This is a genomic window from Pseudomonas sp. RL_5y_Pfl2_73 (assembly GCF_963970515.1).
Lineage (GTDB): Bacteria > Pseudomonadota > Gammaproteobacteria > Pseudomonadales > Pseudomonadaceae > Aquipseudomonas.
Genome location: NZ_CAXAPD010000028.1, coordinates 1 through 57,671 on the forward strand (window position 1 = coordinate 1; position 57,671 = coordinate 57,671).

Annotated in this window: 47 protein-coding genes, 5 tRNA genes and 2 pseudogenes (1 of these 54 running past the window's edge); 21 read left to right on the forward strand and 33 right to left on the reverse strand. The window is 62.2% G+C overall.

Annotated elements, in window-relative coordinates:
* Window positions 1-138: 138 nt before the first annotated feature.
* From AACY42_RS22870 to uvrB, 8 genes are all read right to left on the reverse strand, one after another.
* A complete protein-coding gene (locus AACY42_RS22870; RefSeq protein WP_339482493.1) occupies window positions 139-972 on the reverse strand; it encodes an alpha/beta fold hydrolase in 834 nt (277 codons plus the stop codon).
* Between the two features lie 28 nt (window positions 973-1,000).
* On the reverse strand, window positions 1,001-1,540 hold the full coding sequence (locus tag AACY42_RS22875; protein WP_339482495.1) for a TetR/AcrR family transcriptional regulator: 540 nt from the start codon (window positions 1,538-1,540) through the stop codon (window positions 1,001-1,003).
* A 180-nt stretch (window positions 1,541-1,720) separates the two neighbouring features.
* Window positions 1,721-1,796 (reverse strand) — tRNA-Glu (locus AACY42_RS22880).
* Window positions 1,797-1,871: 75 nt separating this feature from the next.
* Window positions 1,872-1,947, reverse strand: a tRNA-Ala gene (locus AACY42_RS22885).
* Between the two features lie 53 nt (window positions 1,948-2,000).
* A tRNA-Glu gene (locus AACY42_RS22890) sits at window positions 2,001-2,076 on the reverse strand.
* A gap of 79 nt (window positions 2,077-2,155) precedes the next feature.
* A tRNA-Ala gene (locus AACY42_RS22895) sits at window positions 2,156-2,231 on the reverse strand.
* Between the two features lie 248 nt (window positions 2,232-2,479).
* Window positions 2,480-3,961, reverse strand: coding sequence for a glutamate--tRNA ligase (gltX, locus tag AACY42_RS22900; protein WP_339482497.1), 1,482 nt, complete (start codon window positions 3,959-3,961; stop codon window positions 2,480-2,482).
* A gap of 230 nt (window positions 3,962-4,191) precedes the next feature.
* Window positions 4,192-6,207 carry an excinuclease ABC subunit UvrB gene (gene uvrB / locus AACY42_RS22905; protein WP_339482499.1) on the reverse strand — a complete coding sequence of 672 codons (2,016 nt, stop codon included), beginning with the start codon at window positions 6,205-6,207 and terminating at the stop codon, window positions 4,192-4,194.
* A 331-nt stretch (window positions 6,208-6,538) separates the two neighbouring features.
* Between uvrB and AACY42_RS22910 the strand changes: the two genes are divergently transcribed.
* Window positions 6,539-7,735 carry an amino acid aminotransferase gene (locus AACY42_RS22910; protein ID WP_339482501.1) on the forward strand — a complete coding sequence of 399 codons (1,197 nt, stop codon included), beginning with the start codon at window positions 6,539-6,541 and terminating at the stop codon, window positions 7,733-7,735.
* A gap of 299 nt (window positions 7,736-8,034) precedes the next feature.
* Here AACY42_RS22910 and AACY42_RS22915 read toward each other — a convergent pair whose 3' ends face one another.
* Window positions 8,035-8,262 (reverse strand): hypothetical protein, encoded by a 228-nt coding sequence (locus AACY42_RS22915; RefSeq protein ID WP_339482504.1) that lies wholly within the window; start codon window positions 8,260-8,262, stop codon window positions 8,035-8,037.
* Between the two features lie 235 nt (window positions 8,263-8,497).
* Here AACY42_RS22915 and AACY42_RS22920 point away from each other — a divergent pair.
* A tRNA-Asn gene (locus AACY42_RS22920) sits at window positions 8,498-8,573 on the forward strand.
* A 74-nt stretch (window positions 8,574-8,647) separates the two neighbouring features.
* Here the strand turns inward: AACY42_RS22920 and glyA are convergent.
* The 5 genes from glyA to serC all read right to left on the reverse strand — a co-directional run bounded on the left by glyA (window position 8,648) and on the right by serC (window position 14,495).
* Complete coding sequence (glyA, locus tag AACY42_RS22925) at window positions 8,648-9,919, reverse strand: serine hydroxymethyltransferase (RefSeq protein ID WP_339482506.1); 1,272 nt, start codon at window positions 9,917-9,919, stop codon at window positions 8,648-8,650.
* Window positions 9,920-9,967: 48 nt separating this feature from the next.
* Entirely contained in the window at window positions 9,968-11,140 is a 1,173-nt protein-coding gene (locus tag AACY42_RS22930; RefSeq protein WP_339482508.1) for an aspartate aminotransferase family protein, read from the reverse strand.
* A 42-nt stretch (window positions 11,141-11,182) separates the two neighbouring features.
* Window positions 11,183-12,028 (reverse strand): YggS family pyridoxal phosphate-dependent enzyme, encoded by an 846-nt coding sequence (locus tag AACY42_RS22935; RefSeq protein WP_339482510.1) that lies wholly within the window; start codon window positions 12,026-12,028, stop codon window positions 11,183-11,185.
* A complete protein-coding gene (locus AACY42_RS22940; protein ID WP_339482512.1) occupies window positions 12,028-13,275 on the reverse strand; it encodes a benzoate/H(+) symporter BenE family transporter in 1,248 nt (415 codons plus the stop codon). The genes AACY42_RS22935 and AACY42_RS22940 overlap by 1 nt, the downstream gene beginning before the upstream one ends.
* Window positions 13,276-13,412: 137 nt before the next feature.
* Window positions 13,413-14,495: a 3-phosphoserine/phosphohydroxythreonine transaminase gene (gene serC / locus AACY42_RS22945; protein WP_339482514.1), complete on the reverse strand. Its 1,083-nt coding sequence runs from the start codon at window positions 14,493-14,495 to the stop codon at window positions 13,413-13,415.
* 134 nt (window positions 14,496-14,629) lie between these two features.
* On the opposite strand from serC, the gene pdxR reads away from it, so the two are divergent.
* The 3 genes from pdxR to AACY42_RS22960 all read left to right on the forward strand — a co-directional run bounded on the left by pdxR (window position 14,630) and on the right by AACY42_RS22960 (window position 16,836).
* Complete coding sequence (gene pdxR, locus AACY42_RS22950) at window positions 14,630-16,129, forward strand: MocR-like pyridoxine biosynthesis transcription factor PdxR (protein ID WP_339482516.1); 1,500 nt, start codon at window positions 14,630-14,632, stop codon at window positions 16,127-16,129.
* Window positions 16,130-16,369: 240 nt separating this feature from the next.
* Complete coding sequence (locus AACY42_RS22955) at window positions 16,370-16,564, forward strand: hypothetical protein (RefSeq protein ID WP_339482518.1); 195 nt, start codon at window positions 16,370-16,372, stop codon at window positions 16,562-16,564.
* An 89-nt stretch (window positions 16,565-16,653) separates the two neighbouring features.
* Entirely contained in the window at window positions 16,654-16,836 is a 183-nt protein-coding gene (locus AACY42_RS22960; protein WP_339482520.1) for a hypothetical protein, read from the forward strand.
* Here the strand turns inward: AACY42_RS22960 and AACY42_RS22965 are convergent.
* Complete coding sequence (locus AACY42_RS22965; RefSeq protein WP_339482521.1) at window positions 16,833-17,894, reverse strand: AI-2E family transporter; 1,062 nt, start codon at window positions 17,892-17,894, stop codon at window positions 16,833-16,835. The two genes, AACY42_RS22960 and AACY42_RS22965, sit on opposite strands and share 4 nt — an antisense overlap.
* A 147-nt stretch (window positions 17,895-18,041) precedes the next feature.
* Between AACY42_RS22965 and trhP the strand changes: the two genes are divergently transcribed.
* On the forward strand, window positions 18,042-19,367 hold the full coding sequence (gene trhP / locus AACY42_RS22970) for a prephenate-dependent tRNA uridine(34) hydroxylase TrhP (RefSeq protein ID WP_339482567.1): 1,326 nt from the start codon (window positions 18,042-18,044) through the stop codon (window positions 19,365-19,367).
* Window positions 19,368-19,558: 191 nt separating this feature from the next.
* Here trhP and AACY42_RS28805 read toward each other — a convergent pair whose 3' ends face one another.
* From AACY42_RS28805 to AACY42_RS23000, 7 genes and pseudogenes are all read right to left on the reverse strand, one after another.
* Window positions 19,559-20,380, reverse strand: coding sequence for a methyl-accepting chemotaxis protein (locus AACY42_RS28805; protein ID WP_445261561.1), 822 nt, complete (start codon window positions 20,378-20,380; stop codon window positions 19,559-19,561).
* A gap of 36 nt (window positions 20,381-20,416) precedes the next feature.
* Window positions 20,417-21,238: pseudogene (locus AACY42_RS28810) on the reverse strand (cache domain-containing protein); the annotation flags it as partial.
* 198 nt (window positions 21,239-21,436) lie between these two features.
* On the reverse strand, window positions 21,437-22,753 hold the full coding sequence (locus AACY42_RS22980; protein ID WP_339482568.1) for a Na+/H+ antiporter family protein: 1,317 nt from the start codon (window positions 22,751-22,753) through the stop codon (window positions 21,437-21,439).
* Window positions 22,754-23,034: 281 nt separating this feature from the next.
* Window positions 23,035-24,348 (reverse strand): sensor histidine kinase, encoded by a 1,314-nt coding sequence (locus AACY42_RS22985; RefSeq protein ID WP_339482523.1) that lies wholly within the window; start codon window positions 24,346-24,348, stop codon window positions 23,035-23,037.
* Window positions 24,345-25,013 carry a response regulator transcription factor gene (locus tag AACY42_RS22990; RefSeq protein WP_339482524.1) on the reverse strand — a complete coding sequence of 223 codons (669 nt, stop codon included), beginning with the start codon at window positions 25,011-25,013 and terminating at the stop codon, window positions 24,345-24,347. Before AACY42_RS22990 ends, AACY42_RS22985 begins: the two co-directional genes overlap by 4 nt.
* Window positions 25,013-25,324: a PepSY domain-containing protein gene (locus AACY42_RS22995; protein ID WP_339482525.1), complete on the reverse strand. Its 312-nt coding sequence runs from the start codon at window positions 25,322-25,324 to the stop codon at window positions 25,013-25,015. Before AACY42_RS22995 ends, AACY42_RS22990 begins: the two co-directional genes overlap by 1 nt.
* Window positions 25,324-25,632: a PepSY domain-containing protein gene (locus AACY42_RS23000; RefSeq protein ID WP_339482526.1), complete on the reverse strand. Its 309-nt coding sequence runs from the start codon at window positions 25,630-25,632 to the stop codon at window positions 25,324-25,326. Before AACY42_RS23000 ends, AACY42_RS22995 begins: the two co-directional genes overlap by 1 nt.
* Window positions 25,633-25,900: 268 nt before the next feature.
* Here AACY42_RS23000 and AACY42_RS23005 point away from each other — a divergent pair, with 268 nt between their 5' ends.
* The 5 genes from AACY42_RS23005 to codA all read left to right on the forward strand — a co-directional run bounded on the left by AACY42_RS23005 (window position 25,901) and on the right by codA (window position 31,184).
* A complete protein-coding gene (locus AACY42_RS23005; protein WP_339482527.1) occupies window positions 25,901-26,980 on the forward strand; it encodes a patatin-like phospholipase family protein in 1,080 nt (359 codons plus the stop codon).
* A gap of 83 nt (window positions 26,981-27,063) precedes the next feature.
* On the forward strand, window positions 27,064-27,420 hold the full coding sequence (gene queD, locus AACY42_RS23010; protein WP_003203918.1) for a 6-carboxytetrahydropterin synthase QueD: 357 nt from the start codon (window positions 27,064-27,066) through the stop codon (window positions 27,418-27,420).
* A 188-nt stretch (window positions 27,421-27,608) separates the two neighbouring features.
* Entirely contained in the window at window positions 27,609-28,439 is an 831-nt protein-coding gene (locus tag AACY42_RS23015; RefSeq protein ID WP_339482529.1) for an alpha/beta fold hydrolase, read from the forward strand.
* Between the two features lie 213 nt (window positions 28,440-28,652).
* Window positions 28,653-29,924, forward strand: coding sequence for a cytosine permease (codB, locus tag AACY42_RS23020; protein ID WP_339482531.1), 1,272 nt, complete (start codon window positions 28,653-28,655; stop codon window positions 29,922-29,924).
* A gap of 12 nt (window positions 29,925-29,936) precedes the next feature.
* Window positions 29,937-31,184, forward strand: coding sequence for a cytosine deaminase (gene codA / locus AACY42_RS23025; protein ID WP_339482532.1), 1,248 nt, complete (start codon window positions 29,937-29,939; stop codon window positions 31,182-31,184).
* A gap of 175 nt (window positions 31,185-31,359) precedes the next feature.
* Here the strand turns inward: codA and AACY42_RS23030 are convergent, their stop codons facing one another.
* A complete protein-coding gene (locus AACY42_RS23030; RefSeq protein ID WP_339482534.1) occupies window positions 31,360-32,352 on the reverse strand; it encodes a diaminopimelate epimerase in 993 nt (330 codons plus the stop codon).
* Window positions 32,353-32,527: 175 nt separating this feature from the next.
* On the opposite strand from AACY42_RS23030, the gene AACY42_RS23035 reads away from it, so the two are divergent.
* Window positions 32,528-33,679, forward strand: coding sequence for an MFS transporter (locus AACY42_RS23035; protein WP_339482537.1), 1,152 nt, complete (start codon window positions 32,528-32,530; stop codon window positions 33,677-33,679).
* Window positions 33,680-33,736: 57 nt separating this feature from the next.
* Here AACY42_RS23035 and AACY42_RS23040 read toward each other — a convergent pair whose 3' ends face one another.
* The 8 genes and pseudogenes from AACY42_RS23040 to AACY42_RS23075 all read right to left on the reverse strand — a co-directional run bounded on the left by AACY42_RS23040 (window position 33,737) and on the right by AACY42_RS23075 (window position 42,564).
* Entirely contained in the window at window positions 33,737-34,177 is a 441-nt protein-coding gene (locus tag AACY42_RS23040) for a carboxymuconolactone decarboxylase family protein (protein ID WP_053123536.1), read from the reverse strand.
* A 105-nt stretch (window positions 34,178-34,282) separates the two neighbouring features.
* Window positions 34,283-34,478: pseudogene (locus tag AACY42_RS23045) on the reverse strand (mechanosensitive ion channel protein MscS); the annotation flags it as partial.
* An 80-nt stretch (window positions 34,479-34,558) separates the two neighbouring features.
* A complete protein-coding gene (locus tag AACY42_RS23050) occupies window positions 34,559-35,425 on the reverse strand; it encodes a pirin family protein (RefSeq protein WP_339482540.1) in 867 nt (288 codons plus the stop codon).
* 230 nt (window positions 35,426-35,655) lie between these two features.
* A complete protein-coding gene (locus tag AACY42_RS23055; RefSeq protein WP_445261758.1) occupies window positions 35,656-36,270 on the reverse strand; it encodes a response regulator in 615 nt (204 codons plus the stop codon).
* Between the two features lie 114 nt (window positions 36,271-36,384).
* On the reverse strand, window positions 36,385-36,819 hold the full coding sequence (locus AACY42_RS23060; RefSeq protein ID WP_339482541.1) for a response regulator: 435 nt from the start codon (window positions 36,817-36,819) through the stop codon (window positions 36,385-36,387).
* 270 nt (window positions 36,820-37,089) lie between these two features.
* Window positions 37,090-40,320, reverse strand: coding sequence for a transporter substrate-binding domain-containing protein (locus AACY42_RS23065; RefSeq protein WP_339482542.1), 3,231 nt, complete (start codon window positions 40,318-40,320; stop codon window positions 37,090-37,092).
* A gap of 282 nt (window positions 40,321-40,602) precedes the next feature.
* Window positions 40,603-41,937: a lysine N(6)-hydroxylase/L-ornithine N(5)-oxygenase family protein gene (locus AACY42_RS23070; protein WP_339482544.1), complete on the reverse strand. Its 1,335-nt coding sequence runs from the start codon at window positions 41,935-41,937 to the stop codon at window positions 40,603-40,605.
* 144 nt (window positions 41,938-42,081) lie between these two features.
* The gene (locus AACY42_RS23075; protein ID WP_339482545.1) at window positions 42,082-42,564 is read right to left on the reverse strand and encodes a sigma-70 family RNA polymerase sigma factor; all 483 of its coding nucleotides are present in this window, start codon (window positions 42,562-42,564) and stop codon (window positions 42,082-42,084) included.
* 305 nt (window positions 42,565-42,869) lie between these two features.
* Between AACY42_RS23075 and AACY42_RS23080 the strand changes: the two genes are divergently transcribed.
* From AACY42_RS23080 to AACY42_RS23095, 4 genes are all read left to right on the forward strand, one after another.
* Entirely contained in the window at window positions 42,870-44,018 is a 1,149-nt protein-coding gene (locus AACY42_RS23080) for an efflux RND transporter periplasmic adaptor subunit (protein ID WP_339482547.1), read from the forward strand.
* Window positions 44,019-45,989 carry a MacB family efflux pump subunit gene (locus tag AACY42_RS23085; RefSeq protein WP_339482549.1) on the forward strand — a complete coding sequence of 657 codons (1,971 nt, stop codon included), beginning with the start codon at window positions 44,019-44,021 and terminating at the stop codon, window positions 45,987-45,989. It abuts the gene before it with no gap.
* A 10-nt stretch (window positions 45,990-45,999) separates the two neighbouring features.
* Window positions 46,000-47,394, forward strand: coding sequence for an efflux transporter outer membrane subunit (locus tag AACY42_RS23090; RefSeq protein WP_339482550.1), 1,395 nt, complete (start codon window positions 46,000-46,002; stop codon window positions 47,392-47,394).
* Between the two features lie 493 nt (window positions 47,395-47,887).
* On the forward strand, window positions 47,888-48,214 hold the full coding sequence (locus tag AACY42_RS23095; RefSeq protein ID WP_339482551.1) for a DUF6124 family protein: 327 nt from the start codon (window positions 47,888-47,890) through the stop codon (window positions 48,212-48,214).
* 201 nt (window positions 48,215-48,415) lie between these two features.
* On the opposite strand, the gene AACY42_RS23100 is transcribed toward AACY42_RS23095, so the two are convergent.
* Together AACY42_RS23100 and pvdP are read right to left on the reverse strand one after the other, a co-directional pair.
* A complete protein-coding gene (locus AACY42_RS23100) occupies window positions 48,416-48,718 on the reverse strand; it encodes a hypothetical protein (protein ID WP_339482552.1) in 303 nt (100 codons plus the stop codon).
* A gap of 102 nt (window positions 48,719-48,820) precedes the next feature.
* Window positions 48,821-50,437, reverse strand: a complete 1,617-nt coding sequence (gene pvdP / locus AACY42_RS23105) for a pyoverdine maturation tyrosinase PvdP (RefSeq protein WP_339482553.1) — start codon at window positions 50,435-50,437, stop codon at window positions 48,821-48,823.
* Window positions 50,438-50,842: 405 nt separating this feature from the next.
* Here pvdP and pvdM point away from each other — a divergent pair, with 405 nt between their 5' ends.
* The 5 genes from pvdM to AACY42_RS23130 all read left to right on the forward strand — a co-directional run.
* Entirely contained in the window at window positions 50,843-52,213 is a 1,371-nt protein-coding gene (gene pvdM / locus AACY42_RS23110) for a pyoverdine-tailoring dipeptidase-like protein PvdM (protein ID WP_339482555.1), read from the forward strand.
* Window positions 52,210-53,490: a pyoverdine-tailoring periplasmic protein PvdN gene (pvdN, locus tag AACY42_RS23115; RefSeq protein WP_339482557.1), complete on the forward strand. Its 1,281-nt coding sequence runs from the start codon at window positions 52,210-52,212 to the stop codon at window positions 53,488-53,490. Before pvdM ends, pvdN begins: the two co-directional genes overlap by 4 nt.
* A gap of 24 nt (window positions 53,491-53,514) precedes the next feature.
* Complete coding sequence (pvdO, locus tag AACY42_RS23120) at window positions 53,515-54,390, forward strand: dihydropyoverdine dehydrogenase (RefSeq protein ID WP_339482559.1); 876 nt, start codon at window positions 53,515-53,517, stop codon at window positions 54,388-54,390.
* 280 nt (window positions 54,391-54,670) lie between these two features.
* A complete protein-coding gene (locus AACY42_RS23125) occupies window positions 54,671-56,320 on the forward strand; it encodes a cyclic peptide export ABC transporter (protein ID WP_339482561.1) in 1,650 nt (549 codons plus the stop codon).
* 103 nt (window positions 56,321-56,423) lie between these two features.
* On the forward strand, window positions 56,424-57,671 hold the 5' portion of the coding sequence (locus AACY42_RS23130) for a TonB-dependent siderophore receptor (protein ID WP_339482563.1). The gene runs 1,188 nt beyond the window's last position; only the first 1,248 of its 2,436 coding nucleotides appear in the window; its start codon is at window positions 56,424-56,426; its stop codon lies beyond the right edge, outside the window.

Below are 57,671 nucleotides of genomic sequence, written 5' to 3' on the forward strand. Positions count from 1 at the left end.
CCCCCCGCCCCCCCCCCCCCCCCCCTCTTTTTTGCCCCCCCCGGGGGGGGCGCGGCCGCCGCCCCCCCGGGCCCCGGCCCCCCCCCGCCTTTGGGGGGCCCCGCGCCCCCCCCCCGGGCCCCCCCCCCCCCCCACAGCTCAAGCCGATTGCCGCGCTTGCAGGCTTCTTCCGGCCAGCAGTGATAACACCCCATCAATGACCCGTGGATCGGCCAGCACCCGCTGATGCCCACCCTGTGGCAGTCGCAGCAAACGACTGTCGAACCAGGCTTCATGGATCAACTGCGACTCCCTGACTGAAACCGACGTGTCGTCCTCGGCATGGACGATCAACCCCGGCACGTCCAGTTGGTAATGCGCGACGTCCATCTTCGAGGCGGGCATGCCCACATCGCTTTCCACCTGGCGAATGAACGCCGAACGCGCCCTGGGTGGCAGCCCCATCATCCGGGCGAAACCACGCAGCACCCCAAGAATGCGGGCGGGCGCGGCGATGCTGACCAGCGTTTCGGTCCGCAATCCCAACTGGACAGCCAACAGGGCACTGGCGCCGCCCATGGAATGCCCGATCACAGCCTGCAACGGCGGCAGCTCCGCCGCGGCTTCGAGCATGGCCCTGGCAAACAACAGGACATTGGCCTCGCGACCCGGTGAACGACCATGGGCCGGACCGTCCAGCGCCACCACCGTGTAACCGGCGTCCACCAGGGCCGTGATCAGCGCCGCGAACTGAGTCGACCGCCCTTCCCAGCCATGCATCAGCAAGACTGCCGGACCTTTGCCCCAGCGCAAAGCCGAGAGACCGAAGCGCAAGGTGATACGCTCGGACGAGGCCAGCAACGGCAACTCCCAATCCCGCGGCGGCAAGTTCCGCGGGCGCATGAACATCGAACGCATCTGTTTGGCCACCAGGCGCGGAGCCACCCAACCCAGCGTGCCATTGACGCTACGAATCCAGCTCAACCTGTTCATCGCTCATCTCCAGGGCTTGCGCCTTAGCTCATCGCACCGCCGACTTGGCGGCGCGCAGCAAACGATCCGATAACTCTCCAGGACCCAGCGCCCGTGCCAGGGCCAAGCCGCCTACCATTAAGGCGATATCGGCCAGGGCCTTGTCGGCGTCCTCCGGGCTGGCCGCCAATTGCGCGGCCATCAACTCGACATGCTCATTGAGCACCTCACGAAATGCATCCGGCAGCCGGCCGAGCTCGCCGACCGACGCCGGGATCGGGCAGGCGTGCTCGGTGGAATCACGGTGCTTGCGTGACAGATAGAACGCCGCCACCAGAGCGCGCCGCTCTTCGCCTGTCAGCTCGCCGTCCATGTCAGCGATCAGGCCGCGGCGCCGATTGAGCAATTGCTTGAATGCCTCCAGCATCAAGGCATCCTTGCTTTCGAAATGAGCATAAAAACCACCCACCGTCAGCCCGGCCGCGCCCATCATCTCGCCCACGCTCGGCTCAGCCGGCCCACGCTGGATCAGCGCGTCGCTGGCGGCCTTGAGAATGCGTTCACGGGTTTGTGCCTTTTTATCGCTCATCGTCGCCTCCGAATATTACGATTGAAATATTATCCATGTAATAATTTTCCGCAAGCGGAAATTTTGACCGCTGGTCAGAAGTCTTTTTCAAGGATAAGGGAATTGGCCGAACGCCAGACAAACAAAAGGGCCATTCAAGAATTGAATGACCCTTATAAAATCCCGCAGAGCGGGTAATCGTGGCGTCCCCTAGGGGACTCGAACCCCTGTTACCGCCGTGAAAGGGCGGTGTCCTAGGCCACTAGACGAAGGGGACACAAACCTTCTAACTTGATCAGCGCTGAGAACTGATCGATTCAAAGCCGGTGTGGCCAGACCTTGAACCTGTAATTGGTGGAGCTAGACGGGATCGAACCGTCGACCTCTTGCATGCCATGCAAGCGCTCTCCCAGCTGAGCTATAGCCCCAGATTTTTCGCCTCGCGGCGGAGCGATATCGTGCAACATCGCTTCTGTAAAACTGGCGTCCCCTAGGGGACTCGAACCCCTGTTACCGCCGTGAAAGGGCGGTGTCCTAGGCCACTAGACGAAGGGGACGCAAACCCTTCTATACAACCGATCAACGCTGAGTGTTGATCGCTTCAAGACCGGTGCGGCCAGGCCTTGAAGTGCAAATTGGTGGAGCTAGACGGGATCGAACCGTCGACCTCTTGCATGCCATGCAAGCGCTCTCCCAGCTGAGCTATAGCCCCTCATCGCTGAGGACGGGGCGAATCTTAAGGGCGTATCGGAGGGCTGTCAAATTTATTTTCAACAAATTTGAAAATTTTTTGCCGGGATAACAATCACTTACCACCTTCCCCAATAAAAACTGGGGCCTCGCCTGTTTCGTAGGAGCTGTCGAGCGAAGCGAGGCTGCGATCTTTTGATCTTTCGCTTGAGATTCAATTAGCTAGGAAAAGATCACAACCTCGTTGCACTCCACAGCTCCTACAGGCCATCAAGCGATCGCGTCCAGCAGCTTTTCCCACTCCTTGTGTTCCTTCTTCGACACACCACCGAGCAGATCGATGGCCTGGCGCAGGCGGAAACGGGTCAGGTCCGGCCCGAGGATTTCCATCGCATCGAGCACCGACACCGAGCTGGTCTGGCCGGTAATGGCGGCAAACATCAGCGGCATGGCATCGCGCAGTTTCAACGCCTGCGACTCGACCACGCCCTGTATGGTCGCGGTGATGCTGTCCTTCTCCCACTGACGCAGGCTTTCGAGCTTCCACAGGATCAGTTGCATCAACTGGCGCACCTGGTCGCCGGAGAGCTTCTTGGATTCAAACAGCTTCGCATCCGGCGTCACGCCACCGGCGAAGAAGAAGCCGGCCAGCGGGGCGATCTGGCTGAAGGTCTCTACCCTGCCCTGCACATGGGGAGCGATCTTCATCATGTACTCAGGGTTCAATGCCCACTTCTGCACACGAGCGGCGAACTCTTCCACCGGCAGGTCCCGTAGCCACTGCCCGTTGAGCCACGACAGCTTCTCAACGTCGAAGATCGGCCCGCCCAAGGACACGCGCGACAAATCGAAATGCTCGACCATTTCCTGTAGCGAGAACTTCTCGCGCTCGTCCGGCATAGACCAGCCCATGCGCCCCAGGTAGTTGAGCATTGCCTCGGGCATGAAGCCCATGCGCTCGTAGAACGTCACCGAGGTCGGGTTCTTGCGCTTGGACAGCTTGCTCTTGTCCGGGTTACGCAGCAGCGGCATGTAGCACAGCTGTGGTTGCTCCCAGCCGAAGTATTCGTAGAGCAGGATCAGTTTCGGCGCCGACGGCAGCCATTCTTCACCGCGCAGGACATGGGTGATGCCCATCAGGTGATCGTCGACCACGTTCGCCAGGAAGTACGTCGGCAGGCCGTCGGTCTTCATCAGCACTTGCATGTCCATGCGATCCCACGGGATCTCGACATCGCCACGCAGCATGTCCGGCACCACGCAGACGCCTTCGGTTGGGACCTTCATGCGGATCACATGGGGCTCACCGGCCGCCAGGCGACGGGCGACTTCGTCCTTGGACAGCAGCAGCGCACGGCCGTCGTAGCGCGGGGTTTCGCCACGGGCCATTTGCTCGGCGCGCATCTGGTCCAGCTCTTCGGCGGTGCAGAAACACGGGAACGCATACCCCATGTCCACCAATTGCTGGCAATACTGCTTGTAGATGTCGCCACGCTCGCTCTGGCGGTACGGACCGTGGGGGCCGCCGACGTCCGGACCTTCGCTCCAGTCGATCCCCAGCCAGCGCAGGGCGTCGAAGATCTGCTGTTCGGACTCGCGGGTCGAACGCAACTGGTCGGTATCCTCGATCCGCAGGATGAACTCGCCGCCATGCTGCTTGGCAAAGCAATAGTTGAACAAAGCGATGTAGGCGGTGCCGACATGGGGATCGCCAGTGGGCGAAGGCGCGATGCGGGTGCGGACGGTGGTCATGGCATGTCTCGGAAAGAATATAAAAGCGAAGATCGAACAGGGGGCGAATGGTAACAGGCGATGGCGGGCGGGCTCCAGTGAGAGCGGGATTTGTGTAGCCGGTCGTCAGACCGAGTCGCCCCCATCGCGAGCCGGCTCGCTCCCACAGGAGACCGCGTGCAGCCAGAACGACGCGGTCAACTGTGGGAGCAGGCTTGCTCGCGAAGAGGCCTTTGAAGCCACTTCAATACTCAAACGGTCAGCAAGCGCTCACGCAACTTGCCAATCTCATCGCGCAATTGCGCCGCTGCCTCGAACTCCAGGTCCCGAGCCAACTGGTACATTTTCTCTTCCAACTGCCGGATGCGCTTGGTGATTTCGCTCGGCGAGCGCAGTTCGGCCTCGTAGCGGGCGCTCTCTTCGGCCGCCTTGGCCATGCCTTTGCGCTTCTTGCTGCGCGAGCCGGGCACAGTGGCGCCTTCCATGATGTCGGCGACGTCCTTGAACACGCCCTTGGGGGTGATGCCGTTGGCTAGGTTGAAGGCTATCTGCTTGTCGCGACGGCGTTCAGTCTCGCCGATGGCCCGCTCCATGGAGCCGGTGATGCGGTCGGCATACAGAATCGCCCGACCATTGAGGTTACGTGCCGCGCGACCGATGGTCTGGATCAACGAGCGTTCGGAACGCAGGAAACCTTCCTTGTCGGCGTCGAGAATCGCCACCAACGACACTTCCGGCATGTCCAGGCCTTCGCGCAGCAGGTTGATGCCCACCAGCACATCGAAGGTGCCCAGGCGCAGGTCGCGGATGATCTCGACCCGCTCCACCGTGTCGATGTCCGAGTGCAGGTAGCGCACCCGCACGTCATGGTCGGCCAGGTAGTCGGTGAGGTCCTCGGCCATGCGCTTGGTCAGCGTGGTGACCAGCACCCGCTCCTCCACCGCCACGCGCTTGGAGATTTCCGAGAGCAGGTCATCGACCTGGGTCAACGCCGGCCGCACCTCGACTTGCGGGTCCACCAGCCCGGTCGGCCGCACCACTTGCTCAACCACCCGCCCGGCATGTTCGGCCTCGTAGTTGCCGGGTGTGGCGGAGACAAAAATCGTCTGCGGGCTCACGCTTTCCCATTCGTCGAAGCGCATCGGCCGGTTGTCCAGCGCCGAGGGCAGGCGGAAACCGTATTCCACCAGGGTTTCCTTGCGCGAACGGTCGCCTTTGTACATGGCGCCGACCTGGGGCACGCTGACGTGGGACTCGTCGATGACCAGCAAGGCGTCGGCCGGCAGGTAGTCATACAAGGTGGGCGGCGCCGCGCCCGCTGGACGGCCCGACAGGTAGCGCGAGTAGTTTTCGATGCCGTTGCAGTAGCCCAGCTCCAGGATCATCTCCAGGTCGAACCGGGTCCGTTGTTCCAGACGCTGGGCTTCCACCAGTTTGTTGTTCGAACGCAGGTACTCCAGGCGTTCCTGCAACTCGACCTTGATCCCCTCGATGGCGTCCAGCAGGGTTTCCCGGGGCGTCACGTAGTGGCTCTTGGGGTAGAACGTGAAACGTGGCAACTTGCGGATCACTTCACCGGTCAGCGGGTCGAACGCCGAGAGGCTCTCCACCTCATCGTCGAACAGCTCGATGCGGATCGCTTCCAGGTCCGATTCCGCCGGATAGATGTCGATCACATCGCCACGCACCCGGAACGTCGCCCGGGCGAAATCCATGTCGTTGCGGGTGTATTGCAAGTCCGCCAGGCGCCTGAGCAAGGCACGCTGGTCGAGCTTGTCGCCGCGGTCCACGTGCAGCACCATCTTCAGGTAGGTTTCCGGGCTGCCCAGACCGTAGATGCACGACACAGTGGTGACGATAATCGCGTCCTTGCGCTCGAGTAACGCCTTGGTCGCCGACAGTCGCATCTGTTCGATGTGGTCGTTGATCGAGGCATCCTTCTCGATGAAGGTGTCCGACGATGGCACGTACGCCTCGGGCTGATAGTAGTCGTAGTAGGAAACGAAGTACTCCACGGCGTTATTCGGGAAAAACGCCTTGAACTCACCGTACAACTGGGCCGCCAGGGTCTTGTTCGGCGCCAGTACCAGGGTCGGGCGTTGAATCTGAGCGATCACGTTGGCGATGCTGAAGGTCTTGCCCGAGCCGGTCACACCGAGCAGCGTTTGGTGCGCCAGCCCGGCCTCGATGCCCTCGACCATCAGGCGGATGGCTTCTGGCTGATCGCCGGCGGGCTGGAAGCGGGTGACTAGCTGGAATTCAGACATGACATAACCTCTGGATTCACCCCTGTCGGCCAGCCGACAGGAACGAGAAAGACCGAAACGACTGATGTCGCCCGAGGAAAAAACTGGAATGCACACAATGTGGAGGTGAATGCCTTCGCTTTCAAGACGAACGTCCTACACGCCCTGAAGACTTTGACGCGGCGACAGGACTAACGGTCGAAAAAAATCGTAAAAACTTAGCGTAAAAACCGAATCGCCTGTCGCCGCGCCGGGTGATGGCCTCTATACTAGCTCCCCGTTTGTGCACCGCTCTAGTGCATTCGGCTGGAGCGCCACACCTCCCCTCACTCTCCATTAGAGCCGCGCAATAATGAGCCTGTTTTCCGCTGTCGAATTGGCACCCCGCGACCCCATCCTGGGCCTCAACGAAGCTTTCAACGCCGACACCCGTACCAACAAGGTCAACCTGGGTGTTGGTGTTTACTGCAATGAAGAGGGGCGTATTCCACTCCTGCGCGCGGTTGTCGAGGCCGAGACGGCTCGCGTGGCTCAGCACGTTTCCCGTGGTTACCTGCCGATCGACGGCATTGCCGCCTACGACCAGGCCGTTCAGACCTTGCTGTTCGGCAAGGATTCGCCGCTGATCGCCTCCGGCCGCGTCATCACCACCCAGGCCGTGGGCGGCACCGGTGCGCTGAAGATCGGCGCCGACTTCCTCAAGCAACTGCTGCCTGACGCTGTCGTCGCCATCAGCGACCCAAGCTGGGAAAACCACCGCGCCCTGTTCGAAACCGCTGGCTTCCCGGTGCGGAACTACCGCTACTACGACGCCGCCACCCACGACGTGAATCGCAGCGGCCTGCTGGAAGACCTCAACGCCCTGCCCGACCGCTCGATCGTTGTGCTGCACGCCTGCTGCCACAACCCGACCGGCGTGGACCTGAGCCCGGAAGATTGGAAAAACGTGCTGGCCGTGGTCAAGGCCAAGAACCACGTTCCGTTCCTGGACATGGCCTACCAGGGCTTTGGCGCCGGCATCGACGAAGACGCGGCGGCCGTGCGCCTATTCGCCGAATCGGGGCTGACCTTCTTTGCCTCCAGCTCGTTCTCCAAGTCGTTCTCCCTGTACGGCGAGCGCGTCGGCGCCCTGTCGATCGTCAGCGAATCAAAAGAAGAAAGTGCCCGCGTGCTGTCCCAGGTCAAGCGCGTGATCCGCACCAACTACTCCAACCCGCCGACCCACGGCGCCAGCATCGTCGCCGCCGTGCTCAACAGCCCGGAACTGCGGGCCCAGTGGGAAGCCGAGCTGGCCGAAATGCGCCTGCGCATTCGCGGCATGCGCAACCAGATGGTGGACAGGCTGGCCAAGGCTGCCCCGCACCACGACTTCAGCTTCGTCGCCCGCCAGAGCGGGATGTTCTCCTACTCCGGCCTGAGCGTTGAACAAGTGACGCGCCTGCGCAACGAGTTCGGCATCTATGCCCTGGACACCGGCCGCATCTGCGTGGCCGCGCTGAACCAGAACAACATCGATGCGGTGACCAAGGCCATCGTCCAAGTGATCTGACGCCCTCGGCGCTGGATGAAAAACGGGAAGCCAAGGCTTCCCGTTTTTTTTGAGTATCCCCATCAGGTCAGGTAACCCCCAACCTGTGGCGAGGGAGCTTGCCCCCGCTGGGCTCTGTAGGAGCTGGCGAAGCCTGCGATCTCTTGATCTTTCGCTCTCGACTCAATGGGGGGGGGGAAGGATCGCAGCCTCGTTGCACTCGACAGCTCCTACACAGCTCCTGCACAGCTCCTACAGCGCAGCCCAGCGGCGGCCACTCCCTCGCCACAAAAGCACCTGACACAACACGCTCGGTGAGGCTACAACTCCGTAGCCCGCTGGCTCGCCGCATCGTCATACACAACATACAACGACTCGGCCACCTGGCTCTTGATCGCCTTGGTGCTTTCCAGCCCCAGGACAAACCCCTCGGCCTTGCCGCCGGCACGGTTCAACGCTTCGGCAGTGCTGGCCTGGGTAATGGCGTCGTACAGTTTCTCAGCGTGAGGCCCCACGCCCTTGGGCAAGCTGATCTGAGCGGTACTCACAAGAGCACCTCGGCGCGGTGGGCTGGGCGAAGAGGTAACAGGTGGTTCATGGCGCGTACCTTAATGTCGGCGAATGGCCGGCAGCGCGTACTGCCACTTCCGGGCGACCATGGTAGTCCTCTCCTGCCCTGGCGGTAACTGCCAATCGTTGATTGACCGTCAAAGGGCACCGGGGATCTACCGCTCGGCAATAGAAGCTTGACTTCTCTTTTCCAATCAGTAACATACGCGCCATTCCGCGATAGCTCAGTTGGTAGAGCAAGTGACTGTTAATCACTGGGTCCCTGGTTCGAGTCCAGGTCGTGGAGCCAGACAAGGTTCCAGAGAAGGCTTTTAAAATCTCTGAATCCCCCGAAAAACCCGCCTTATGGCGGGTTTTTTCGTTTTAGCGCTGCCGATATACAGGATGACGACGACACAGTGCCACCACCTGTTCGCGCACATGATGCGCTACCTGCTCGCTGCCGCCGGATTCCAGGGCGTCCAGCACGTCACACAGCCAACCTGCCAGTTGCTCGCACTCTGACACTCCAAACCCGCGAGTGGTGACGGCCGGGGTACCGATGCGCAGCCCTGAGGTCACGAACGGCGAACGGGGATCGTTGGGCACCGAGTTTTTGTTGGCCGTGATGTAGGCATTGTTCAGGGCGGCATCGGCGTCCTTGCCGGTGTAAGGCTTGTCGGACAGGTCGATCAACATCATGTGGTTGTCGGTCCCCCCGGAGACAATCCTGTAGCCACGCCGCTGCAGTACGGCAGCCATGGCCCGGGCGTTGATCACGACCTGCTTCTGATAGGTCTTGAACCCGGGCGCCAGCGCTTCCTTGAAGGCAACGGCCTTGGCCGCGATCTGGTGCATCAACGGACCACCCTGGACGCCAGGGAATACCGCCGAATCGAGCTTCTTGTAAAACGTATCGTCCTGCCCCTTGGACAGGATCACCCCGCCCCGTGGGCCACGCAGGGTCTTGTGGGTCGTACTGGTTACCACATGGGCGTGGGCCAACGGGTTCGGATACTCACCCGCGGCCACCAGACCGGCAACGTGGGCCATATCGACCCAGAAAATCGCCCCGACCTTGTCGGCAATGGCCCGCATGCGCGCCCAGTCCTTGTAACGGGAGTAAGCGGAAAAGCCACCAATCAACATCTTCGGCCGGGTTTGAAGGGCGATGCGCTCCATCTCGTCGTAGTTGATCAGCCCCGTCTGCGGGTCGAGACCGTAGGGAACGATCTTGTAATGACGACCGGAGAAATTGGCGGGGTTGCCATGGGTCAGGTGACCACCCTGGGCCAGGTTCATGCCCATCACGGTGTCGCCAGGATCGAGCAGTGCCAGGAACACGGCGGCGTTGGCCTGGGCCCCGGCATGAGGCTGGACGTTGGCGTAATCGCAATCGAACAGCGCCTTGATCCGCTCGATGGCCAGGCGCTCAGCCACATCGACATACTCGCAGCCGCTGTAGTAGCGCTTGCCCGGGTAACCTTCGGCGTATTTGTTGGTGAGCACCGAGTTCTGAATCGCCATCACCAATGGGCTGGCATAGTTCTCGGAGGCGATCAGCTCGACGTGGTCTTCCTGGCGGTGTTCTTCGTTGTGAATCGCCTCACATAGCTCAGCGTCGAACGCTGCAAGGGTCAGGGATGAGTCGTACATGATGATAGGGTCCTGTGGATTGGGAAAATGAGCCGGTTGCAGTGCCTGCTACGACAAAAGCCGAATGACACGCTCTGCGATGTCGTCGATCTGCGCTTCATCGCAGATCAGCGGTGGCAGCAGTCGGATAGTGTTGCCACGGGTAACGGTGATGAGCAGGTGCTGTTCGTCCCGCGCCCGACCAACCAGCTCGGCGCAGTTACGATCCAGCTCGATTCCAATCATCAGCCCCAATCCGCGGATGGAAACGACATTGGGGTGGTTGTTCAGCGCCTCATGCAGGGCTGCCAGCAGCCGATGGCCCGAGGTGGCGGCCCGCTGCGGGATGTGCTCGCGCTCCATGATGTCGAGCACCGTGCAACCCACACGACAGGCCAGTGGGTTACCACCGAAGGTGGAGGCATGATGGCCGGGGGAAAACAGCTCGGCCGCGGCGCCCCGCGCCAGGCAGGCCCCGATCGGAAAGCCGTTGCCTAGCGCCTTGGCCAGCGTGATGACGTCAGGCACTATCCCCGCGTGCTGGAAGCCGAACCAGGTACCGGTGCGGCCCATTCCGGTTTGCACTTCATCGACCATCATCAGCCAGTCGTGTTCGTCGCACAGTTGCCGCAGAGCCTGCAGATAGCTGGCGGATGCCGCATGCACACCACCCTCCCCCTGCACCGGCTCAACCAGCACCGCGACGATGTCGGGTGATTGCGCCGCTGCCTGACGGACCGCCTCGATATTGTCGTAAGGCACCCGCACAAAGCCCGGCATCAATGGCCCGAAGCCGCGCTGCACGGCAGGGTTTCCGGTCGCCGCCAGGGTTGCCAGGGTGCGGCCGTGGAAGCTGTTCTCCATGACCAGCACCTGCGGCTGTGCCACCTGCCTGACGTTGGCGTGTAGCCGGGCCAGCTTGAGCGCCGCTTCGTTGGCTTCGGCCCCCGAGTTGCAAAAGAACGCGCGCTGCATGCCTGACAAGCCACACAAGCGCTCGCCGAGTTGCTCCTGCCATTCGATGCGGAACATGTTGGTGGTGTGCAGCAGTTGGCCGGCCTGCTCGGCGATCGCAGCGGCAATTGCGGGGTTGGCATGACCGAGGCTGGTGACGGCCACACCGGCGATCGCATCCAGGTACTCGATCCCTTGCGTGTCCCACAGGCGCGCACCCTGGCCTCGGCTGAACGAGACAGGCTGGCGTGCGTATGCCTGCATGAGGTACGAGGGTGAAGAGGTCATGGCATTCCTTCCAGTAGGTCATGGATCAAAAGGGGTCGGGGTTTAGGGTTCGCGCGAGTCATTACTGCCGGGGCTAGCATCCGCCGCAGGCCAGTAATAGGCGTCCGGCATGGCGCGTGCACCGAAGATGGCCTGACCGACACGCACCACGGTCGCACCTTCTTCGATCGCGATTTCGAAATCACCGGACATGCCCATGGACAGTTCCTCCAGCCCGACACCGGCCGGTGCGTCTTGGCGCAGACGCTCGCGCAGTTCGCGCAGCAGCACGAAACAAGGGCGGACACGGGCGACGTCGGCAGAGAACAGTGCCAGCGTCATCAGGCCTCGCACGCGTAGCGCAGAGAACGCAGGCAGCGCACGTAAAAAGTCGGCGACCTCTTCGGGCCTCAGGCCGTATTTGCTGACCTCACCGGAGGTATTGACCTGGACGAACACATCCAGCTGCCGACCTTCGATTTGCAGGCGACGGTCCAGTGCCTCGGCCACACGCAGGCTGTCCAGCGCCTGGAACTCGGAGGCAAAACGAGCAACCTGCTTAACCTTATTGGTTTGCAGGTGGCCGATGACCGACCATTGCAGGTCGGTCAGGTCAGCCATGGCTTCCCATTTACGCTGCGCTTCCTGCACCTTGTTCTCGCCCAGTAGCCGGCAGCCTGCGACGTAGGCCAGGCGCAGGTGTGCTTCGTCAAAGGTTTTGCTCACCGGCAGCAGACGTACGCTCGCTGGATCACGACCGACACGCTGGCAGGCGCTGGCGATGCGCCGCTGCACTGCAGCCAGATTGCGCCGAAAGTCCTCAACGCTGTTGGCCTGCGGGTAGCGGCCGTGGCACTCGTGCAGGGTCAGGGTGTCGACTTCGGTGAGCTCTTCAATACAGGCTTGCATCAGTTGGCAGCTCCTTTACGGGTGACAGGCTCGGCGGCAGGATTGAAGACCGGCTCGCGACGCGGCAAACGGCCGTTGAGTACGGCGTACGCCACCAGACCAATCAACAGCCCCCAGAACGCCCCACCGATCCCGAACAAAGTGATGTTGGCGGCAGCTGCCAGGAAGGTAATCAGCGAGGCTTCGCGGGATTTGGCGTCAACCATGGCACTAGCCAGGCTGCCGCCGATGGTGCCCAGCAGGGCGAGCCCGGCCAGAGTAGTGATGAAGGCTGGCGGGAAGGCCATGAACACCGCAGCGAGGGTCACGCCGAAGACCCCTACGAGGATGTAGAAGACGCCCGCAGCAATGCCGGCGATCCAGCGCTTGGAGGGTTCTTCATGGGCCTCCTTGCCGGTGCAGATGGCTGCTGTAATCGCCGCAATGTTGAACGCGTGGGAACCAAAGGGCGCCATGAGCAAGGAACCCAACCCGGTGAGGGTCACGATCGGATTCGCACTGGTGCTGAACCCATCGTTGCGCAGTACCAGCATGCCAGGCATGTACTGACCGGTCAGGGTGATCAGAAACAGCGGCAACGCGACACTGAGCAAAGCATTGAGCGAGAACTCAGGCAGGGTGAACACGGGTGCCGCGAGTTGCAGCCCCAGCCCCGACAAATCTAAACGTCCCTGAATCAGCAGGAAGGCCAGCCCCAATGCCAGAATGCCCACCACCGCGTAGCGTGCGGTAAAACGTTTGAGCAGGATGTAGGCAACAATCAGCAACCCGACCAGCATCGGGTCAATGCTCATGCCGCCAAAAGCACCGATGCCAAACTGCAGCAGGATACCGGCCAGCAGCCCTGCGGCCACACCCGGCGGGATCAGTCGGATGACTTTTTCGAAGTAGCCGGACAAGCCCAGCAGCACGAAGGCAGCGGCCGAGATCATGTACGCGCCCACCGCCTCGGCATAGGGCGTGGTGGCCAGGGCGACGACCAGGAATGCCGCCGCGGGTGTCGACCAGGCGGTTATGATCGGCTCGCGAGAAGCCCAACTGAGGAACAGCCCGGTAACGCCCACGCCAATCGACACGGACCACACCCACGAAGCTGTCAACTCAGGGCTCAGCCCAGCCACCTTGGCTGCCTGGAAGACCAGAATGAAGGTGCCGCCATAGTTGACAATGACCGAGATCAGACCGGCGACAATCGGATGAATGAGATCGCCGAGGCGAATAGATGACTTGGATGTTGAAGAGGACATGGCTTTACTTTGCTCCTTGCAAAGCGAGGTACTTCGCCTCGACTGGAAAGTGATTTATAACGCTGAAATGGCCTGTTTTTCCCATACACTTTTGCGCATGAAACCAGACCACTTATCGAGCCTGCGGCGGTCCATGCCTAGCCATGCACACGGGCGAAGTCCTTCATGAAATCGGTCAATGCCTCGACCGCCGGCAGCGTGACCGCGTTGTAGATGCTGGCCCTGACACCACCAACCGAGGCATGGCCCCTGAGGCCTTTGAATCCGGACTGATCGGCCAGGCACAAGAAGTCCTTTTCAACCGCGGTGTCGGCGAGCACGAACGGCACGTTGTTGATCGAGCGAAACGACGCTTGCACACTGTTGCGATAGAACCCGTCGCTGTCGTCAATCGTGCGATACAGCAGCTCGGCCTTGGCCTGGTTGGTCTGGTGGACCTTCTCGATACCACCGCAGCGTTGAATCCACTTGAGTGTCAAACCGGTGAGGTACCAGGGGAAGGTTGCCGGCGTATTGAGCATCGATTCCGCGTTGGCGATGTGCGCGTAATTGAGAATGTCGGGGGTGACCTCCAGTGCGGCATCGAGTAGCGCGGCGTCAATGATCACGATGGTAAGGCCCGCCGGCCCCATGTTCTTTTGCACGGCGGCATAGATAAGGCCGTGTTTGGCCACATCAATGGGTTTGGAGAGCAGGCTTGAACAGGCGTCGCAGACCAGAGGAACCGACACGCATGGCGCGCCGGCGAATTGCACGCCGTGCACCGTTTCGTTCTCCGTGTAGTGCAGATAGGCGGCGTTCGGGTTGAGGTTCCAGTCCGTCACGGCGGGGATGCGATCAAAGCCAGAAGCCTTGCTGCTGGCAGCGATACGAACGTCACAGTAGCGCTGAGCAGCCTGGATGGCCTTGCCCGACCAGAGCCCGGTATGCAGATAGTCCGAAGTCCCTTTATCGCCCAACAGATTCATCGGCACCTGGGCAAACTGCAGCGAGGCGCCGCCTTGCACGAACAGCACTTTGTACTGGCTGGGCACCTGCAGAATCGCCCGCAGGTCTTGTTCGGTCTGATAGGCAAGTTCCATGAACACTTCTGAGCGATGGCTGATTTCCATCACCGACATGCCGGTACCAGCGAAGTCGAAAAACTCTTCGTGCGCTTGCAGAAGCACTTCAAGCGGCAGCGCGGCTGGCCCTGCGCTGAAGTTGTGTGACCTTGCCATACCTTAATCCAGCCCTTCTCAAAGTGGCCCACCAAGCGATAGATCGCCGAGCACAAACGCAATAGCGATGGACAGAGTCTACGGATAGACTGGCCTGCCTTTGCAGGCCAATTTATTCATACAGAGCAGACCGCATGGCAAAAACCTTCGAACTCGAAACGCTGAAGATGCGACTCAATGACGCCGAGTTTCAGTTGCTGGATCTGCACCAGCGGATTCAGCGTGCCCTGCGCGCACTGATCCTCGACGGTGCCCTTGACTCTGGCCTGAAGCTGCCGGCAACCCGGGTCCTGGCCAAGACGCTGGGCGTTGCCCGTGACACGGTCGAGAACGCCTATGTGCAATTGCACCGCGATGGCTTCATCGTGCGGCGCGAGGGCTCGGGCAGCTATGTATCCGAGACGGTTGGCACCGAGTTGCGCGGGGCTGCGCGCCGACGCCAAAAACTGCAAGACATCCAGCGCAGCGAAGCGATGCCAGGATCGGGATTGAGCCGGCGCGGACAGATGATTTTCGACAGTGGTGGCGTGACTGATCAACAGGTCATCAAGGCCTTCGCCACGGGGCTACCGGAAACCCGCAGCTTCCCCACCGATGTGTGGGAACGCCTGCAACGCCAGGTCATGAAGGACTACCGGGGCAACATCCTGCTGCATGGCGACCCACAAGGCGCCGAGCCTCTGCGCAAGGCGATCGCCACCTACTTGAACCTCGAACGCGGGGCCAAATGCTCCCCCGACCAGATCCTGGTGTTGAGCAGCACTCGCCAATCCCTGTTTCTGTGCGCGCAGTTACTCGTGGATGCCGGCAAACCGATCCTGCTGGAAAACCCGGGCTACTACGGCGCCCGGAAGGCCTTTGAAACGGCAGAGACCAAGGTCGTGCCCATTGACGTCGATGCACTGGGCATACGCACAGACCTGCTGCGGGCGGACCGCAGCGGCGCCAGTTGCGTCTATGTGACGCCTTCGCATCAATACCCCACCGGGGCAACCCTGCCGCTGGAACGCCGACTCGAGCTGATCAACTGGGCGACCGAGCATGGCAAGTGGATCATCGAGGACGACTACGACAGCGAGTTCCACTACGACGGGCTGCCGACGGCGTGCGTGCAAGGCCTGGACAAATACCAGCGTACGATCTACCTCGGCACCTTCAGCAAAACGCTCTATCCGGGGTTGCGGATGGGTTACATGGTGTTGCCTTTGGAGCTGGTCAAAGCCTTCACCTACGCGCGCAGCATCATGGACGGCCACACACCACAGATCCTTCAGTTGACCTTGGCACGCTTCATGGAAGACGGTCACTACAACGCCCATGTCCGGGCCATGCGCAAACTCTACGCCGGACGCCGTACAACCCTGCTCGATGCCATTGGCAGCCACCTGGACGGAATCGTTACCGCCTTGCGCCCCCAAGGCGGGCTGCAGATTCCCTGCCTGCTGGCCGATGGCTGGTCGGAGGAAAAGACTCTCCGCCAAGCGGCCAGTGCGGGCGTGCAACTGCCCGGCCTCAGCCGGCTGTACGCCGGCGAAGAAAAGAAACAAGGTTGGCTATTGGGGTACTCGTCCCTGACCGCCCATGAAATCGAAGCGGCCATGCGGCGGCTGGCCAATGCGCTGAGCACCAAATAGAACAACCTATGAAGTTCGACGTTCAAGCACATCGCTTTTTTGTGGGTAAAAAGCGGTTCGATGGCCATATATGCCTGCCCGAGGTCGCTGCCGGAACAACTATCGGGTACCAAAAAGGCATTATGGTCTGAATCCTGCTTTCTTTTTTCCAACAACCCAAGCTGTCACGTGTGCGTCATGACCGGGCCGCAAACTGGCCCTGTCCGCCAACAACAGCTTCATAAAAACAAGGACGAAGCTATGCCCACACAAAACCCCCACCGCATCGTCGGTCTGTGCACCTCCAGCAAGGTGTACAACGTGCTGACCGAACTCAAGCAACTGGAAGGTCACCGCAGCGCCAAGTTTCTTTCCCTGCTGGCGGAAAGCCTGGTGCGCAAGGGGCTGCTCAATGAACAGGAAGTGGTGCACATGCTCGATCTGGTCGTCGACTGAGCGGTATCGATTCCTACTATTGAGCCGGTTGATTTTTCGTTACACCCACTGAGTCGTAATGTAACCCCATCGATTGATGGAGGTTTCCCATGCCCAAGGTTCAAATCATGTCTGTCGTTGGCAGCGCCGTCCCCGCCCCACTCCGGGAGCTCGGGTTACTGGCCTGCTGGTATCTGGTGCAAGACGGGGTGACCATCAGCGGCCCGCTGACTTCACTGCCCGCCGCCCAGGCCCTGTCGCAACGCATCGGTCCGTACTTGCTGCGCGCCTAAGGCAACTGCACCCGCGGCGTGGTTTCGACGAACAGGGCCCAACTCGATATGAACAGCGCGGCGATCAGCGGCCCGATCACGAAGCCGTTCAGCCCGAACACCGCCAGCCCGCCCAGTGTCGAGACCAGCACCATATAGTCGGGCATCTTGGTGTCCTTGCCCACCAGGATCGGGCGTAGAAAGTTGTCCACCAAACCGATCACGAACACCCCGAACAGCGTCAGCACCACGCCCTGCCAGATCGCCCCCGAGAGCAGGAAATACACCGCCACCGGCCCCCAGACGAGGCCCGCCCCCACCGCAGGCAACAACGACAGGAGCGCCATCAGCACCGCCCAGGGCAACACCGTCGTAATCCCCAGGATCCAGAAGATCAGCCCACCCAGCGCACCTTGGCTGATGGCGACCAGCAGGTTGCCTTTCACCGTGGCGCGCACCACCCGATTGAATTTCAACTGCAGGCGGCGCTTTTGATGTCCCGCCAAGGGAACGGCCGTGCGCACCTTGCGCACCAGCTCCGTGCCGTCGCGCAGAAAGAAGAACAGCAGGTAGATCATCACGAAGAAGCTGACCAGGAACTGAAAGGTCCCCTGCCCGAAACTGAAGGCCTGGGTGGCGAAGAACTCGCTGCCCTGCATCGCGCCCTTGACGATCTGGTCGCGCAAGCCGTTCAGGTCGCCCAGGCCGAAGCGGTCCAGCAGGTGCTGGAAGTAAGGCGGCAAGGCGTCCTTGAAGCGGGCCAGGTAATCGGCAATGTCCAGCTCTCCGCTTTCCAGGCTCTTGTACAACGCCGCGCCTTCCTGGACCAACAACGTACTGATGATGATCACCGGCAAGATCGCGCTGACCACGCAGATGCTCAACGTGAACAGTGAGGTGACATTGCGGTGCCAGCCGAATTTCAACTGCAGGCGGCGCTGCATCGGCGCAAAGACGATGCCCAGGATCACCGCCCAGAACACCGCGCCGTAAAACGGCAACAGAATCCAGATGAACGCAACCGTGACCAGTACCAGGAGCAACATCTGGGCTTTGTTTTGCAGCATCTTCCGATTCATCAGTTTTCCATGTCCAAAGGCGGGATAAACATTAGTCAGCCAGGACTCGTGGGAGTGCCTTCTCGTTTACGCCGCGCATTGATTCAGATCAATCAGGCCTGGCCGACCATGGGTTACCCTCGCCGCCTTTTGCGATCCGACGCCATCATGACCCTCGCCGCCCCCGAACTACTGGCCCCCGCCGGCACCCTGAAAAACATGCGCTATGCCTTCGCCTACGGTGCCGATGCGGTGTATGCCGGCCAGCCGCGCTACAGCCTGCGGGTGCGCAACAACGAATTCGACCACGCGAACCTGGCCTTGGGTATTGCCGAGGCCCAAGCCTTGGGCAAGCGCTTCTACGTGGTGGTGAACATTGCCCCGCACAACGCCAAGCTGCGCACCTTCCTCAAAGACCTCGAACCGGTGATCGCCATGGCGCCGGACGCGCTGATCATGTCCGACCCGGGGTTGATCATGCTGGTGCGCCGGCATTTCCCCCAGATGCCGATTCACCTGTCAGTGCAGGCCAACACGGTGAACTGGGCGAGCGTCGAGTTCTGGCAGCAGCAGGGCTTGAGCCGGATCATCCTGTCCCGGGAACTGTCCCTGGAGGAAATCGCCGAGATCCGTGAACAGGTGCCGGCCATGGAGCTGGAGGTGTTCGTCCATGGAGCGCTGTGCATGGCCTATTCCGGGCGCTGCCTGCTGTCCGGCTATTTGAACAAGCGCGACGCCAACCAGGGTAGTTGCACCAATGCCTGTCGCTGGAAGTATTCGGCACAACCGGCGGTGGAAAACGCCGTGGGTGACATTGTGCAGACCTATCAGCCCGAGCCGACCCTGGGCCTCGGGGCGCCCACCGACCAGGTGTTTTTGCTTCAGGAAGCCAACCGCCCGGAAGAATCCATGCCAGCCTTCGAGGACGAGCACGGCACCTACATCATGAATGCCAAGGACCTGCGGGCCGTGCAGCACGTCGAGCGCCTGGCGCGCATGGGTGTGCATTCGTTGAAGATCGAAGGCCGGACCAAGTCGCACTTCTATTGCGCGCGCACCACCCAAGTGTATCGCCGGGCCATCGATGACGCGGTGGCCGGCCGGGAATTTGATCGTGGCCTGATGACCGACCTCGAGTCCCTGGCCCAACGCGGCTACACCGAAGGTTTTCTAAGGCGCCACGTGCACGACGAATACCAGAACTACCAGAACGGCAGCTCGGTGTCGGAGCGCCAGCAGTTCGTCGGCGAACTGACCGGCGAACGGCGCGAACGCCTGGCCGAAGTGCGGGTAAAGAACCGCTTTAGCCTGGGGGACCATATGGAACTGATGACCCCCAAGGGTAATTTCCACTTCGACCTGCATCAGTTGCAGAACGCCAAAGGCCAGGGCATTGAGGTGGCACCGGGGGATGGGCATGTGGTGTACGTGCCGATCCCGGATGCAGTGGATCTGCAGTTTGGGTTGTTGATGCGCGATGTGCGCGAGCCATAGTCGCCACCGAGCAAGCCCAACAGGGGATTTGTGATGGACACAGGATTCTGCATGCCACAAATCTTTAGCTCCCGGCAGAAACTGCCGAAGGCTGCGATCCTTCTTTCTCGATAAGACCCGGTTGCCCAGGTGAAAACATCTGGATCGAGAGCGAAAGATCGCAGCCTTCGGCAGCTCCTGCTGCGGTGGGATCAGATCCGGAACTGCCCCACCAGCTTGCCCAGGCGCTGGCCCAGGTCGGCCAGGCTGCGGGAAGTCTGGGCGCCAAGTTGGGTTTCGTCGGCGACGCTGTCCACAGCCACGGCGATCTGATGCACGCTGCGGTTGATTTCCTCAGCCACCGCGGTCTGTTCTTCGGCAGCGCTGGCGATCTGGGCGTTCATCGAGTTGATGGTGCCGATCAGTTGCGCCATGGTGTCCAGGGAGGCGCCCGCCTCATTGGCCCGTTCCGAAGTACCGTCGCCGGCCTCACTGGAACGGCGCATCGCTTCCACTGCCGCGTGGGTGCCTGATTGCAAGCGATCGATCATGCCCTGAATTTCCTGGGTGCTCTGCTGGGTCCGGCTGGCCAGGGCCCGCACTTCATCGGCCACCACCGCAAACCCACGCCCCGCTTCACCGGCCCGCGCAGCCTCAATGGCGGCGTTGAGGGCCAGTAGGTTGGTCTGCTCGGCAATCGAACGAATCACCCCGAGCACGCTGACAATCGAGGCCACGTCCTGCTGCAGGCTGTCCAGGGACACGCCGCTGCTGCGGATGTCGCTCACCAACGCATGAATCTGCTGGATGCTGCCGGCCACCACGCGCTTGGCCGATTGCCCTTCCTCGTCGGTCTGCTGGGCCGCGACGGCGGCGCCCTGGGCGCTGCGGGCGACTTCCTGGGCAGCCGAGGACATCTCGTTGATCGCTGTGGCGACCTGATCGGTTTCGTGGCGCTGGCGTTCCATGGCCTGCTCGGAACGCTGGGCCTGCTCGGAGACTTGCGTCACCAGCCCGGTCAGTTGCGAGGTCATGTCGGTGATCTGCCGCACCAGGCCGTGGATCTTGTCGACAAAGCGGTTGAACGAACCGGCCAACTGGCCGAGCTCGTCCTGGCTGGTGATGGTCAGGCGACGCGTCAGGTCACCCTCACCGGCGGCGATGTCGTCGAGGTTGTCTTTCATCAGGTGCAACGGCCGCAGGATGGTGTTGGCCAGCAACAGGCCCACCACCGCGATCACCAGCAACACCACGACGGCAATCCCGACGATGCTCAATATCACGCCTTGCAGACGTTCATGAACCTTGGCTTCCACCAACGCCACCTGGGCTTCAATGCCGTCCAGGTTGACCGAGCTGCCGACCGCCAGGTCCCACTTGGAGAGGTATTCGGTGTAGCCCAGCTTGGGCACCAGGTCTTTGCTGCCGGGCAGCGGCGAGCTGTATTCCAGGTAATGCGTCCCGTCCTTGGCGACTTTCACCAGGTCACGGTTGACATAGACACCGTTCGGGTCGCGGTTGTCCTTGAAACTCTTGCCCACGCCCTCAGGGCTGTTGGCCTTGAACAGACGAATGGTCTCGGAGTCGTAGCCGAAGAAATAGCCGTCCTTGCCGTAGCTGATATTCGACAGCAGCTTGATCGCCTGGGCGCGCGCCTCATTATCGCCAGGCGCGGCAGCATCGTAGAGCGGCTTGATGGCGGTCAGGCCCACCGCCACATAATTCTGCAGTGTGGCCTTGGCATCGCTGAGCAAGCGTTCGCGGGTCTGCAGGACCTCTTTGCTAGCTTGCTCTTTCAAGATGAAAGCCGTGGTCAGGCTGATGATCACGGCGGACAGCAATACCGGCAGTATCGCAAGGGACAGGACTTTAGCCTTCAAGCTCAGGCGCATGCTGTTCACTCTTGTAGGTGTTGTTGGCGTGGTTAGCTGTATAACGGCATCGCACGGCAAAACTGTAGGGCAAGGTGAACAGGGCTTAAGAGAAGGGTCGAATTGAGGAGACCCCTCGCGAGAGGCTCGCTCCCACCTTGGAATGCATTCCAAGGTGGGAGCGAGCCTGCTCGCGATTGAGGCAACTCGGTATTGAGGTTACAACACCATCGCCGCCACCCAACCAAACACCAGCAGCGGCAGGTTGTAGTGGATGAAGGTCGGGACCACGGTGTCCCAGATGTGATGGTGTTGGCCGTCGATGTTCAGGCCGGAGGTCGGGCCCAGGGTCGAGTCCGAGGCTGGCGAGCCGGCGTCGCCCAGGGCGCCGGCGGTGCCGACGATGCAGACGATCGCCAGCGGGCTGAAGCCCAGCTGCAGGCACAGTGGCACGAAAATCGCCGCCAGGATCGGTACGGTAGAAAACGACGAGCCGATGCCCATGGTCACCAGCAGCCCCACCAGCAACATAATCAGCGCGCCAACGCCCTTGTTGTGGCCAATCCAGGCCGCCGAAGACTCCACCAGGCTCTGGACTTCACCGGTGGCCTTCATCACTTCGGCGAAGCCTGAAGCCGCGATCATGATGAAGCCGATCATCGCCATCATCTTCATGCCTTCGGTGAACAGGTCGTCTGTCTCGCGCCAGCGCACCACCCCCGACAGCGAGAAAATCAGGAACCCGACCAGGGCACCGATGATCATCGAGTCCACCAGCAACTGCACCGCGAACGCCGCCGCCACTGCACACCCGGCCACCATCAGGCTCAACGGGTTGTAGCGCACCGCCACTTGCTCGACTCGGGCAATTTGCTTCAAATCGTAGACGCGTTTCTTGCGGTAGGTAAAAAACGACAGTACCAGGCCGAACACCATGCCCAGCGCCGGGATGCCCATGGCGTGGGTAATGGTGATGCCGCTGACATCCACACCGCTGCGAGCGACGCTGGCCAGGAGGATTTCGTTGAGGAAGATATTGCCGAAACCCACTGGCAGGAACATGTAGGGGGTGATCAGGCCGAAGGTCATGACGCAGGCGATCAGCCGGCGGTCCAACTGCAACTTGGTCAGCACATAGAGAAGCGGCGGCACCAGCAGCGGGATGAAGGCGATGTGGATCGGCAGAATGTTCTGGGAAGCGATCGCGACCATTCCCAGCAGCCCGATCAGCACCCATTTGACGCCCGAGCCACCTGCGGCATCCTGGCGCCCCACCAGGGCCAGGGCTTTGTCCGCCAGGGCGTGGGCCATGCCGGATTTGGCAATCGCCACAGCGAAAGCACCGAGCAAGGCGTAGGACAACGCCACTGTCGCACCGCCACCCAGGCCAGCGTTGAACGCCTTGAGCGTCGCCTCAATCCCCAGGCCGCCCGTCAGGCCACCCACCAACGCGCCGACAATCAGCGCGATCACCACATGCACGCGGGCCAGGCTGAGCACCAGCATGACGCCAACCGCGGCAATTACTGCATTTATCATCATTACCTCAAAGCACAGCGATGGAAAGCCACCGGACAAAAAGGTCGCGACTTTGCAGCAAGCGGCGGCAAGCTGCAAGGGCCGTGGGGCGGGTTTTCAGTTGCCCACAGTGCTTGAATCCATCTTCCCCCGTGTGGGAGCGAGCCTGTGGGAACAACGCTTGCTCGCGATGACGTCGTCACCTACAACACCGGTACTGGCTTTAAGTGCTATCGCGAGCCAGCGTTGTTCCCACAGGCTCGCCCCACCCACAGGGAGGCGGTGCCATTAAATAGCTGTCAGCGTCGGGGCAGTTCGATCACCACCTTCAACCCACCCCACTCACTGTCGTCCAACGCCAGCAGGCCGCCCCAGGTGTCGACGATGTCCCGCACGATGCCCAGGCCCAGGCCGTGTCCATCGGTCTGCTCATCCAGCCGCGTGCCGCGGCTGAACACCTGGTCGCGGCGATCCTTGGGGATGCCCGGGCCGTCGTCCTCCACGGCCAGGCTGAACCCCTGGACCGTTTCGATCATGCTCAGGCGCACCTCGGCGTCGGCCCATTTGCAGGCGTTATCCAACAGGTTGCCCAGCAGTTCCAACAGGTCCTCACGGTCCCAGGGCAGGTGCAGGCCTGGCGGGGCGACGTAGCTCAGGTGCAGGTGTTCGCCGTGGATCATGTTCAGCGTGGCCAGCAACCCCGGCAGTTCGGCGTCGCAGTCCAGGTGCGCGCCGGGCAAGGCGTCGCCGGACAGACGGGCGCGGTTGAGTTCCCGGTTCAGGCGCTGGTGGACCTGCTCCAGTTGTGCGAGCAACAGCTTGCGCAACTCGGGATACGGGTCCAGCTTCTCGTTCGACGCCAGGCTTTGCAATACCGCCAGCGGGGTCTTCAAGGCATGGCCGAGGTTGCCCAGGGCGTTGCGCGAGCGCTTGAGACTGTCTTCGGTGTGAGCCAGCAGATGGTTGATTTGCGCCACCAACGGTTCCAGCTCCCGTGGCACCTGTTCGTCGAGTTGTGAGCGTTGCCCGCGTTGCAACTGGGCAATCTGATCCCGCGCCCGGTCCAGTGGACGCAAGGCGCGGCGCACGGTGATGCGTTGCAGCAACAAAATCAACAGCAGCCCCGCCAACCCGAGACCAAAGCCGATCTGCTGCATTCGGCGGAAACTGTCGCGCACCGGCGTGTAGTCCTGGGCCACGCTGATGGAAATTGCCTGGCCCAACCGTCGATAGTCGGTGCGCAGCACCAGCAGCTTCTGGCCCTCAGGCCCCAGTTGCAGGTTGCTGTGCAGGCCCGGGTGGTCGAGCCGCGGCAGTTCCTGGTCCCACAGGGAACGGGAGCGCCAGTGCGCATCGGCAAAATCGATGCGAAAATAGTGCCCGGAAAACGGTCGCTGATAGGCCGGCGACAGACGTCGCTCATCCAACTGCAACCCCTGCGGGCCACGCACCAGGGCCACCAGCAGGTTTTCGCTGTCGTTGCGCAGCCCGGCCTCCAGGTAACGTTGCAAGCCCAGCTCGAACAGCCACAGACTGGTCTGTGCCAGGACCAGGCCGACCACCACCATCACACCGATCAGCCCCAGGCTCAGGCGCCGCTGGATGGACCTCACTGCGCCTGCCCGCCAAACAGGTAACCCTGGCCGCGACGGGTTTCGATCACGCTGCGTCCCAGCTTACGCCGCAGGTGGTTGACGTGGACTTCCAGCACGTTGGAATCGCGCTCGGTCTCACCGTCATACAGGTGTTCAGCGAGATGGATTTTGGAAAGAATCTGCTCGGGATGCAGCATGAAATAACGCAACAGGCGGAACTCGGCCGCCGTGAGCTGGATGTCGGTGCCGTCGCGGACCACGCACTGACGACTCTCATCCAGGTGCAACCCGGCTGATTTCAGCGTCGGCTGGTTGACCTGGCCGTGGGAGCGGCGCAGCAACGCCTGGATCCGCAACTGCAGCTCTTCAGGATGAAAAGGTTTGGTCAGGTAATCGTCGGCCCCGGCCTTGAGGCCTTCGATGCGCTCGGCCCAGGACCCACGTGCGGTGAGGATCAGCACCGGCGTGCTCAGGCCTCCGGCACGCCATTGTGCGAGCACCTCAAGCCCCGGCACACCCGGCAGACCGAGATCGAGGATGATCAGGTCGTAGGGTTCACTGCTGCCCTGATACACCGCGTCACGACCATCGGCGAGCCAGTCGACGGCATAGCCCTGGCGTACAAGCCCGGCCATCAGTTCGTCGGCCAGGGGCACGTGATCTTCCACCAGAAGCAGACGCATCAGTCTTCCTCATCTTTGAGTAAACGGCCGGTCGAGGCCTCCAGGTCCAGTTCGCGCACGACGCCGTCGGCGGCCAGCAATTCGACCTCATAAATATAGACGCCGTGCTTTTCTTCCAGCTCGGCCTCCAGCAATTTGGCGCCGGGATGGAGATCCATCGCCCGTTGCAGCAAGTGTTCCAGCGGCAGGATCACGCCCTGCTGGCGCAGTTGCAGGGCCTCGTCCTGATCCAGGTCCCGGGCCACGGCCAGCGAACAAAACGCCAGCAGCGCCAGCGCCCATCGACTATGGGCCCGCAGATTAAGCTTCATTACGTATCCTGATGATTCTTGAGCACCTTGCCGTTAGTGGCGTCCAATTTTAGATCCCACTCAATGCCCTTCGTATCGCGCAGATCCACCTGGTAAATGTACTTGCCGTACACTTCGTCCAGCTCGGTATCGGTCAAGGTGGCACCAGGGTGTTCGGCCAGGGCAGCGGCGTTGAGTTTTTCGAAGGACAGGATGGTACCAGCGTCTTGCAGTTTGCGGGCTTGGTCCACGCTCAGGTCTCGTGCGTGAACCAGGTTGGTACCGAGTGCCATGAGGGTCGCGATGAAAAAGGCAGTCAGGCGGTTCATGGGGTATCTCCTTTTTATAATCTTCACTAGGGGGACTGTATCGACGCGAACTTAACTGAAACTGAATGGCCATCATGGAACACTCCTCCCCCCCAAGGAGCTGCCGAAGGCTGCGATCTTTTGATCTTGATCTGGATCTGGATCTGGATCTTTCGCTTGCGACTCAAGTGTCTGGGGAAAGATCGCAGCCTCGTTGCACTCGACAGCTCCTACGCGGCTCCTACAGGACTCCCTATAATCGCTGCACCCGCTAGACCATGAGACCGGTATGACCGCCATCCACATCAAGTTTCCCGCCCTCACCCTCAAGGCCGGCCCGCGTGCATTCGGGCGGATTCGCCAGGCCGGCTTGAACGCCGCCGACGTCGGCATCCTGCCGGGTGCCGCCGGTGGTCCCAAGGCCCTGGGCATCCAGGGACTGGACCTGGCGCTGTTCGGCCAATGGCTGCCCTCCGCGCCCCGGGAGCGCTCGCTGATCGGGGCCTCGGTGGGGGCCTGGCGCTTCGCTAGCGCCTGCCTGCCGGACGCCGCCGAGGGAATCCGGCGCCTGGGCACCTTGTACAACGAACAAAGCTTCGCCAAAGGCGTGACCATGGCCGGGATCAGCCAGAGCTCGCAACGCATGCTCGACGACTTGCTCGACGGCCGCGACGCTTCGATCCTCGATAACCCGCGATACCGGCTCAACATCATGGTGGTCAAGAGCCACGGTCTGCTGGCCCAGGATCATCGCGGCCGACTGGGCCTGGGGTTGTCGTCGGTGATGGCCGACAACCTGCGAGGCCGGGCACGACTGTCGCGGCATTTCGAACGGCTGATCATCCATGACCCGCGCCTGGCCCCGCCCCTGCATCCGTTAAATGACTTTCCGTCGCGCTTCGTTCCGTTGGTCACCGGCAACCTACGCCAGGCCCTGCTGGCCTCGGGTTCGATCCCGATGGTCATGGAAGGCGTGCGCGACCTGCCGGGCGCCGGTGCCGGCACCTACCGCGACGGCGGTTTGCTGGACTACCACCTCGACTTGCCGTACAGCGGCGAGGACATCGTGCTGTACCCACACTTCACCGACCGGGTCATTCCCGGCTGGTTCGACAAGGGCCTGCCGTGGCGTCGGGCCAACGTCGACCGCCTGCAAGACGTGCTGTTGCTGGCGCCGTCCCGTGAATACCTGGCGCGCCTGCCCTACGGCAAACTGCCGGACCGCAACGACTTCAAGCGTTTCATGGGCGATGACCCGAGCCGCCGCCAGTACTGGCGCACAGCGATGGACGAGAGCCGCCGGCTCGGTGATGAGTTCCTGGAGCTGACGGCCAACGGCGGATTGGGCGAGCGTTTGCTGACCCTTTAGTCAGCACGGTCGCGCAACGCCGTTATCAAACTGATAAACTGCGCCGCCTGCCTCGCGACCGCTACCTTAAAGAGCCCGAACCTGTGGAAATCTTCAAAGAGTTTACCTTCGAATCCGCCCACCGCCTGCCCCATGTGCCGGACGGCCACAAGTGCGGCCGCCTTCACGGCCACTCGTTCAAGGTGGCGATCCACCTGAGCGGCGACATCGATCCGCATACGGGCTGGATTCGCGACTTCTCGGAAATCAAGGCGATCTTCAAGCCGCTCTATGAGCGCCTGGACCACAACTACCTCAACGACATTCCTGGCCTGGAAAACCCCACCAGCGAAGTCCTGGCCAAGTGGATCTGGAATGAATTGAAGCCATTGCTGCCGGAACTCAGCGCCATCCGCATCCACGAGACCTGCACCAGTGGTTGCATCTACCACGGCGAATAAAACCTGTGGAGTCCGCCCGTGGGAGCAAAGCTTGCTCGCGATGAAGATGACACAGTCTCTCTTGAACCGAGGCGTCTGCGTCGCGGGCAAGCCTTGCTCCCACAAAACCTAGCTACCCCGCTGTGCTTTCCATGACCTGCCTGCATTGGCCTATGATCCCCTGACCCCTTTCAAACAGAGGTTCGATCATGACCCACTGGCCGCTGGATCACGTCTACAACTTCAACGGACACCCCATCCGCTACGCCATCCACGGCGATGGCCCACCGCTGGTGTTTGTCCACGGCACCCCCTTCTCTTCCTACGTTTGGCACCGCATCGCCCCGCTGTTCTTCGCCACCCACACAGTGCATTACTTCGACCTGCTGGGGTACGGCCAGTCCGCGCAACCCGATGCCGATGTGTCCCTCGGCGTGCAGAACCCGTTGCTCGCACAACTGCTGGAGCATTGGCGCCTGGATTGCCCGGACGTGGTGGCCCATGACTTTGGCGGCGCGACGGCCCTGCGCACGCACCTGCTCAATGGCAAGGACTACCGCAGCCTGACCCTGATCGACCCGGTGGCCCTGTCGCCCTGGGGTTCACCCTTTGTGCAGCATGTACGCCAGCATCAAGCGGCGTTCAGCGGCTTGCCCGACTACATCCAGCGGGCGATCGTGCCGACCTACATCCGCGGTGCGATCAAACGGGACATCCCGGACGCAGAACTGGCGCCCTACGTGCAGCCGTGGCTTGGCGAGCCGGGCCAGGCGGCGCTCTATCGGCAGATTGCGCAGATGGACGAGCGGTATACCCGCGAAGTCGAAGGCCTGTACCCGACCGTACGCTGCCCGACCCAGATACTGTGGGGCGAGGATGACCAGTGGATCCCCATCGAACGTGGCCGGGCCTTGCACCGGATGATCCCGGGGTCGCAGTTCCACCCTGTTCCGAACGCCGGGCACCTGGTCCAGGAAGATGCGCCGGAGGCCATCGTCGCGGCGGTGTTGCGGTTCCTGGCATTGCCTCCTTCCTCCTGAAGAAACCCTATCTCTTGTGGGAGCGGGCTTGCTCGCTCCCACAAGGAAACCGCATCGGCGATGAGAACTGTGTTCCAACTTGAATCACCGCCGCACCGCTTTCGATCCCTGCGCCCACCCAATCCCCAGGATTGTCTATAAATAACCTCGCGATCACTCGCTTGGCACGGCCGCTGCACGCTTGCGACATCCCTCATCCGCAAGGACCGCCACATGACTCAGAACGATCCGGGCAATGACTATCCCTTGAGCGAAGTCCCGATGCACGCTCGCAAGGGCCTGGCCTCCACGGTCATGGTGCTGCTGGGTTTCACCTTTTTCACCGCCACCATGTTTGCCGGTGGCAAGCTGGGGGTGGCGTTCGGTTTTGCCGAAATGCTCACGATCATCGTCATCGGCAATCTGCTGCTGGGCCTCTACGCCGCCGGCCTGGGCTACATCGCCTTCAAGAGCGGGCTCAATTCGGTGCTGATGGGCCGCTTCTGTTTCGGCGAGGTGGGCAGCAAGCTCAGTGACTTAATCCTGGGGTTCACCCAGATCGGCTGGTACGCCTGGGGTACGGCGACCGCCGCAGTGGTGCTGGGCAAGTATTTCCAATTGAGCGAGGGCACCGTGCTCGGGTTGATGGCGCTGTTCGGCCTGGGGTTTTGTGCCACGGCCTATGTCGGTTATCGCGGGCTGGAAATCCTCTCGTACCTCGCCGTGCCGGCCATGGTGTTGCTGCTGATGCTGTCGATGTGGGTCGCGACGGTGAAGGTTGGCGGTCTCGATGGTTTACTGGCGATAGTGCCGACGGGCAGCCTCGACATGTCCACAGCCATCACGCTGGTGTTCGGCACCTTCGTCAGCGGCGCGACCCAGGCGACCAACTGGACACGGTTTTCCCGCTCGGCGAAGGTCGCGGTGCTGGCGAGCCTGATCGGATTTTTCATTGGCAACGGCCTGATGGTGCTGATCGGCGCCTACGGGGCCATCGTCTATCAGCAACCGGACGTGGTCGAAGTGCTGCTATTGCAGGGCTTCGCCATGGCGGCGATGGCCATGCTGCTGCTCAACATCTGGAGCACCCAGGACAACACCATCTACAACTTCGCCGTGGCCGGTTGCAACCTGCTGCGCACGCGCCGGCGCAAAACCGTGACCCTGGGCGGCGCGGTGATCGGCACGCTGCTGGCGCTGCTGGGCATGTACGACCTGCTGGTGCCGTACCTGATTCTGCTGGGCACGGTGATCCCGCCCTTCGGCGGTGTGATCATGGCCGACTTTTTCTTCCGCTGGCGCGGTCGTTATCCACGCCTGGCCGAGGCGCAACTGCCGGCGTTCAACTGGCCCGGACTGTTGGCCTATGGGGTGGGCACCGTCGCGGCATTCAATTCGCCATGGGTCGCGCCACTGGTAGGAATCGCTGCCGGCGCGCTAACGTATGTGCTATTGATCAGCGTAATGGGTACTCGCGCCGCTGACGCCCCCCTACAAGACCTCTAAAGGATTCGCCCGATGCACATCATCAACGCCCGTCTGCGTAACCGTGAAGGCTTGCATGAACTGCACTTGGAAAACGGCCTGATCGCCAACATCGCCCGCCAGACCGAGGCCCACAGCCTCGGCCCGGAAGACCTCGACGCCGGCGGCAACCTGGTGGTCCCGCCCTTCGTCGAACCGCACATTCACCTGGATGCGACCCTCACCGCCGGCGAACCGCGCTGGAACATGAGCGGCACGCTGTTCGAAGGCATCGAGTGCTGGGGCGAACGCAAGGCCACTATCACCGAGGGAGACACCAAGACTCGCGCCAAGAAAACCATTCAGGCCCTCGCCGCCCATGGTATCCAGCATGTGCGCACCCACGTCGACGTAACCGACCCCGAGCTCACGGCGCTCAAGGCGCTACTGGAAGTTCGCGAGCAAAGCCGTCACCTGATCGACATGCAAATCGTCGCGTTTCCCCAGGAAGGCATCGAGTCCTACCGCAATGGCCGTGAGTTGATGGAAGAAGCCATCCGCATGGGCGCCGATGTGGTGGGCGGTATTCCCCACTTCGAGTACACCCGCGACCAGGGCGTCAGCTCGGTGAAATTCCTCATGGACCTGGCCGAGCGCACCGGCTGCCTGGTGGATGTGCATTGCGACGAAACCGATGATCCGCACTCACGCTTCCTCGAAGTGCTCGCCGAAGAAGCCCGCAGCCGCGACATGGGCGCGCGCGTCACCGCCAGCCACACCACGGCCATGGGCTCCTACGACAACGCCTACTGCGCCAAGCTGTTCCGCCTGCTCGGGCACTCGGGCATCAGCTTTGTCTCTTGCCCCACCGAAAGCATTCACCTGCAAGGGCGCTTCGATAGTTTTCCCAAACGCCGCGGCGTCACCCGGGTCAATGAACTGCTCGAGGCCGGGATGAACGTGTGCTTTGGCCAGGATTCCATCGTCGACCCGTGGTACCCGTTGGGCAACGGCAATATCCTGCGGGTCCTCGAAGCCGGCCTGCACATCTGCCACATGCTCGGCTATCGCAACCTGCAAAGCGCCCTGGACCTGGTCACCGACAACAGCGCCAAGGCCATGGCCCTGGGCGAGCGCTACGGCCTGGAACCCGGCCGCCCGGCGAACCTGCTGATCCTGTCGGCGGACAGTGACTACGAAGTGATCCGCAGCCAGGGCTTGCCGCTCTATTCGATTCGCAACGGTGAAGTGCTGATGAAGCGGCAGATGCCGGTGGTGGAGTTTGCGCAGCAGCCGGACTGAGTTCCCCAACCCCTTGGAGCGAGCTTGCTCGCGATGGCGGTGGGTCAGTTGCATTGATGTTGGATGCACTGCCGCCTTCGCGAGCAGGCTCGCTCCCACAGTGGATATGTGTCGTACACAGATTTTGTGCTCACTGAAGATCGAATGTGGGAGCGAGCCTGCTCGCGAAGAGACGCTAGGGCACAGACCGCGCCGTACCAAACAACCTGACCCGCACCAACTCACCCGCCTCCTCTTCCAGCAAAATCGGCGCAGTCCCCCCCGGCATCACCACACTCACCGCCCCCGCCGGCACCCAGCCCACCCGCCACGCCGCACTGGCCACAGCACTGGCGCTGGTGCCCGAGGAAGCCGTGGGTCCTTCGCCGCGCTCAAACACCCGGGCGGCGATTCGTCCTTCGGCTTCCAGACTGGCCCATTGCAGATTCACCCCGCTGGGGCACGGTAGCCCGGCGCCACCTGGCGCGGCATAGGCGATGCGAACCAGCCATTGCGACAGCGCCGTAGCATGCATCTGCGAATGGCTCGGCAACCCTTCGGCACCGGCCACCAGCGTCACGCAATGAGGATTGCCAATGTTCACGAACTGGCTGTTGCCCCACGCCGGGTTCAACCGTTCAAGCACCGCGACACGGCTGACATCGCACTGGTTGAACATCACGCTCTCGACATCCCGGGCGCCAACGGCCCGGGGTCCGAACAGCGGTTTACCCAGGTCCAGCCAGAAGCCTTGAACATCGTCGAATTCAGCGGCGCGAACCGAGGTTTGCAGCGGGGAGATACCCTCAGGTTTGTCATGATGAACCTGCAGCACACACTCACCCGCACCCGCCATCAAGCCTTGCTCTTGCAGCGCCCGGGAGAAAATCGTCAGGCCATTGCCGCTGCGTTCGGCCAGGGTGCCGTCGGTGTTGACGATCAACAGGTCAAAGGGTGGTTTGTTCTGGAACGGGCCGATCAACAGGCCGTCACTGCGATGGGCCTTGGCCTCCGGCGGTGCTTCGCCCGGCACCCAACCGCAGAAGGCATGCACGACAGCCGAGGCCCAGGACTCGCGCCGCTGTGCAGCCAGGGCGGCTGAAGGCGGCAAATCAATGCCGTAATCACGCACCTGTTGCGGCGAAACGACGCCATAGATATTACCGCGTGCATCATAAAACTGCGTCATAGACCAGACCCGAAGTCAGCCAGCTAGGGCCGATACTTTATGCTGGAGAAGGCTGAGGGAGCAAAGCCCACGCTTTGGCCGGCACCTTGGGGTCGCGGTGCAGTCAGTGGATATGCAAGCATAGGCCCCCTGCCCGCCGCACCGCACCGCACCGCACGACAGCCAAGGACGTTTCATGACTGCCATTACGCCCCCGCCCACCTTTATCCCCGGACGCCTGGAACAGATGTCCACTCGCATCGCCTATCTCATCGCCGGCATCGGCATCGCCGCCTGGGCGCCGCTGGTGCCTTACGCCAAGGTGCGGGCGAACCTGGATGAAGGCACCCTCGGCTTGCTGCTGTTATGCCTGGGGGTCGGGTCGATCTTGGCGATGCCGATTTCCGGTGCGCTGGCGACGCGCTTCGGCTGCCGGCGGGTACTTAGCGGCGGCACGATTCTGATCTGCCTGGCGTTGCCGTTGCTGGCGACGATGACTTCCCTGCCCTGGCTGGTGGCCGCATTGTTCCTATTTGGCGCCGGGCTCGGCACCGTGGACTCGACCGTAAACCTGCAAGCGGTGATCGTCGAGCGGGCCAGTGGCAAGACCATGATGTCGGGTTTCCACGGCATGTTCAGCCTCGGCGGGATCATTGGCGCGGCGGGCGTGAGTGCCCTGCTCGGCCTGGGACTTTCGCCGCTGGGGGCGACGCTGGTGGTCAATGGTGTGCTGCTGGTGGCGTTGTTCAAGGCGGCGCCGCACCTGTTGCCCTACGGCAGTGAAAGCTCTGGACCGGCGTTTGCCATTCCCCATGGCGTGGTGCTGTTCATCGGCATCCTCTGCTTCATCGTGTTCCTGGCCGAAGGCGCGGTGCTGGACTGGAGCGCTGTGTTCCTGACCACCGAACGCGCAGTGGCTACCGCCTATGCCGGGCTGGGTTATGCCGCGTTCGCGCTGACCATGACTGTCGGCCGGCTGACCGGCGACTCAGTGGTGCATCGCCTGGGGGCCAAGCGCGTGATTATCTACGGCGGATCGATCGCGGCAGCCGGGTTCCTCTTGGCGACCCTCGCACCGATGTGGCAAGCCACACTGCTGGGCTATGCGTTGGTGGGCGCCGGGTGTTCGAACATCGTGCCGGTGCTGTACACCGCCGTCGGCAAACAGACCCTGATGCCAGAGGCCATCGCCGTTGCGGCCATCACCACCATCGGCTATGCCGGCATCCTTGCCGGCCCGGCGCTGATTGGCTTCGTCGCCCATGGCAGCAGCCTGAGCATTGCCTTCGGGTTGATTGCGATATCGCTGGTGGCAGTGGCGGCCAGTGGCAAAGTGTTGAAGGTTTGAGGTGTACACAGAGCCTGTGGGAGCAAGGCCCACCTCCACCGATATTTTTTCTTCTGATTACGCTTCAGGCATTTTGCGAAAGCCCACCGCCAAGCGGTTCCAGCCATTGATGGCGTTGATCGCCACGGTCAGGTCGACCATTTCCTTGGGGCTGAAATGCTCGCTCAACAGGGCATAGTCAGCGTCTGGGGCATGGGTGTCGCTCAGGCGAGTCAGGGCTTCGGTCCAGGCCAGTGCGGCGCGCTCACGGCCAGTGAAAAACGGCGCTTCACGCCAGGCGGTCACGGCGTACAGCCGACGCTCGGTCTCGCCGTCCTTGCGGGCATCGGCGGTGTGCATGTCGATGCAGAAGGCACAGCCGTTGATTTGCGAGGAGCGCAGCTTGACCAGTTCCAGCAGGGACTTCTCCAGGCCCAGGTTCGAGGCGGCGTTTTCCAGGGCCAGCATGGCTTTGAAAGCATCAGGGGAAGCGGTGTAGAAATCGATACGCGGTTGCATGATGAACTCCAGAACAATTGGGTGTGACGCTACGTTAGCCGTGCAGTGGCGCGGTACAAATAGCCAATTGTTGGGAAGTTCGGGTGGCCAATGGGAGATCTATCCGGCCATGCAGCCTTGGGCGGTCTGCAAGCGCGTGGCGCGCCAGTCGATGTCAGTGACCCGGCCTTCGCTGCAAGGCTACGCCGACAATGCTCGCCATCGCATTGGACGTCGCCGCACCGATCAGCACCGTCAGGGTTCGCGCAGCGAACAGTCTCCAAGCAATCTACAGGCCGGTTTCGGCCAGCTGCCAGGGCACAGAGCCGCCGCTCTGACATCAGAGACAGCATCGGGGCAGCTCCGGGAAGGCGATTGGCGACGATTGACCGTTGTTTCGCGTCAATCGTCCATCTGGCCAAAACGCCCGGAATGGAAATCGTTGAAGGCCTGGTGAATTTCCTGCTCGCTGTTCATCACGAACGGACCGTGGCCGACAATGGGTTCATCGATCGGCTCGCCACTGAGCAACAACACTACCGCATCGTGATTGGCTTGCAGGCTCAATTGGTCGCCGGCCCGGTCGAACAGGGCCATTTGCCCGGCCTCCACCCGTTCGCGGCCATTGGCCTGGACCGAGCCTCGCAATACCACCAAGGCGGTGTTGTGGCCCTCGTGCAGGTCAAGGATGAGGGTTTTCCCAGCATTCAAGCGGATGTCCCAGACGTCGATGGGCGTGAAGGTCCTGGCGGGGCCTTGCTGCCCTTCGAAGCGCCCGGCAATCAGGCGCAGGCTGCCGGCGTTGTCCTTCAGGGCGATGTTCGGAATGTCGTCCTTGAGGATCGTCTGGTAGCCGGCCGGGGCCATCTTGTCCTTGGCCGGCAGGTTGACCCACAGCTGGACCATCTCCATGAACCCGCCCTGCCGGGCGAAGGCTTCGCAGTGGAACTCTTCGTGGATGATGCCGGACGCGGCGGTCATCCATTGCACGTCGCCAGGGCCGATCTTGCCACCGCTGCCCGTGGAATCACGGTGTTCCAGTTCGCCCTGGTAGACGATGGTCACGGTTTCGAAACCGCGATGCGGGTGCTGGCCGACGCCGCGACGCTCGGTGGTAGGCGTGAATTCCGTCGGAGCGGCGTGGTCCAGCAGCAGGAACGGGCTGACGTGCTTGCCCAGGTTGTCATAGGAAAACAGCGTGCGAACCGGGAAGCCATCGCCGACCCAGTGGGGCCGTGGGCTGGTGTAGAGGCCGATGATGTTTTTCATGCTGTGTCTCCAAAAAATCAGGTGCTGCGATTTAATGGAGACAGCTTAGAACCGACACCTTTGCAGCACTAGACTGCAAAAATCGGCTTTAGCGTTCTATCTGAAGAACAGCGATCAAAAAACTGTGGGAGCGAGCCTGCTCGCGATAGCGGTACATCTGCCGATGATGGATTGACTGTCAGGCCGCTATCGCGAGCAGGCTCGCTCCCACATTATTTGGTGTAACTCATTCAAAGGTGATTGCGCTTGGCAAACTCCGACAACCCCACCAAGGATTGCAGGCCAAGCTTTTCCAGCAGCCGAGACTTGTAGGTGCTGACGGTCTTTGGACTCAGGAACAGGCTTTCGGCAATGTCTTTGCCGCGCATGCCCATGGCCAGCATGCGCAGGATGGATAACTCGCGGGTGGAAAGACTTTCCAGGGCCTGTTGTTCGCTGCGTCGCTGAAAATCCAGCCTGACGGACATCTGTGGGAAGTAGGCATAACCGGACTTCAAGGCCTGGATCGCCTTGGTCAGTTCCTTGAGGTCGCTTTTTTTGGTCACAAAGCCCCGGGCCCCGGCCGAGATGCAGCGGTTGCAGAAGTGCTGCGCATCCTGGGAAGTGAACACCAGCACGTTGCACTCAGGGAACTGGGCCATGATCCAGACCAACAGGTCCAGGCCATCGAAACCGTTCATTACCAGGTCCAGGATCACCAGGTCTGGCACGCACTCCTTGATAAAAGTCCTGGCATCACCCGTGCCGCTGGCGTCCCGGATGTGGGTGAACGCCTCATTCTGGCAAATAAGCCGCAGCGCCCCTCTTATGACAGGGTGGTCATCCACGATTAACACGTCTTTCAAGGTAATTCCCCAGGTCATTACAAACGGCACCGGCACCATGACTGCACCGGACTCTCGCACAAGCACCGGGCTCTGCCACCTGTCAGATCCGACAGTGCAGACCAACGGTCTTTCTCAGCGTCCATGGCCCTGCCTGAGGGCGCACGTCCACGGTTGCAGCGACTCACTGGCTTGAGGGTCGACCTGCTCCATCAGGCGCCGCAGGGAGGCAAGGTCAGGCAGTGGCGCCTGGCTCAGGTGCATGCTCGATCGGCGCGCGACTGGCACCCGCGACAGACTGGCCGGTTGCGCGTTGTAGATCATCCCGTGACGAACCTGTGGGTTATAGATAACAAAATCGTGCAAGTCCAACGCCCCGCTTGCCAGCCCGGCATTGACGACAATCAGGTCGAAGGGCTCGCTGCCGTACTCCACCAGAGTCAGCAACTCTTGCACATGGCTCACGGGGACAATCCGGAAATAGCCGTGTTGATTGAACAGCCGCTCCAGCACGACTCGATGAGCATGGTGTGGATCGGCAATCAGAATACGGAGTGCTTTGTTCGGCATGGCAAGCTTTCCAATAGCAACGCGCCAGGTAGAAACCGGCTCAAGAACATTAAGGGCCGTCAGGCTAGAGGAAGACCTTGAAAGGCGATGTAGGACTATTCCTAAAATAATGACGGACCAAGCCTCTGCGGCGAGGAAACTAATCCTGCACCCGACGCTTTTGTAGGAGCTGGCGAAGCCTGCGATCTTTTGATCTTTTGATCTTTTGATCTTTCGCTTGAGACTCAACTGTCAGGGGAAAGATCGCAGCCTCGTTGCACTCGTCAGCTCCTACGGCCCTGGGGACAGATTTCCTCCCACATAGGTCTTCAGTTGTTCCGCCAGGTGCTCGATGGCTTGGCGAATATCTTCCACAGCGTGGGCAAGCCGCAACGTGTCGCCGCCCCGACAAGCACTTTCCAGCGCCTCACAGGCGGCGATCAGGCCTTGCGCCTGGATGATCCGCGCCCCACCCTTGATCCGGTGCGCCAGGTCCGCCAGGCCCGACAAGTCTTGTCGGCTGGACAGGTGCAACAGTCGTGCTTGATCGTCGGCATTGCTGCTGACCAGTTCCTCCAGCAGCGCCCTGATGGCGGTCGTGTCACCGCCGGTCAATTGCTCCAGGCTGGTCAAGTCGATGCCATCGCCGGGCTGAGGCGTCCCCACGTCCGGCATGACCGAAGCCAGGCATGCGTTGAGTTCCCGAAGGCTGATGGGTTTGAACAAGCAATCGTCCATCCCTGCCTCGGCGCAGCGGTCCTTTTCCTCAGGCTGGGCGTTGGCCGTGAACCCCAGGATCACCCCGGGCGACAGGTTTTGCGCACGCTCTTCGTCGCGAATGGCCCGCGCGAGTTCGTAGCCGCTCATCAAGGGCATGTTGCAATCGGTGATGACCACATCGAAGTGTTCACTGCGCCAGGCATTCAGACCTTCGACACCGTTCTGCGCCTCCTGGACACGATGGCCCAGGTAGCCCAGTTGCTGGGACAGCAGCAAGCGGTTGGCCGGGTAGTCATCGACCACCAGGATACTCAGCGCCCGGCCCGGCACCAGCGCCTCGGCCTCGACAGGCGGCGCGGCCGGCAAGGCATCGAGCAGGGGCAGGTCCAGCAGAATCTCGACCTGCGTGCCCACCCCCGCTACGCTGCGCAATGTCAGGGTACCGCCCATCATTTCGCACAACGTACGGCTGATGACCAACCCCAGCCCGGAACCGCTGCGGGCCGACTGGGTCGCGTGAGCGGCCTGGGTAAAGGGGCTGAACAGGCGGCGCTGGTCTTCAGGCGGAATCCCGCAGCCGGTGTCCTCGACGCGCAGGCAAACGCCCAGGCGCCCGTGTTCAACGTCAGGCTCGCCGCGCACACTCAGGCGCACCTCGCCCTGGTCGGTGAACTTGATGGCGTTGCTCAACAGGTTCGAGACGATCTGCTTGAAGCGCAACGGGTCGATCAACACGTCACGGCTGACCCCGGCGTCCAGCACCCGTTGCAGGCGCAGGTGTTTCTGCCCGGCCAGGCCCTCGAAAATCCGCGCCACCGACTCGGTCAATTCGTACAGATTGGCCCGTTGCGGCGTCAGCGACAACTTGCCCGACTCGATGCGAGCGATGTCGAGGATGTCGCCGATCAAATCCAGCATGCCATGGGCGGCCCCCGACGCGACCTCGATGGCGAACCGGTCCACAATGCCTTGGTCGGCTTTTTTCAGGGCCAGCTCCAGCAGCCCAATCACCGCATTCATCGGTGTGCGGATCTCATGGCTCATGGTCGCCACGAAGGTGGTCTTGGCGCGGTTGGCGTCGTCGGCGCTTTCCTTGGCAATGCGCAATTGCTCCAGCAGGCGCCGCAAGTAAATGACCCAGCCCAAGGTCACCAGCAACAGCAACGCAGCGACGGTGAACCCCTGGAGAATCGTGGTGCGGTTGCGCAACCAGTAACTGTCGTCGATCACCACCTCACTGCGCCAACGGTTGGTCAACTCATCCATCTCTTCGGGAGAAATGCTCAGCAGCGCCTTGTCGAGAATCGAGTAAAGCTCCAATGCGCCCCGGTTCGTCGCCAACGCAACGCGCGCGGGCAAGATGCCAACGGTACTGGTGACCTGCAGCGTGTCGCGGTACTGGCGTGAGATCATGTAGCGGGCGCTGATCAGCGGATTGATCGCAGCGTCCGCCGTGCCGGCGGCGACCATGGTCATGGCGTCGGCGTTGTTTTGTGCCGTCACCAACTGCACGCGAGGGAACTGCTCCAGCAGGAACTCGCGCAACACGTTACCGCGCACCAACGCCAGGCGCTTGCCGGCCATCTGGTCCAGGGTTAGCGGGCCCTTGGCTCGAGCGGGCACCACCAGCACAAACGGATTCGTCAGGTACGGTCGGGTAAAGCGCAACTCATCTTCGAGTTCGGTGCTGGGTATGGCGGTCGCCAAGACATCAGCCTTGTCGCTCTTGATCTGCCCGATCAAATCGTCAACCGAGCCGCCACGCTGCACATCGAATTTCAAACCGGTACGTAAGCTGATCCTCGCCAGCACATCGGCGCCGATCCCGCGCAAATGGCCTTGTTCATCAAAGAACGTCAGCGGCAGGAAGTTTTCGTTGACCGCCACCTTGATCCGCGGATGAGCGTCCAGCCAGCGCTGCTCCTTGACGCTGAAATGCAGCGCCTGCTGTCCCGGCATGCTCGCGCCGCCGGCACTCCAGCGCCTCAGAATGCTCATTTGTTCGCTGGCGGGAATGGCTTGCAGTGCGGCATTGACGATGCGCAACAGGCGCGTGTTGTCGCGACTGACCGCGAATGCGAACGGCTGCACTTCCATGCGCGAGAAATCGGCCAGTTGAATATTGTTTAGGTAATTCTTGCTGATCAGGTAGTTGGAACTGATTGAATCCCCTAGATAAACATCGGCCTGACCAAACGCCACGGCGCCGATGGCACTCAAGGTCGAGGGGAACAACTGCAACGAGGCATCGGGATAAAACGCCTCGACCGTCTCCGGCGGCAAGTAGTGATACAGCATCGCCACCCGCTTGCCCGCCAGGTCGGTGGGCAAGTCCTGGCTGTCGTTGACCCGGGCCACGAGAGTCGGCAGGTCGTCGGCATAAGCCTGGGACATCGCCAGGTCTCGATCGGCGGCTTCGAAGCCGTTGGCGGTGCCGAGCATATCGACTTCACCGCCGCGCAGGGCCTGGAGTGATTCGGCACGGGACGGATAACGCTGGACCTGCACCTTGACGTGCAGGAGTTGCCCGAGCAATTGCGCATAGTCGGCGGTCAGGCCTTCATAGTCGCGAGCATTGCCGGTGATGCTGAAAGGCGCGTAGTCCGGCGCCGAGGCGCCCAGCTGCAACGTGCCCTTTTGGCGCAGCCAGCGCCAGTCGGCAGCGTCCAGGGACACCGAATAATCGCTCACATTGGAGCGCCCGAGCACCTGCAGCGCCTCGGGTGCCGCGTCCACCGGTGGCACCACACTCAATGAGCCCAGCAACAGCGTCACCAGGCCTGTGCGTAAGAACAGCATCATCTGGTCAGTTTGTTTCGTTTGGCGTAGTCGGCCCGGCGCACCGCGACTGCACGTTACAGTCAGGGTGGACCGGCTGAGGGTTCAGACTGCCAATACGAGGGAACAGCGAACCGAGCCTTTCAAACAGCAGGAGGCTGTGAGGTGAGTGTAGGAAATTTCTGAAGAATTTCCTGACGGTTTCTCGTTGTTTTGTAGGCGTTGGCGAAGCCTGCGATCTTTTGATCTTTCACTTGGGCCCCAAGTGTTTGGGAAAGATCGCAGCCTCGCTTCGCTCGACAGCTCCTACACGGCGGCCAACAGCAGATCGCGCACCGGACGCGCCTGCCCACGATGGCTCCCATGCTCATAGAGCGAGCCGGCGATTTCATCGGCGCGCACCGGCAGGATCGACAGCAAGGTGTCGCTCAGACCATGGCTGGCCTGGCAGAAGCCCTGCATGTAGATCGCCGCCTTGCAGCGCTCGTCGGTGATCAGCTTGTAGTTGCGATCCACCTCGAAATCCCCCAGGTATTGCGCCAGTGGTTCCAGCAGAGCGCGGTGCATCTGCCGCTCATAACCGGTGGCCAGCACCACGGCGTCATAGCGGCGCACGGTCAGCTCTCCCGTGGCGTTGTTGCGCACGGCCAACTCCACGCCGGCGTCGCTGGCCGTGGCCTTTTCGACCGTCGTGAGGGTTCGGAACGCATGACGGGCGACGCCAGAGACTTTCTGGCGATAGAAAATCCCGTAGATGCGTTCGATCAGGTCGATGTCCACCACCGAATAGTTGGTGTTGTGATATTCGTTGACCAGGCGCTCGCGCTCGCTGTGGGGTTGCTGGAACACCAAGTCGGTGAACTCCGGCGAGAACACTTCGTTGACGAATGGGCTGTCGTCCGCCGGTTTGAGCGCCGAGCCGCGCAGGATCATGTCGACCTGCACCGAAGGGAAGCTGTCGTTGAGGTCGATGAAGGCCTCCGCCGCGCTCTGCCCGCCACCGATGATGGCGATGTTCATCGGCTGACCGCTCACACAGGGCTGGCTCGCCATGCGCGCCAGGTACTGGGAATGGTGGAACACCCGCGCATCATCCTTGAACGCCTCGAACGCCTCGGGGATGCGCGCGGTACCGCCGGCACTGACCACCAGCGAACGGGTGGTTCGGATCAACTCCTCGCCCTGGGCATCGCGGGAAATCACCCGCAACGCTTCGACCTGTTGATTGTGCAGCAGCGGTTCGATGCGCAGCACTTCTTCGCCATAACGACTCTGTTCGGTGAAATGCCCAGCCACCCAGCGCAGGTAGTCATTGAACTCCATGCGACACGGGTAGAAGGTGCCGAGGTTGATGAAATCCACCAGGCGGCCATGGTGCTTGAGGTAATTGACGAACGAATACGGGCTGGTGGGGTTGCGCAGGGTCACCAGGTCCTTGAGGAAGGAAATCTGCAACTCGCTCTGGGTCACCAGGGTGTTGCCGTGCCAGCGGTAGTCGGCCTGTTTGTCGAGGAACAGCACGTCCAGTTCACCCTGGACCGGCCCCCGCTCCTGCAGCGCGATGGCCAGCGCCAGGTTCGAAGGGCCGAAACCAATGCCGATCAAGTCGTGAATGATGGGCGATGCAATTGCCTGTGTCATGTCCAGTGTCCTCTGGAAAAGCCCTCAACAGGGCGCGAAAAGCCTGGGGTGACCTGCCCAGCGTTTAGGGGCCAACAAGTCGTGTGTTGAGAGGAACGAGGACAATGAAAAAAAATTTACCGCGATACGACCGGCGTGAGCAGATTAATGCGCGTCCCACTGCCGCACGCGAACGCGGCAATGCTTCATCGCGTTGACGATGTGTTTTTCCACCAGTGCCCGGGAAATGCCCAGGCGCTCGGCGATTTGCGGGTGAGACAGGCCTTCGAGCTTGCGCAGCAGGAAACTCTCGCGGCACAGCGGCGGCAGCTCGGCCAGGGCACGCTGGAGCATGTCCAGACGCTGGCCGTGGTCGAGACTGGTCTGGGGCGACGGGGTGAAGAAGCGCTCTTCGCTGTCCAGCACCTCCAGGGATTCGACCTGACGCACGGTATTGCGCCGATGCCCGTCGATCACCAGGTTCAATGCCGTGCGATAGAGGAACGCCCGGGGCTGTTCAATGGGGGTGTCGCTGGCGCGCTCCAGCACCCGCACATAGGCGTCATGCACCACATCCTCGGCCGCCTGGCGGTTGCCTAGCCTGGCGTTCAGGAAACACACCAGCTCGCGATAGTAGTTCTCCAACATGACTCCCGTGCGCAATGACTGCGACAGCTATCCCTGTGCCCACTCGGCATGCCTGGGACAGGCAATGGCACGATAGTGGCAGATTCAATCGCGTAATTTATAGTAATTCTCATATAGATTTAAAGCTTTGGTTTGTATCAAGGCTGATTCGTTCATTGCCAGTGGCGCCTGGCACTGCTGTTGTGGCGAAAGCCTGCCAAGTGTTCCGCACCTCTAAATTCCCGCCCCGAGCGCTCGTTTACCAGAACAGCCTCCCATCCCTGCCCTTCCTCGGACGGGTCCGATATCACCGGCCGGAACCCTGCATGAAACGTCCCCGCCTTACCCGACGCGCCTGCCTTCTCACCTTCGCCCTGCTTCCGGCCGTGGCCTTCGCCGCGTGGCAAGCGGTGGCGCCAAGCCGTGCGCCCCTGGTCACCGCCCCCGTCACCCGGGGCGATATCGAAAACAGCGTCACCGCCCTGGGCACCTTGCAACCGCGGCGTTATGTCGACGTCGGCGCCCAGGCGTCCGGGCAGATCCAGAAGATTCACGTGGAAGCCGGCGACGAGGTCCGTGAAGGCCAACTGCTGGTGGAAATCGACCCGTCCACGCAAAAAGCCAAGCTTGATGCCGGGCGCTTTTCCATCGAAAACCTCAAGGCCCAGCTCCAGGAACAGCGCGCCCAGCACGACCTTGCGCAGCAGAAATTCCGGCGCCAGCAGCAACTGAAGGCCGGCGGCGCCACCCGCGAGGAAGACGTGCAGACTGCCCAGGCCGAAGTGCGGGCGACCCAGGCGCGCATCGACATGTTCCAGGCCCAGATCCGCCAGGCCCAGGCCAGCCTGCGCAGTGACGAGGCTGAATTGGGCTATACGCGCATCTATGCGCCGATGAGCGGCACCGTGGTCGCCGTCGGTGCCCGGGAAGGCCAGACCCTCAACGCTCAGCAGCAAACCCCGCTGATCCTGCGCATCGCCCGGCTGTCGCCGATGACTGTCTGGGCCGAAGTCTCGGAAGCCGATATCGGCCACGTCAAACCAGGCATGAGCGCCTACTTCACCACCCTGGCCGGCGGCAGCCGGCGCTGGAGCAGCAGCGTTCGCCAGATCCTCCCGGTGCCGCCGCGCCCACTGGAAGCCAGCCAGGGCGGCAGCCCCACGGGCGGTCGCAGCGGCAGCGAGCGGGTGGTGCTCTACACCGTGTTGCTGGATGTGGACAACGCCGACCGCGCGCTGATGACCGACATGACCGCCCAAGTGTTTTTCGTCGCTGCCCAAGCCAAGGATGTGTTGACCGTACCCATCGCCGCTTTGCAGGACGTCGGCCAAGTTCAGGTGCTGGCCGACAATGGCGAGGTCCAGTCGCGCACCGTTCGCACCGGCGTCAGCGATCGGCTGCGCACACAGATCCTCGACGGCCTGAGCGAAGGCGACCGCGTGCTGATCGGCCCGGCCAGCGGCAGCGGAGGCTGAATGAACACGCCCCTGATCGAACTGCGGGACATTCGCAAAGCCTACGGCGGTGGCGACAGCCCGCGAGTGGAGGTGCTGCGCGGCATTGACTTGGCCATTCACGCCGGGGAATTCCTGGCGATTGTCGGGGCGTCCGGCTCCGGCAAATCCACCTTGATGAACATCCTCGGCTGCCTCGACCGCCCCACCCGCGGCGAGTACCGTTTCGCCGGCGAAGACGTCGCCAATCTGGGCAGCGATGAATTGGCCTGGTTGCGGCGCGAAGCGTTCGGTTTCGTGTTCCAGGGCTATCACCTGATTCCTTCCGGCACCGCCCAGGAAAACGTCGAGATGCCAGCCATCTACGCCGGCACCTCCGCCGCCGAGCGCCACGCCCGGGCCAGCGCCCTGCTCGAGCGCCTGGGCCTGGCCAGCCGCACCGGCAACCGCCCCCATCAATTGTCCGGCGGCCAGCAGCAACGGGTGTCGATTGCCCGGGCCTTGATGAACGGCGGGTACATCATCCTCGCCGACGAACCCACCGGTGCCCTCGACAGCCAGAGCGGCATCGAGGTCATGGCCTTGCTCGACGAACTGGCGAGCCAGGGCCATGTGGTGATCCTGATCACCCACGACCGCGAAGTGGCGGCCCGGGCCAAGCGCATCATCGAGATCCGCGATGGACTGATCATCAGCGACAGCGCCACCGCTTTGCCCCACGAGGTGCAAGCCAATCCAAAGGCCTTGCAAGCCGTGGACCTGCGCCAGCGCCTGAGTGCCGGCAGCGAACACAACGGTGCCTGGAAAGGCGAGCTGGTGGACGCGGTACAGGCGGCGTGGCGGGTGATGTGGATCAACCGTTTCCGCACCGCCCTGACGCTACTGGGCATCGTCATCGGCGTGGCCTCGGTGGTGGTCATGCTGGCCGTGGGCGAAGGCAGCAAGCGCCAGGTCATGGCCCAGATGGGCGCGTTCGGCTCGAACATCATCTACCTCAACGGCAGCGCGCCCGCGCCGCGCGCCGCCAAGGGCATCATCAGCGAATACGACCTGGCTGCCCTCGCCGACCTGCCCGAGGTGCAACGGATCATGCCGGTCAACGGCGCCGAAGCCAGCGTACGTTTCGGCAACCTCGACCACACCAGCTACGTCGGTGGCAACGACACGAACTTTCCGATCATCTTCAATTGGCCGGTGGCCGAGGGCAGCTACTTTACCGATGCCGACGAACGCGGCGCCGCGGCGGTGGCGGTGATCGGCCACAAGGTCCGGCAGAAGCTGCTCAAGGACGTCGCCGATCCCATCGGCCGCTACATCCTGATCGAGAACATGCCATTCCAGGTGGTCGGCGTACTGGCGGAAAAAGGCGCCAGCTCCGGGGATTCGGACGCCGACAATCGCATCGCCATCCCCTACTCCGCCGCCAGCGTGCGGCTGTTCGGCACCCGCCATCCCGAGTACGTGGTGATCGCCGCGCGCGATGCAGGCAAGGTCCAGGAGGCCGAACAGGCGATCTCCCGGACGCTGTTGCGCCTGCACGACGGCAAGCAGGATTTCGAGCTGACCAACAACGCCGCGATGATCCAGGCCGAGGCGCGCACCCAGGGCACGCTGTCACTGATGCTCGGCGCCATCGCGGCGATTTCGCTGCTGGTGGGCGGCATCGGCGTGATGAACATCATGCTCATGACCGTGCGCGAACGCACCCGCGAGATCGGCATCCGCATGGCCACCGGTGCCCGCCAGCGCGACATCCTGCGCCAATTCCTCACCGAAGCAGTGATGCTCTCGGTGGTCGGAGGGGTCACCGGTATCGGTCTGGCCCTGCTGGTGGGCGGCGCGTTGCTGCTGGGCAAGATCGCCGTGGCCTTCGAATGGTTGGCGGTGTTCGGCGCCTTCGGTTGCGCGCTGGTCACCGGCGTTGTCTTCGGTTTCATGCCCGCCCGCAAGGCCGCCCGCCTCGACCCGGTCGCGGCCCTTACCAGTGAATGAACCCCACGCTATGAAAGTCCACCTGACCCTCCTGGCCGCCAGCCTGTTGCTGGCAGCCTGCGCCACCCCTGCGTCGGCCCCGGACAGCGGCCTCCAACCACCACCGGCCTGGCAGAACCTCGATACGCCCAGCGCCCGAGCGGACAACCAGCAGTGGTGGACACACTTTGGCAGCCCGCAATTGAACCGTTTGATCGAGCAGGCGCGCCTGGACAGCCACGACCTGGCCGCCGCCATGGCCCGGGTGCGCCAGGCCGAGGCCAGCGCGGTGATCGCCGGGGCACCGTTGCTGCCCGCGGTCACGGCCGGGCTCAACGGCAATCGCCAGGAGTTGCTACGGGGCAAGAGCTACAGCCAGCTGGATGTGGATCGGAACAGCCGCACCATCGATTACTACGACGCCAACCTCAGCGCCACTTATGAGCTGGATTTCTGGGGCGGCAAACGGGCGGCCCGGGACAGTGCGCTGAAGACGTTGTCGGCCAGCCAGTTCGACCGCGCGACGGTGGAGTTGACCCTGTTCAGCGGCGTCGCCAACAGCTACACCCAGGCCTTGTCCCTGCGCGAACAACAGCGCATCGCCGAACAGAACCTGGGCAATGCCCAACGCGTGCTCGACCTGGTGCAGACCCGCTACGACGCCGGCAGTGCCACAGCCCTGGAACTGTCCCAGCAAAAAAGCCTGGTGGCAGCCCAGCAACGCCGGCTGCCCCAGGTGCAGCAACAGGCCCGCGAAGCCTTGATTACCCTGGCAACGCTGCTGGGGCAACCGGTGCAGTCGGTCACACTCGACGACGACAGTTTCGACCGCCTGCACTGGCCGGCCATCGACGCTGGCGTGCCCAGCCAATTGCTGAGCCGCCGCCCGGACATCGCCGCCGCCGAAGCCCGCCTCGCCGCCGCCCAGGCCGACATCACCGTCGCTCGCGCCGCCATGCTGCCCAGCATGACCCTGGGCCTGAGCCTCGCCACCGGCGCCGATATCGCCAACCAGTTGCTGCGCAACAACGTCTACAACCTCAGCGCCGGTTTGGCCGCGCCAATCTTCAACAACGGCCGCCTGAGCGCCGAACGCGACCGAGCCACCGCGCGCCAGGAAGAACTGCTGGAGCTCTACCGCGCAGCCATCATCAACGGCTTCGCCGACGTCGAAAAAGCCCTGAACGGCATCAACGGCCTGGACCGTCAACGGCAATGGCAAAGCGAAGAACTGCACCAGGCCCAGACCGCCTTCGACATCGCCCAACGCCGCTACCAGGCCGGCGCCGAAGACCTGCTCACCGTGCTGGAAACCCAACGCACGCTGTACGCCGCACAGGACATGAACGTGCAACTGCGATTGGCGCGGGTGCAGGCAAGTGTGGCGTTGTATAAGGCGTTGGGTGGGGGTTGGCGGGTGATGTAGGCCCCAGGCTCATCTTTCGATCGTTCCCACGCTCCGCGTGGGAATGCCTCTACGGACGCTCTGCGTTCGGCTCTCTGGGACGCGGAGCGTCCCCGGCTGCATTCCCACGCGGAGCGTGGGAACGATCAGTAATGGTGTTCGGCTTTGGCTCTGTTTATCCGGCCATGTAGGACTCCCGAGCAAGGCTACGCTGCCTTGCGTCATCGCCTACAACTACGCCAGAATCCGCCGGCTTGTGCGCTTGGCTCGTGGCTTTTACTGTTTCCGGGTCGCTGATTTCAGCGATCGGGTTTGGTAGCCCGCGAGTCAACTAGGCGCAAGCGCCACCTTCTACAGATGCTCTCTCGCGTCTGTGTCATGGTGGCCGTGCGCAGGGCGTCTTCGGGCGCGCCGGGTTCCTAGTGCTCCGGTCTACCAACCCGCGTACGGCCGCCACCCAATCGTTTGGTAGCGAGGGTGTCGGCTCCTGAAAATGAATACTAGGAGTTACGCCATGTTCAAGATCACCCCCAATCCCCCCGAAGACGATTCCAAGAAACTCGACGAAGCCGCCGACCGCGCCCTCGCCTACTACCTCGACTCAAAGCCTGAAAAACCCACTCCACCACCGGACCCGTTGTTCACCGTGGCCGAAGGCGCGGACCTGGAATGCCTGCTGGCCAACCTCAGCGAAACCCTCGCATCGGTCAATGCCATGGCCAATGAGCTGGCGTTTGATCTGGAAGGCGCACGGCGGAGTTTTGCCCTGGGGATCCAGCAGATGGTCGAGCTGAGTGAGCTCTTGGCAAACCGCGCCCTGGACATCGCCGCGCCGCGCTAAGCGCCCGCGTCATTGTGCTGAGCTACATCCCGTAGGAGCTGACGAGTGCAACGAGGCTGCGATCTTTCCCCTGACGCTTGAGTCCCAAGAGAAAGATCAAAAGATCGCAGCCTTCGGCAGCTCCTACTGAGCGCCCCCCAGCGAAGATCCCCTCGCCACAAGGGTGTCCGGCTTCATCCGGTGGATATTCGCAGGGATAAGCTATTTGGGCGGCGGCACCTTGAGCGCCGCCGTCGCCAGCTCGATCAGTGCCTGCTTGTCGTATTCGTCCACGTCGTTATCTCCATCGATGTCGCCATGGATCGAGACCTTGTCCAAAGCTCCATCGGGCTTCGTCCTGGAGACGCGAACGCTGTAGGAGGCCACGATCGAGTCGGAAAAATCCTTGCTCGGGTCGTCGTCAACGAAGCCCGTCATACGGGTGACGAAATCGAGTTTGACCGCACGATAGGTTTCGCCGGTTTTTTCAGCCAACGTAACCAAGATGCCTTTGCTGGTTTCCATTTGAAGTCCTCCAATGCTCATCGCACCGGAGCAACGTACTCTCTACAACAGACCGCGTCTGCTGTAAGAACTAACAGGTCGATCCGAAAAACCTGGCTGGGGTTACACCGGCTTGGACTTGAGATTGCGCGCATACCACGGCCGTTGCGGCACGCGGCGGAACAGTTCGGAGAGCTTTTTGTCATCGCTGCCGAAGGTGATGCGCAGGGCCAGCTTCATGGTTTCCGGGTCCATTTCCACCGAACGTCCGATCTGCAGCCCCGGCGTGGTGCTGCAACCGTGGGTGTCCGGGCCCAGCCAGGGGTCGGCGATTTCGACCCAGCGGCCCGGGGTGAACCAGGGCACGCCGTTGACGTCGAGCCGGCTCACTTCCCCCGGGTGGAAACGTTCGTGGGCGCGGAACCAGTCTTCGAGGCGGTCGTCGATCCAGCCGTGGAAGGCCCAGAACACCGGGCTCACGTGGGAGGAAAACGGATCACCGAGGAAGTCGTTTTCCGGCGCGTACCAGCGCGCGGCGAAGTCGTCCGGGTCGCGAGCGAACGGCACCGGGTGACCGTTGGAAGGGTCACGCGGCACCGAGGCCCAGCGCATGTGCAGCCAGTCGTGCAGGCCCAATTCCACTTCCGAACCAAACTGGCCCAGGGTCAGTTTCGACAGGTAGCGCGGGTCGCGGTAGCGCGATTCCCAGACCTGGAAATTGCTGTGGTAGGTCTCGGCGGTCTTGATGTCGCTGACCCACTGGGCGTACTGCGCGTCGCCATCGGCCAGCCAGGTGGGCGGCAAGGCCGTGCCATCGTGGTTATCGAGGTAGCGGGCAAACCCAAGGCGATCGCGTTCCAGCTCCGGTTGCGGCAAGGGAAAGCGCGGCCACGACGGCAGCGGCTGGAACGAACGGGCCGTGCCGAGCATGTGTCGGTGCATGAAAAAGAAGTCCACGCCCGAGCCGTTGCGATCCTTGCGCGGGCCGCGGGCATCACGCTCCTGGTCCCGTGGGCCGGGCTGCCAGCCGATGCCGCGCAAGGCATTGCGCTTGTCTTCGTCCAGGGTGTGCCATTTGTCCCGCGTGGCGTGCCAGAGCTGGTGGAACAGCCGATGCTCGGGCGACACCAGCCAGGCCAGCAACGGCGGGCTCAGCGGCGTGCGCTCCCGGGCCTCGGGGAAGCGCTGCTTGAGGGCGATGAAATGATTGTCCTGTTCAGGCAGTGCCATGGGGCGGTCCAGGCGCAACACACGACCGCTGAGGGTGGCGCTGCCGGCATTGCCGAAGCCGGCCCAGACTTCGTCCAGGGTCATGATGCATTCATAGTCCGGCGCGTCCTGTCGGGCACTCATCAGCCGCCAGCTCAGTTGCTTCGGGTCGGTGCCGGCCAGGTCGCCCAGCACCCGATAACGCGGCTCATCGGTGTCGCGCAAGCGTTCGGCAGTGTCGAGGTAGCCCACCAGGCCACGGCCCCTTTGGCCGATGTCGAGCAATAGCTGCAAATCGTCCTGCGGCAAACCTTCGAGACCGGCGTCACGGCCGGTGAAACGGATCGTCCAGATGCCCCGCAACGCATCGGCCCGGCGCTGGCCCTCTACGTCAGCCACGTCGAACGAGGCCTCGCCGGGGGTAATGGTCGGGTCCGGCCGGGTCAGTTCGCGATGCCCGTAATACACCGCAGGCACGGCGGCACCGGTCAGCGCCAGGCCTGCCATGAACCATCGTCGAGAAATCGTCATTGCCTTACCTGTGTCCAGCCCTGGAGCGGGCTTTATCCAAGCTAGAACGAGGGGTGGGCTGACAAATTTATAGGCAGCTGTGAGGGCCTCATCGCGAGCAGGCTCGCTCCCACAATGGATCTGAGTACATTCGCAAGAGATGGGTGGGTTTCAAGGCCGCTATCGCGAGCAAGCTCGCTCCCACAGGGGATCTGGGTACATTCAGCAGAAACAGGTCAACTGCAAGGCCGCCTCGCGAGCAAGCTTTGCTCCCACAGTGGAATTGGATGCGGTCCCCTGTGGGAGCGAGCTTGCTCGCGATGGCGGCCCCGAGAACACCTAAATTTCCCCGCCGATCACTCGTTCTCCCCAGATAGCAAAGGCCCCGCGCCTGTCCTTCCAAGGCGAACCTGACTGAGATCGGCAATGACAACACCTCGTTCGAAAAAGGCTCTTTTCATCGGCCTGCCCCTGGCCCTGGCGTTGGCCGTCGGTGCTGGCGTCGCGGCTTGGGACCACTGGTGGCGGGATAACCCCGGCTACCCGGTCAAAGTCATGAACGAAGCCAGGGAGCTGCACGAACGCCTGCTGTCCTTCGACAGCCACATCACCGTACCGCTGGATTTCGGCACCGCCGGCAATGAAGCCGACAAGGACGGCAGCGGCCAGTTCGACCTGGTGAAAGCCAACCGCGGGCAGTTGTCCGGTGCGGCCCTGACGGTGTTTGGCTGGCCGGAGTTGTGGAACGGCCCCAACGCGCCGCACAAGCCCACCGCCGGCTTCGTTGAGGAAGCGCGCAACCAGCAGGAGGTGCGCTACAAGATCATCACCGGCATGGTCCGGGACTTCCCCAACCAGGTCGCCATCGCCTACACCCCGGATGATTTCCGTCGCCTGCACGGCGAAGGCAAGTTCGCGATCTTCATCAGCATGCTCAACGCCTATCCCCTCGGCCACGACCTGAGCCTGCTGGACCTGTGGACGGCGCGGGGCATGCGCATGTTCGGCTTCAGCTACATCGGCAACAACGACTGGGCCGACTCCTCGCGACCGCTGCCGTTCTTCAACGATTCGCCCGACGCCCTCGGCGGCCTGTCGGACATCGGCAAGCAAGCGGTGACGCGCCTGAACGACCTGGGCGTGATCATTGACGTGTCGCAGATGTCGACCCAAGCCCTGGAGCAAGTCGCGCAACTGAGCCGCACGCCGCTGGTGGCGTCCCATTCGGCACCACGGGCGATGGTCGACATTGCGCGCAACCTCAGCGACAAGGAAATGCAACTGATCAAGGCCAGCGGCGGCGTGGTGCAGATCGTCGGTTTCTCCCAATACCTGCGGCCGCTGACGCAAAAGACCCAGGACAAACTCAACGCCCTGCGCGAACGCTTCGACCTGCCGCCACTGCCCAACCTGGCGATGGCGCTGATGCCCGGCGACCCGATCATCGCCGCCTGGCCGGAACAGAAATTCGGCGAATACGCCGGCCAGCTGTACGGCATTCTCGAAGAGGAACCCAAGGCCAGCCTCAAGGACCTGGGGGAGGCCATCGACTACACCGTGCGCAAGATCGGCATCGATCACGTCGGCATCAGCTCGGACTTCAACGAAGGCGGCGGAGTGAAAGGCTGGGAGAACGTCGGCGACATCCGCAACGTCACCGCCGAACTGCTGACCCGCGGCTACTCCGAAGCCGACATCGCCAAACTGTGGGGCGGCAATTTCCTGCGGGTCTGGGATCAGGTCCAGAAAGCCGCCCGCCCCGTCCTCGCCTCGACCCAAAAGACTGTCCAGCCATGAATGAACGTCGCACCTTCCTGAAGCAGGCCGGGATCCTCGTCGCCGGCCTGCCCCTCGCCGCCAGCCTGCCCGCCACGGCCAGCGCCGATCCTCTGCCGCCGCTGCCGAAAAATAAATGGGCGCAACTGCGCTCGCTGTTCGATCAGGACCCGGACTACCTGCACTTCTCCAACTTCCTGGTCACCACTCACCCGCGCCCGGTGCGCGAGGCCATCGAAAAGCACCGCGCCGCCCTGGATAAAAACCCGGGGCTGTTGATGGACTGGGACCTGGGCGTCACCGAAGAACGCGAGGAAAACGTCCGCACCTGGGCCGGCCGCTACCTGCAAGCGAACCCGAAGCAGATCGCCCTCACCGGCAGCACCACCGAAGGCCTGTCGATGATCTACGGCGGCGTCCATGTGGCGGCCGACCAGGAAATACTCACCACCACCCACGAACACTACGCCACTCACACCATTCTCGACCTGCGCACCCAACGGACGGAAACACGGGTGCGCAAGATCAAGCTGTTCGACAACGCCCACGACGCCAGCCATGAACAGATCCTCACGGCCATCGACCGCAACATCCGCCCCGAAACCCGGGTGCTGGGCATGACCTGGGTGCACTCGGGCAGCGGTGTGAAGCTGCCGATCGACAAGATCGGCGCCCTGGTGGACAAGCACAACCAGGGCCGCAGCGATGAACAGCGGATCATTTATGTGGTGGACGGCGTGCACGGTTTCGGCGTCGAAGACCTCAGCTTCCCCGCCATGAATTGCGACTTTTTCATCGCCGGCACCCACAAGTGGATGTTTGGCCCACGCGGCACGGGCCTGGTGTGCAGCCGCAGCGAAGAGCTCAAGTACGTCACGCCAATCATCCCGACCTTCTCCGAAGCCACGGCGTTTTCCACCACCATGACCCCAGGCGGTTATCACGCTTTCGAGCATCGCTGGGCGGCGGACGAAGCGTTCAAGTTGCACCTGCAATTGGGCAAGGCCGAGGTGCAGGCGCGCATCCATGCCCTCAATAGCTATTTGAAAAAACAGCTGCTGGCACAGCCGCAGATCGAACTGGTCACCCCGCTGAGCCCAGACCTGTCCGCCGGTTTCACCTTCTTCCGGGTCAAGGGCCGCGACAGCGACGAAGTCGCCGCTTACCTGATGAAGAACCGGGTGATCGCCGACGCCGTGCATCGCGATGCGGGGCCGGTGGTCCGCACCGCGCCGGGGCTGCTCAACACCGAAGCCGAGATCGATCGCTTCATGGGCTTGCTGGCCAAGACACTCTGAACCTGACTTTAACGAGAGAAATAGATGAACAGTTTTTCCTTGAAGCTACTCCCGGCACTGGCCCTCGCCGCCCTGCTGCCCTCCGGCGCCCAGGCGTCTCAAGCGGGCCAGGTCTTTCGTGACTGCAAGGACTGCCCGGAAATGGTCGTGCTGCCCACCGGCACCTTCCAGATGGGCACACCGGACGACGAAGTAGGCCGCGAGCCCGACGAAGGCCCGATGCACCCAGTGACGTTCGCCAAACCGCTGGCGATCAGTCGCTTGCAGGTGCTCAAGGGTGAATGGTTCGCCTACTTGCGCGACACCGGCTACACGATGCCCGACGGCGACGAGCGTCCCGGTCGCGCCTGCAAGGCCGGCATCCCGGACTACCAGGGCAGCGACCCGCGCAAGCAGTACACCGACCGGCACCCGGCGGTGTGCATGGACTTCGCCGAGGCCAATGCCTACGTGGCGTGGTTGTCGAAAAAGACCGGCAAGCAATACCGATTGGTCAGCGAATCCCTGCGCGAGTACGCAGCACGCGGCGGCAGCACCGGGTCGTTCCCCTTCCCTTTTGACGAGGGCAAGGAATACAGCATCGCCCAGCACGCCAACACCTACGGCGCGGCCGACGGCTACAACTTCACCGCCCCGGCCGGCAGCTTCGCACCCAACGCCTTCGGCGTGTATGACATGCACGGCAACATCTACGAATGGACCGCCGATTGCTACAACGAAAACTACGTGGGCGCCCCGAGCGACGGCAGCGCCTGGCTGACCGGCAAGTGCGAATTCAAACGAATCCGCGGCAACGACTGGGGCGAGGCGCCAGTGTTCTCCCGCTCCGGCAACCGCAACGCACTGGTGCCAGGCGACCGCGGCGACTGGATCGGTTTTCGGGTGGCGCGGGATATGTAATCAACCTACCGGACACACCTGAAGCCCCGCTTTTGTGGCGAGGGAGCTTGCTCCCGCTGGGCTGCGAAGCGGCCCCAAGATTTTGCGGTCGCTGCGCAACCGAGCGGGAGCAAGCTCCCTCGCCACAATAATGTGTGTCAGGCGGCTCCTCGCTAAATCCTCTTCCCATCCAATCGTTCTACAGGTGGGCGCGCTCCAACCCGGCGTGCCGCCGTCCTCCAGCCCATGCGGTGAATGCCCCGCGATGGCGTTCGCCCTTTTCATCTAGCAGGAAACCTCCATGAGCCAACCAAAACGCGGGGTGATCAATGAATTGTTCACCTTGCTCAAACCCTTCCGGCTGATTGTCATCGGCGCCATCCTGCTGGGCATGGTCGGTGGTCTCAGCGTGACCGTGCTGCTGGCGACCATCAACAAGGTGCTGCACGCCGAAAGCGGGCTGAGCCACACCGTGGTGGGGGTGTTCGCCGGGTTGTGCCTGCTGGCCCTCGTCAGTTCCATCTGTTCCGACATCGGCACCAACTACGTCGGCCAGAAGATCATCGCCAAGCTGCGCAAGGAGCTGGGGGAAAAAGTCCTGTCGGCGCCCATCCAGCAGATCGAACGCTACCGCAGCCATCGCCTGATCCCGGTGCTGACCCATGACGTCGACACCATCAGCGACTTCGCCTTCGCCTTCGCCCCGCTCGCCATTTCCCTGACCGTCACCCTCGGTTGCATGGGTTACCTGGCGATGCTGTCGTGGCCGATGTTCCTGATGATGGTCGTGGCAATCATCATCGGCACCGTGGTGCAGTACATCGCCCGCGGTCGTGGGATCAAGGGCTTCATGGAGGCTCGCGATTCCGAGGACGAATTGCAGAAGCACTACAACGCCATTGCCGAAGGCGCCAAGGAGCTGCGCATCCATCGCCCCCGTCGGCAACGCATGTTCGTCTCGGGCATCGAGCACACCGCCGACAAGATCTGCGACACGCAGATCCGCTCGGTGAACATTTTCGTGATCGCCAAGACCTTCGGCTCGATGCTGTTCTTCGTGGTGATCGGCCTGGCCCTGGCCCTGCAGTCGCTGTGGCCGAGCGCCGACAAAGCGGTGATGAGCGGTTTCGTGCTGGTGTTGCTGTACATGAAAGGCCCGCTGGAACACCTGATCGGTACCCTGCCCATCGTCAGTCGTGCGCAGATCGCCTTCCGCCGCATCGCCGAATTGTCAGAACAGTTTTCATCCCCGGAACCGCACTTGCTACTCAACGACCAGGGCCAGCCGAAAACGCCGGTGCAGACGCTGGAACTGAGCAATGTGGCCTACAGCTTCCCGGCGGTGGAAGGCGCCACGCCGTTCCGCCTGGGGCCGGTGAACCTGAAGATCGACCAGGGCGACATCGTGTTCATCGTCGGTGAAAACGGCTGTGGCAAGACCACGCTGATCAAGCTGCTGTTGGGCCTCTACGCGCCGCAGCAAGGGGAAATCCGTCTCAACGACCACGCCGTGACGGCCGTGACCCGCGATGACTATCGCCAGTTGTTCACGACGATTTTTGCCGACTACTACCTGTTCGACGACATCGTCCAAGGCGACACCCATATCCCGGACGACGCCAACCAATACCTGCAACGCCTGGAGATCGCCCACAAGGTCAGCGTGCGCGACGGCGCCTTTACCACCACCGACCTGTCCACTGGCCAGCGCAAGCGCCTGGCGCTGGTCAATGCGTGGCTGGAAGAGCGTCCGGTGCTGGTCTTCGACGAATGGGCCGCCGACCAGGACCCGACCTTCCGGCGGATTTTCTACACGGAGTTGCTGCCGGACCTCAAGCGCCTGGGCAAGACCATCATCGTGATTTCCCACGACGACCGTTACTTCGACGTGGCCGACCAATTGGTGCGCATGGAAGCCGGCCGTGTCATCACCGAACTGCAACCCGCGTAAATAATCACGATTCTCATTCTGGTTTTTCTGGGGTGGTGCGTCCTAATTAAGAATTGATCACAACTACACCCTATTAAAACTAAAACCTGCAAGAGTGAAACACATGCCAGCAACTCCGGGAATTCCACGTTTTACCAAGGCACTGATCATGCGCCGCCTGCTGCAACCAGGCTTCAGCGCCACCGCGTTCAGCCTGGCACTGGCCATGCCGTTCAGCGCGCAGGTCCAGGCACAGGAAGTCGACCTCAACATTGCGGCGCAGTCACTGGCGAGTGCCCTGCAGGCGTTGAGCAATCAATCGAACATGCAAGTGCTCTACAGCGCCGATGATGTCCAGGGCCTGCGCAGCCAGCCGGTGAACGGCCGGTTGTCGCCGGCGCAAGCGTTGTCGCAGATGCTGGTGGGGACCGGCGTCATGTTCACCATCCAGGGCAACACCGCCAGCGTGCGCGCCAGGACGGCGGGCGATTCGCTGGAACTGAGCGCCACCACCATCACCGGTAAATCCGCGGAATCGGCCTACGGCCCGGTGGACGGCTACGTCGCCACCCGCAGCGCCACCGGCACCAAGACCGACACGCCGATCCTCGAGATCCCGCAGACCATCAACGTGGTCACCGCCGACCAGATCGCCATCCAGGGCGCACGCAACCTGACCCAGGCCTTGCGCTACACGCCGGGCCTGGACACCAGCGGCTTCACCGACCGCAACACCATCGCCGATGAAGTCACCAGCCGCGGGTTCGCACCGACACAGCTGTACCTCGACGGTGCCTACCTGCCCTATGCCGGCAGCCTGGGCGGCGCGCCGCAAATCGATCCATATACCCTGGAGCGCATCGAAGTGCTCAAAGGCCCCTCATCGGTGCTGTACGGACAGAACCAGCCCGGCGGCTTGATCAACATGGTCTCCAAGCGACCGACCACTGAACAGCGCAGCCAGATCAAGCTGGGCGCGGGCAGCTACAACCGGGTCAACGGCGCGTTCGACACCAGCGGCCCAATCGACGATCAAAAGGAGTTCAGCTACCGCGTCATCGGCGTGGCGAAAAAAGGCAACCAACAAGTCGATCACACCCACAGCGAACGCATGCTGCTGGCGCCAAGCCTGACCTGGACACCCAACGAAGACACTTCGTTGACGGTGCTGGCGCAGATCCAGCGCGATGACGGCCTGGAGGACTATCAAGCCCTGCCGATGATCGGCTCCCTGAAGCGCGGCCCCAACGGCCAGCGGATCGACCGGGACTTTTTTTCCGGCGACACGCGGTGGAACGACTACAAGCGTGACCAGTTCGTTCTCGGCTACGACTTCAGCCACAACCTCACCGATGACCTGACGTTCCGCTCC

What these genes read in the sequence shown, in the direction of transcription:
- AACY42_RS22940 (WP_339482512.1), bottom strand. Translation starts at nt 13,275, where the DNA reads ATGTCCTCTTCAACATCCAAGTCATCTATTCGCCTCGGCGATCTCATT.
- AACY42_RS28805 (WP_445261561.1), bottom strand. Translation starts at nt 20,380, where the DNA reads ATGACCTCGCAACTGACCGGGCTGGTGACGCAAGTCTCCGAGCAGGCC.
- AACY42_RS23040 (WP_053123536.1), bottom strand. Translation starts at nt 34,177, where the DNA reads ATGCAACCGCGTATCGATTTCTACACCGCTTCCCCTGATGCTTTCAAA.
- AACY42_RS22875 (WP_339482495.1), bottom strand. Translation starts at nt 1,540, where the DNA reads ATGAGCGATAAAAAGGCACAAACCCGTGAACGCATTCTCAAGGCCGCC.
- AACY42_RS23035 (WP_339482537.1), top strand. Translation starts at nt 32,528, where the DNA reads ATGACTGCCATTACGCCCCCGCCCACCTTTATCCCCGGACGCCTGGAA.
- pvdN (WP_339482557.1), top strand. Translation starts at nt 52,210, where the DNA reads ATGAATGAACGTCGCACCTTCCTGAAGCAGGCCGGGATCCTCGTCGCC.
- AACY42_RS22960 (WP_339482520.1), top strand. Translation starts at nt 16,654, where the DNA reads ATGCCCAAGGTTCAAATCATGTCTGTCGTTGGCAGCGCCGTCCCCGCC.
- AACY42_RS23095 (WP_339482551.1), top strand. Translation starts at nt 47,888, where the DNA reads ATGTTCAAGATCACCCCCAATCCCCCCGAAGACGATTCCAAGAAACTC.
- AACY42_RS23100 (WP_339482552.1), bottom strand. Translation starts at nt 48,718, where the DNA reads ATGGAAACCAGCAAAGGCATCTTGGTTACGTTGGCTGAAAAAACCGGC.
- codA (WP_339482532.1), top strand. Translation starts at nt 29,937, where the DNA reads ATGCACATCATCAACGCCCGTCTGCGTAACCGTGAAGGCTTGCATGAA.
- AACY42_RS23125 (WP_339482561.1), top strand. Translation starts at nt 54,671, where the DNA reads ATGAGCCAACCAAAACGCGGGGTGATCAATGAATTGTTCACCTTGCTC.
- AACY42_RS23080 (WP_339482547.1), top strand. Translation starts at nt 42,870, where the DNA reads ATGAAACGTCCCCGCCTTACCCGACGCGCCTGCCTTCTCACCTTCGCC.
- trhP (WP_339482567.1), top strand. Translation starts at nt 18,042, where the DNA reads ATGACCCTCGCCGCCCCCGAACTACTGGCCCCCGCCGGCACCCTGAAA.
- AACY42_RS22955 (WP_339482518.1), top strand. Translation starts at nt 16,370, where the DNA reads ATGCCCACACAAAACCCCCACCGCATCGTCGGTCTGTGCACCTCCAGC.
- AACY42_RS23000 (WP_339482526.1), bottom strand. Translation starts at nt 25,632, where the DNA reads ATGAACCGCCTGACTGCCTTTTTCATCGCGACCCTCATGGCACTCGGT.
- AACY42_RS22990 (WP_339482524.1), bottom strand. Translation starts at nt 25,013, where the DNA reads ATGCGTCTGCTTCTGGTGGAAGATCACGTGCCCCTGGCCGACGAACTG.
- gltX (WP_339482497.1), bottom strand. Translation starts at nt 3,961, where the DNA reads ATGACCACCGTCCGCACCCGCATCGCGCCTTCGCCCACTGGCGATCCC.
- uvrB (WP_339482499.1), bottom strand. Translation starts at nt 6,207, where the DNA reads ATGTCTGAATTCCAGCTAGTCACCCGCTTCCAGCCCGCCGGCGATCAG.
- AACY42_RS23085 (WP_339482549.1), top strand. Translation starts at nt 44,019, where the DNA reads ATGAACACGCCCCTGATCGAACTGCGGGACATTCGCAAAGCCTACGGC.
- AACY42_RS22995 (WP_339482525.1), bottom strand. Translation starts at nt 25,324, where the DNA reads ATGAAGCTTAATCTGCGGGCCCATAGTCGATGGGCGCTGGCGCTGCTG.
- pvdM (WP_339482555.1), top strand. Translation starts at nt 50,843, where the DNA reads ATGACAACACCTCGTTCGAAAAAGGCTCTTTTCATCGGCCTGCCCCTG.
- AACY42_RS23060 (WP_339482541.1), bottom strand. Translation starts at nt 36,819, where the DNA reads ATGCCGAACAAAGCACTCCGTATTCTGATTGCCGATCCACACCATGCT.
- codB (WP_339482531.1), top strand. Translation starts at nt 28,653, where the DNA reads ATGACTCAGAACGATCCGGGCAATGACTATCCCTTGAGCGAAGTCCCG.
- AACY42_RS22965 (WP_339482521.1), bottom strand. Translation starts at nt 17,894, where the DNA reads ATGAATCGGAAGATGCTGCAAAACAAAGCCCAGATGTTGCTCCTGGTA.
- AACY42_RS22870 (WP_339482493.1), bottom strand. Translation starts at nt 972, where the DNA reads ATGAACAGGTTGAGCTGGATTCGTAGCGTCAATGGCACGCTGGGTTGG.
- pvdP (WP_339482553.1), bottom strand. Translation starts at nt 50,437, where the DNA reads ATGACGATTTCTCGACGATGGTTCATGGCAGGCCTGGCGCTGACCGGT.
- AACY42_RS23090 (WP_339482550.1), top strand. Translation starts at nt 46,000, where the DNA reads ATGAAAGTCCACCTGACCCTCCTGGCCGCCAGCCTGTTGCTGGCAGCC.
- AACY42_RS23030 (WP_339482534.1), bottom strand. Translation starts at nt 32,352, where the DNA reads ATGACGCAGTTTTATGATGCACGCGGTAATATCTATGGCGTCGTTTCG.
- AACY42_RS23070 (WP_339482544.1), bottom strand. Translation starts at nt 41,937, where the DNA reads ATGACACAGGCAATTGCATCGCCCATCATTCACGACTTGATCGGCATT.
- AACY42_RS22930 (WP_339482508.1), bottom strand. Translation starts at nt 11,140, where the DNA reads ATGACCTCTTCACCCTCGTACCTCATGCAGGCATACGCACGCCAGCCT.
- pdxR (WP_339482516.1), top strand. Translation starts at nt 14,630, where the DNA reads ATGGCAAAAACCTTCGAACTCGAAACGCTGAAGATGCGACTCAATGAC.
- AACY42_RS23065 (WP_339482542.1), bottom strand. Translation starts at nt 40,320, where the DNA reads ATGATGCTGTTCTTACGCACAGGCCTGGTGACGCTGTTGCTGGGCTCA.
- glyA (WP_339482506.1), bottom strand. Translation starts at nt 9,919, where the DNA reads ATGTACGACTCATCCCTGACCCTTGCAGCGTTCGACGCTGAGCTATGT.
- AACY42_RS23075 (WP_339482545.1), bottom strand. Translation starts at nt 42,564, where the DNA reads ATGTTGGAGAACTACTATCGCGAGCTGGTGTGTTTCCTGAACGCCAGG.
- serC (WP_339482514.1), bottom strand. Translation starts at nt 14,495, where the DNA reads ATGGCAAGGTCACACAACTTCAGCGCAGGGCCAGCCGCGCTGCCGCTT.
- AACY42_RS23005 (WP_339482527.1), top strand. Translation starts at nt 25,901, where the DNA reads ATGACCGCCATCCACATCAAGTTTCCCGCCCTCACCCTCAAGGCCGGC.
- AACY42_RS22910 (WP_339482501.1), top strand. Translation starts at nt 6,539, where the DNA reads ATGAGCCTGTTTTCCGCTGTCGAATTGGCACCCCGCGACCCCATCCTG.
- pvdO (WP_339482559.1), top strand. Translation starts at nt 53,515, where the DNA reads ATGAACAGTTTTTCCTTGAAGCTACTCCCGGCACTGGCCCTCGCCGCC.
- AACY42_RS23015 (WP_339482529.1), top strand. Translation starts at nt 27,609, where the DNA reads ATGACCCACTGGCCGCTGGATCACGTCTACAACTTCAACGGACACCCC.
- AACY42_RS23050 (WP_339482540.1), bottom strand. Translation starts at nt 35,425, where the DNA reads ATGAAAAACATCATCGGCCTCTACACCAGCCCACGGCCCCACTGGGTC.
- AACY42_RS22935 (WP_339482510.1), bottom strand. Translation starts at nt 12,028, where the DNA reads ATGCAAGCCTGTATTGAAGAGCTCACCGAAGTCGACACCCTGACCCTG.